Genomic DNA, 47,975 nt, shown 5'->3' with positions numbered 1-47,975 from the left:
GAAAAAATAAAATAGAAATAATTTCGGGATGTGGCGCAGTCTGGTAGCGTACACGGCTGGGGGCCGTGTGGTCGCAGGTTCAAATCCTGTCATCCCGACCAAGCTGAAAAGTGATTCGTTATTACGAATCACTTTTTTTATTTCCGAAAGCGTCTAAAATAAAATTTTAGTAAGCTGGAGGAAATAAAAAATAAGAAGGCTTAAGCCTTCACTTTTCTACCTGCCTACCGGCAGGCAGGTTTGCACAGAGGGTTAATTAGGATTATCTAAATCCTGTTAGTAAGCTGAAGGAAATAAAAAGGGTGGAGCCCTAATTTTTTATAGGTTTTGTTGTGCTTTCGTTATTTATTTTTGCTTATTGATAGTTTTTCAGGAAATACTTTTAGTCTATTGTCACTTTAGCCCAATCCCAGCCTTCAAGTCCAGTCTTGTTAACAGCTTTCACTTGAACAGTACTTCCTGCTTTTAAACCACTAAGCGTGGTAGTTGTCTCTTTAGTTTTAGAAGATTTCCATTGCCCATCAGCAGCTTGATAGCGTATTATATAATGTAAAATCGAAAGTTCAGGTGAGGCCGTCCACTTCACTGTATAGTTGCCCTTTTTCTGAGGTGTTACCATTAGTCCCGTCAATCGAGAGGGACTGGAAGCCAGCAACATCAAGGTAGCAGTGGTTGTCTTGGCCACTTCGGTCACTAACTGATGGTTAACGGTTTCTAAATTATCATTCCACTGGTGATAGTAGGGGTTGCCTAATACCGGATAGGAGCCTATCCCACCAACGATATCACCATAAGCCTCATAGTAAGCATGGGCATCTGTATTTTTGTAGTAAAAGGCATCATAGGTAATCATGTCCGTAAAAATAGTGGATGCAGCATGCTGAATATCACGAATTCCCTCATTGGAATACCTGATGGTGTTATCAAGCCTACTATTATTAGCCCATCCGACCATGTCATTATTTAATGCCCCGACTATTTTTAGTTCCTTAGCAATGGCCTTACGAACAAATTCGCGACTACCGAGCAGTCCTGCTTCTTCTCCTGTAAATGCGAGAAACATAATGGTGCAAGGCATGGGATGCTTAGACATGATTCTAGCGGCCTCCAGTAGGGCAGAGGTACCTGAAGTATTATCATCAGCTCCAGGGCCATCTTCTACTGAATCGTAATGACTACTCACTACATAGATCAACTCAGGATTAGTGGTTCCTTTTAAAGTAGCTATTACATTGGCAGTCTTTCCATTGTATGTTTGCTTTTTTGGTGTGAACCATTGCAATTCTGGTTCATATCCAAATGACTTAAATTTATCGTAGATATACTGACTTGCCAAATCATTTCCAGGCTTAGAAATATACTTTGATCCAAACTTGTACAAATCACGCTCATAGCTAAATATTCTGTGCTCAGAAGCTTTAGCAACTACCTTTGTTACATCGGATTTAATTTTGGCATAAAGTCTTTCTCCTTTTTCTTTGAGGTACTTTTCACTTTTTATGTTGGCTTCAATTCTGTCAAGTAAGGCTTGCTTCGTTATTTTATGGTTCAAATCCAGTAGATAAATTCCTCGTTCTGGTGATATGGTGTTGCCATCCCTTTCTGATACGATTAGAATTTTGCTCCCCGTAGGATCAACCTCCCATTGGTATTCCGGGGCGAAAGTACGTACCGTATTATTGTGAAATAGTTTAGTGACTTCTCCTGTTTCCAAATGATACATAAATGATCTGCGATGTCTTCCTTCTCCTTTGGCGGCTATAAGTCTTTCTTCATCCAAAAATTTCGGAAATCTGTCGTGTTGAATTTCTTGCGATACCCTGGTAATGTTACCGTTTAATTCTGCCGTGTACACCTCGTAATCACTTTGTTCCATCATGCTAAAGGCTACTTTGGTGCCAGAGGGCGAAAGTGCTGCATCAGTGAGTCGATTCTTGGTGCTCATAATCTTATACTTATTGGCTGGATTGTTAATTTCTATTACGCTGAGTGTCTTTTCTTCGGCTGCTTCAGACTGCACTAGGATATATGTATCACTATAATCTTGCAGTGCACCCTCTACCACCGCAACATTTTCGGTCTCAATAGTATAAATGCCCACACTGTCACTTTTTTGGCCATAGCCAAAGAATAGATATTTCCCACTCAGGGCTAAATTGGATTTTTGATTCTTAGTGGAATAAAGCTCCGTGATCTTATCATCCTTCATTGCATAGTGATAAATAGCAGCATATTCTTTGCCTGTTTGTAAGCCAAGTATGTATAAAGATTGCTTATCATCAGAAATAATAAATTGACTGGCACTAACCCCCTCAATATTTATTTTTTTTGGTGTTTTCTTACCCGTTGTGCTGTACAAATAAGTATTGGCATCAATTACCTTGGTATACGGCTCCATAAGCTTGTAATATTCTGCCCAGGAAGTTACGGATTTCATTCCTTCGGCTCTGACTTCCTCTGCTTTCAGCACCGCCTTATTCCTATCCGTTTTTTTAAATATTTTGAGGTCACCGGCTAGCACAAGTGCTTCTCCCTCCACACTAAAGACTTCTCTATTGGTAGCCAATTCAATGACCTTGGAAATAGTAAGGTCCCTATTTTTCAATGTGAAGATAGCATACTTTCCATCTTTTGAGAATTTTAAGTCTTTGCCATCTTTTGCTATCTCCTTTACCTGAAAGAGCTCTCCGGTCTGTAGGGCTATGCGTTCAAAGTAGGCGTCAGCATCCTCTCCATTCAGAATCATTTTAAAGGATGCCAATGCTTGTAAATAGTCACCCTCATCCCAATCATCCACAGCATTTTCGAAGATTTCTTGCGTAGGCATTTGGGCATAAACCCCGTTTGATAGTGACAGTGAAAGGAGTATCAGTAATAATCGCATAAAGAATTAGTTTAGATGAACTATAAATATATATTAGAATGATATTGTTAGTCATAATGTTCGTTAAGACAGATGGTTTACAAAGTTAAAGTCACATGCTTTACACTAGATTTTCACTTAGCCTAAATGATACTTGTTTGTCTCTTATTTTCGTTTATTCCTCCAAGTAGGGCGGCCTTTATTACAATTTGGAATTATTCTGAAAGGTTAAGTTGCCATGAAATGCCATATTTGTCTTCGCACCATCCGAATTTTTCACCAAAGCCGTAATCCCCTGAGCCTCCGTAGTTGTCAAGAGGAACCATAATCTGGCCTCCATTTGAAGAAAGTTCTTCGAATAAAGTTTGTATCTCATTTTCAGAGTTGCATGCAATGAAAAGTGATACCCCTGGCGTAAATGACCAAGCGTGATTAAAATTACTTTCAGAAACCATGTACTCTGTACCATTTAATATAAATACTCCATATTTGATAAGTTCCTGTGTTCCTCCAGCTTCTCCTTCTGAGTATTTTATTATGCTTTTAATTTCCGAATTTGGAAATATTGAAGTGTAGAAATTTATCGCTTCTTCTGCCTTTCCGCATTGATCACCCACAAATGTTAGAAATGTTGTTGTTTTCATTTTTTTTATTTTCTTTCTTCTCGTAGAATTTTCTCCATTTTTCGCCCTTTTGCTAATTCATCAATCAACTTTTCTAAATATCGACATTGTCTATACAATTCAAATTCATCTTCTATTTCTTCAATTCGATAACCACAAACAACTCCTTTAATCATGTGAGCATTGGGATGGATTTTTGCTTTTTCAAAAAACGTTCTAAACGTTACCTTCTCTTCGATAAGTGATTGTATTTTTTTTTCATCAAAACCAGTTAACCATTCTATTACTTGATGGAACTCTTCTTTTGTTCTTCCATGCTTTTTCAATCTATTCCAGTAAAGGGGGTAAATAGAAGCAAAGATCATATTAGCAACTTTTTCATTTTTTTCAGCTGTAACCTTCATTTTTAGTTTATTTTATTGGTGTCCTATCAATTACTGCTAACGTCTAGGCTATGCGCAGTATCCTGAAGGGTATTGCGTATAGGTGTTGTTGTGTGTAGGCTTTTAATTTTTTATCATGTCCATGGATTATACGAACCAAAATTCCATATGTATCCTTCTGGATCTTGACAACTGTATCCACGACCACCATAGTCCTCGTCTTTTATATCTAATACTATTCTTGCTCCAGCTGCAATTGCCGTACTATAATGGTCATCGATTTCTTCAATAATGATATATGGGGTTTGCGTATTAATTCCATTTAGGTCTTTTGGGGTCTTTACGAATTTACCATATTCATTATCATTTTCAGACCCTAACATAATCATAGCATTACCAAAATTTAACTGTGCATGAGCGATAGTTTCATTTTCACCTGGGACAACCAAATGCTTTTCAAATCCGAAAGCGTTACATAGCCACTCAATTGCTGCTGGAGCATCTTTGTATCTCATGGTTGGAATTATAACAGATCCGTTTTGTTTCATTTAATATCTATTTTATTATTATTTTTAGCTTACATACAACAATTGAATATAGTTATTAACTATATCTCACTTATAAAATCTAAGATAATAAATCCTTTATATTCATGAACGATCTATTCACTACATCTGTAAATCTTAGTCGTTTTGGTAGAACTGTGCCCTAAAAGAAGTTGAAAATGCCTTATATTCGTTCCATTCTCCAAAAGATGAGTAGCAAAGCTAAGCCTAAGCATGTTTGGATTATTCAAAAAGAAATCTAAAGAAGAAAAGCTTCAGGAAAAGTTAATGGTGCTCATGAAGGATTTGCATACACTTTCGAGTATTAACAGATCGGAAAGTGACAAAAAATATGGCGAAGTACAAGAAATAAGCGCATTGAAAAAATAGCATTATTGTCCTTAAAAGGAGAGAAGTTCTCAGAAATTAAAAAAACGGCAGCCAATAAGTCCTTTGTTAATATGGGTCTGGTGCTTAAACCAAAGTTCAGCACTTTACCCAAGTCCGTCAAAATGATAATATTTTGCTAAGTGCGTTATCGCAAGGTAAGTGCCTTTTAATCCCGAACTAATCATGGCCGAGATGCTGTAAATAATTATAAACACAAATTATGAAGTACCTAATAGGAACTATAATTCTTATAACTGCAATGAACACACAAATATTATTTGATTTTAACAAAAATTCTGATATAACAGGCTGGAAAATTGTTGATGATATTGTTATGGGCGGAGAGTCATTCGGTAGCTTTAAACTAAGTCCTGATGGTTTTGGATTATTTGAAGGCTATGTTTCTTTGGAAAATAATGGTGGATTCTCATCGGTGCGTTACCAGTTTAAAAGAATAGAAGTAAAGGAGGGGAGTAACATAATTATTAAACTCAAAGGAGATGGAAAGAAATATCAATTAAGGATAAAAGATAATTCAAGCAATTATTATTCCTATATAACTACGTTTGCAACTACTGGAGAATGGCAAGAAATCGAAATTTCACTGAATGAAATGTATCCATCTTTCAGGGGAAGAAAACTCGACTTGCCAAATTTTTCAAATGATCATATCGAAGAAATTATTTTTTTAATTGGGAATAAAAAAGCTGAAAAATTTAAACTATTGATTGACAAAATAGAGGTGAATTGATTTAGAAATTAAATCTTATACATAATGTTAGCGGCAGTTTTTAATTGTCGATTCCAAATTCAAGTTGTCTGTTATACTCCTCCGATGGAAAGCTGCCTTTAGATTCTTTAATTAGTCCGTTCTCCCCAATTTGCCAAAGTTCGAATCCGCTTACCTTTACTTTTTTACCAGTTCCGGCAGGACCCGAGTTTGTAGCAATTAAAGTCCAGTGGAATTTCGTACCATTCGATTTTGGGACAAGGCTATCATAACGTACAATCATGTCAGGAAGATCGATCATGAATCCTTGGGCAACTTCTGATATGGCATTTCTCCCTTTTGCAGGATCTCCATCATTTACTTGTAGTGATCCATCTTCGGCAAAATATGAGGCAACAAATTCTGGTTTTTTGCTACCCCAGGCTTGCGCATAACTTCGGGCAAAAATGTCTAAATCAAATTTCTTTTTTTCTTCTGCTATCCGATTAACAGTAAAGGAAATATTTAAAAACTTCCATTTTCCATTTTCTTTCAAGAGTGTGAAATTGTTAATTTCCCGAGTTTGTGGAATGCCAAATCGATAAAGGATGGCATCAGCCCTTACCAATGCCAACCTACCTTCAGTTACAATAATGTTGTAGTCACTTACTAATTCGCAATAGGGTTTAGGTTCACGGTTTTTGACATTATCAAAGTACTCATCTATAGTTATCTCTGAATTAGACCAAGTTCCATCCTTGAAACTACTTATTCCCAGCATAGCCTTGTCCGAAGTCATATCGTCCAAGTCTTCAATGTTATAGTTGCCGGCAGCAATCAATAACCTTTCTACAATGGCTTTTATCTCTTCTTCCTCTGCATTCACGGTTGATTCCTTTTTGTCTGATACAAGCTTTTCAGTCAAATCAGGTTTGTCTTGATTTGATTGACAACTAATAATGAAGATGGAAAGTAACACAAGGGATAAGATTGAATTTCTTAAAGGTTTATTCATAATTAATTTGTTTTATTGCCGCTAACGGTTATTACGTGACTGGTTTTATGCTTGCGCCTAAGCCTCAGCATAGGTGCTAATGCGGTATATACGTCCCGATTATTCATAATGAGAATACTCAATCTTGTTATCGTGCGAGGTGTAAGCAATGCCCAGTTCCGTCAGCTCATCCAGTACAGGATCATAAACTTCTTTGGTCCATGGGTACAACAAACCATGGCTTTTAATTTCTCCGTTAAGGATTAACTTTGCACCAATTGCCGCAGGCAATCCAACAGTACGGGAGATGGCCGTATGCCTATAATCTAAGCCTCTTGTTACCAAATAAGATAAATGTTCAAATAATTCACCTTCGAGTTTGTATTCTATCCTCTCGTAAAAAACCAGCATATCCGTGTCGCCATGTTTAAATTTAAGCTTATCCATCAGTAAATCCAATAGTATCTCGGCAGGAGTTCCATTTACCAGCCTAATTGGTCTGTCAGACAGAAGTTCTGTCCAAAGCAATTTTTCATGAAGTTCTCCACCTCTTTCTATATGCAAGATGTCTGCCAGTGTATTTTCAAGACTTGCATCATTATCATCCGGTAGATACGATGCAACCCACTGGCGGTATGTCATGTTTTCACTTCCTTCAATATGATAGTTGTTAGCCGTTAACCCTAATTGTATAAAAATATTCCATCCTTCGCAAAAACCAGGATAACGCAGTGTTGCCCTTATAAATGTTGGAATGTCATCAAGGTTGTATTTTTTTCTATAGACTACAGAATCGCGATTTTCGTACGCTTCAAACTCTCTGAAACCGGGGATACCTATAACTTTTGGATTGGTAAATAAACGATTATAAGGGCTGCAACGAAAATTGCCTTTTTTGTAATAACAAGCTCCTGCACTACCTGCCGTGATCACGTTCATTGGGCTCCAGGTAAATTTATAGCCCCAGGGGTTATCATTACTTTCAGGGGCAACCAAACTGCCGCAATATGATGTAAAAGCCAATAGCTCTCCTCCCTTTTTCCTGATTTTATCTATAGAACGCATTCCGTTCATATGATCAATACCTGGATCAGCTCCCAATTCATTTAGAAATGTGAGACCTTTTTTTTTAGCTTCTTCATGCATATCTATCATTTCCTGACTGGCATATGAAGCCGTTACCACATGCGCATTATATTTAAGTGCAATTTTTGCCGCAGCAGCATGCATTCCAGGAGGCAACAAGGAGATTACGATGTCTGCATCCTTTATATAACGCTCCATAATTGTATCATCATAGCAATCAAAGTATACCGCTTTCCCCCTTGGATGACCAGCAATTTTCATTTTTGCGGTTTCTACTAAAATATCACCTACCGTTACATCCCAGTTGTATTCTTCGGCATGCTTAAGCATGTACGAAATCAGATCGGTAGCCGACATTCCTGCACCACAGATTAACACATTTTTCATATAGTTATCAATAACATAATGTTAGATTTAGGCTAATAAGATAAGAACAAAACAAGCCTGTGCCTAACGGTTTGTGCGTGAGCCTTTGTATGTCTTGGTATTAATAATTTTAAGCTCATACCTTCGCAGGAAAATATGCAAGGATTTTCCGAAGAAACACAGAACTAGCTATGGCTTATAAACTATGTTACGCACTGGCTTTTTATCATAAAATCTTAAATTCAAATATAGTATCTAAATTATTATCGAATTCCATATCCTCCATCAACGCAAATGGTTTCACCGGTAACAAAGTCAGCGGCTTTAGAAGCCAAAAATACTGCTGTGCCAGCTAATTCTTCTGTTAGTCCAAAACGACCGGCAGGGGTTCTTGTAATTATTTCGTCATAAAGCGGCATTGTTTTAACGGCTGCGGTCATATCAGTTTCAAACCATCCTGGTGCAATGGCATTTACTTGAACGTTGTGCGGTGCCAATTCAATTGCCATTGATTTAGTTAACTGAATTACAGCTCCTTTAGCAGCACTATATGAAGGCGCAAAACTAGAGCCAAAGAATGAATACATACTACCGATGTTTATTATCTTTCCTCTTTTATTTTCAACCATTGATTTTGCAACCAGTTTAGATAATAAAAATACTGCGTTAAGTTGTGTCTCTATCACACTATCCCAATCTTCCTCTGTCTCATTAAGAATTCCTCCACTTAATACGGCAATTCCAGCGTTATTTACAAGGATGCTGACATTACCTAATTCCTGTTCAACCTTTTTTAGTGCTGGTGCCAAATCAGTCCGTTTTGTGATATCAATTTTTAAAGCCATTGCTTGTACCCCAATTGCTTTTAATTCGGCAAGGGTCTTTTTGTTTTTTTCTTCGTTGCGTCCAAATATTGCAACTGAAGCCCCAGCTTCAGCTAAGCCTATTGCAATGCTGCGACCAATACCACCATTTCCTCCTGTAACTATTGCTACATCTTCTGAAAGGTCGAATAATTTAGATTTTTTCATAATTTTAGATTTAAGTTGATTATACTTTTTGCTGTCACGTCCTAAAATAGGGCTACAGGTTAATATTTAGTTTTAAGCGGCATTTTGGTGTGCGTAATTAGGTTTTGTTATGGGCTGTATAATTTATTCTTTATATCATTTAGAATATCTTTGATCTCCTCTAGTATATCTACAATTTGTTCATTATTTGTTTCTACCTGTCTACTACCCTTTCTATTTACAGTAACCAGCAATTCTCTTTGGTGTAATACATTCTCCTTAAAATCTGAAGAGTTAATAATGCCGATCAATTTCATATCACTCCCTTTAGGATTACTCTGTCCGGCTGTTTCAATTTTGAGGATCCGTAGATCAAGATATTTTAATAAAGGATTTTCAATAAATGTCAGATCCTGAATGTTCTCCAGGGGTATCGTTTTCTCAACCTTAAATAGTACACCCTTTTTAAACAACAGGTGCCGATCTGTTAATTGGCATTTCAGATTTTCATAAAAGCGTTTACTGATATATTGGCCAAGTCCAAGAAACCAAACAACGAGTAACGGAATTCCTACCACTGAGATCGTCAGGAAAAAAGCGACCACCAATAATATATAAGTTCTGATACTGGGATTAAATTCTGCCTTTTGTACTAAAGTCGATCCTAAAGTCATTATTACTTTATTTTTATTCAGTTTTAACCTTCTCAACAAATCCAAAAACCTGAATCAGTCCATAAGTCAAACCTAATCCAATAAGTGAAGCAATAACATCATATGGGTCATAGATATTATTTCCTCCAAAGTTATGAAATTTAAACTCCTGCGAAATCGAATAAATTGAGGCTAAGCCTACAGCAAATAAATAAATATATTCGTCTTTGATGTACCCTATTTTTTTGTTAAAGCGATATTTCAATTGCAGTAAAATTCCGGTCAACAAAAGGGTGCCAATCATTGCCTCAATTAGATTTGGAATTGAAAGAACAATTATTTGAAAAAACTTAGACGTTTCATTTTCCAAAACCCAAGGTCTCAGTAAGAATTTATTCAGAAAAAAACAAGAATTACCACTCCAAATAAGTATCTGACATATTTTTTTATCGAAATTTCTTTCATTTTACCAAATGCTACGACAATTGTATATAGTTCATATTAACTATATATCGATTATATCTCTAAGATAATATAGCTTTAATGTTCATAAATGATCTATTCGCTATATGAGTATAAATTTCAGTTTTTTTGATTGAATTATGTCCCAAAAGAAGTTGTTAATGACTAATATCCGACCCGTTTTCCAATAAATGGATGGCAAAGCTATGTCTGAGGAGATGAGCCTTAGCAATAGTACACCGAGCGTTCATTAGGATTAACTAAATCCTGATTCGTAGTTCCCCTATATACCTGTTAGGATTCACGTGGTATACTTCTTATCTTGTATACTAATAGATAACCCAAAAAAAATTACTTTCTTGGAAAAGTTAAGGGAGACCACAAGTAATACTAACTAATGCGGAACCTTGCCACTGACCTTGCTAAACCGGATATTCCCTAATTACCGGCACAGCTAAGAGTATTTGCAGGAAAAACAGAGATACCTGAAGTTGTGAAAGACCCCGAAGACATTGTCTTTCACTTTCCCCCAAAAACAAAGGCAGAAGCCATGGATAATTAAATTGAGGTAATTCCTCAAACAAAATAAATAAGCTTTGCTACAGTTAATCTCATTAGAAGTTACCAATTTCAGAGCCATTAAACATGCTTTACTCGACTTTGATCAGATTACGCTTCTCATTGGGGAAAACGACCTGGGGAAATCTACGCTCATGGAAGCCCTTTCAGCCGTCCTCAACCCCAAATTGGATGATAAACTCCCCGAATTTAACCACTTTCACTTCTATAAAGATCCCGAAAAGGAGGGCGCCGAAAAAAAGCTTCAAATCAAACTTATAGTACAATTTCAAAACGATGTACGGCTAAAAGAATTTAAAGTACTGGAATTACTCTCGGTGAAGTCTGAAGAAGAGTTGATAAAAGAACCGAAGTTTGAGGTTTCTTTTAATTCATCTTTATCGGGTTCCTATACTACTGCGGAATGGAGCTGTACTAACTTACAAAAGGGAGTAGTTACCAAAGACCCTCGTGTACTTAAGGTACTCAGAAGGATAATACCCGTAATCCATCTGAGATTTGGGATTTTAACTGGGTTTTTAAATATTGTGGTACCTGATGAGGATGATGCCCGTGAAGAAATTGATCTTGAAGACCGACTCAAGCAGCAAATTTTCGCATCGGTAAATGAAATACTTCTTGGTACCACACAGGATACCAATGCTTCTGTGAATAAGGGATTTCATGCTGTGGAAGAATTAATGGAGTACTATGGGCAACCTAATCAGGAGCTAGAGCAAGAGGATGGACTGGTGGTAAGAATTAGGGAAATTTTGCAAATGGTATCCCTCACCGAGAAAGAGAATATTGCAAAAGCTTTGAAGAGATTTCAAAGGCTTACAGAAAAACTGGCAACCCTTATGTTAGTGCATGCGCTTCTTCGCTCCGGTCCTCAAAAGTTTGAAAAATATTCGCGCCCCTTGCTTATTTTTGAACACCCTGAAGCTTTCCTGCATACGACAACCCTTGCAACTATTAGTATTTTACTAGGTAGGATCCGATGGCAAAAGATTATTACCACAAATTCTGGTTTATTACTGAGCAGGGTTCCTTTGAAATCGATCAGAAGGTTGCGCAGGAAGAAGGGATTGATCCAGGTTAATAGTATCGATTCACAGTATTATACCAACGAAGATTTGCGTCGCTTATCATATCACCTCCGTGCGAAGTACAGTATGGCTTCATTTGATCGTTTCTGGATTCTGGTTGAGGGAGAATCTGAATATTGGATACTACCTCACCTGGCAAGGATTATGAACTATGAATTTCTGCAAGAGGGAATATCAGTAATCGATTTTGCGCAATCAGGTTTAACGCCATTGTTAAAATATGCTACAGACCTGGGAATTGGCTGGCATGTCTTAGTGGATGGCGATGAAGCCGGACAACGATATGAAGATCTCGTAAAAAACTTCGCAAATAAACACGAACTTAAGAATCTCGTTACCAGGCTGGAACAAAAGGATATTGAGCATTTGTTTTGGTACAATGGCTTTAAAAAAGAATATATTAAAGCTGCCCAACGTTTAAATGTTCCGGAGAATGAGAATAAACCGGGCCTCACTATTCGCAGAGCCATTAAAAATAAATCTAAACCATTCCTGGCTTTAAGTATTATTGAAACTATTGCCTCTAAAGGCCCGACAGCCATCCCGGATAAACTCTTTCAAATGATAGAAGCTTGTATTAAGCAGGCCCGTAGAAACTAAAACTATGTGTTATTCTATTTTTCAAATTTACCGGCGGTATTGGATCTTAGATGTAAATCCATTTGCGGGAAAGGTATTGTAACTTTATTTTCGGCAAGTTTTTTACTAATAATTCTTCTAATATCACTTTTTGCTTTTCCTATCCTAAAAATATTTTTACTAAAAAACAAAAGTTGAAAATCTAAGGATGAATTTCCGAAATTCATCAATCGTGCTTCAACCAATTCCCTGTTTGAGACTTCAGGATGTTCAAAGGCGCTTTCTTCCAATATTTTGATAACCTTATCAACATCACTTCCATAAGCTACCCCAACATCAATCTTAAAACGTGTTTTTTTTGATTGATGACTCCAATTAATTACCTTACTGGTAGTAATTAATGAATTTGGAATGATAATGGATATGTCATCCCTGTTTAAGGCCTTAGAGGTTCGTAAGCCAATACCTTCAATTTTTACCACGTCGCCATCTATTTCCAAAACATCATTTATTTTTATGGATCTCTCTGAAAGTAAGATGATACCTGATATTACGTCATTAAATGTTTGCTGTAATCCTAAGCCAATACCCACCAATAAGGCCGCAGAGCCGGCTAATAACAAAGTAACTTTAACTCCTATTGTTTCCAGCAACAATCCAATGGCCATGACCCAAATTACATATTTTATGATCTGGTATAAAGCATAGGTAGTGCCCGGATCAGTTTTGCGGAATTTATACTTGCGAAACAATGCTTTTTTAATGACCCATAGTATTAGTTTGGTAATAATTAGGATAATCAGAATAGTCACCAGGTCAGAAACCCTTATTGTATAGTTACTTAAACTTAAGATTTCAAATTCCAGAATTTTATTTAAGGTTTCCATATGCTTATTTATTACCAAATATCGAATTTAATTTAATTTTTAACATAAATCGTCTTGCGATTTATAAACTCCATCATCCCATCTTTTGCCAGTTCACGTCCATAGCCGGAATTTTTGGTACCGCCAAATGGCAGCCTTGGGTCTGATTTGACTAGTTCATTAATGAAATAAGCTCCATCGCTTACTCTATCTGCAAACTTTACCGCCTTATCAATATCTGTAGTACAAACAGTTACCCCAAGCCCATACTTTGATTGTTCCGAGAGGGCAAAGGCCTGATCTATATCTTTTGCTTTTATCATAGCCGCGAGGGGGCCAAATGTTTCTTCTTCAAAAGCAGCCATTCCGGGCGCTACATCACTCAAAATGGTAGGTTCATGGTAACAACCGCTCTGTTTGCCTCCAAGCAATAACTTTGCACCTTGTTCTACTGACACCGAGACCTGACGATTAAGCTGGTCGGCCAGATCTTTACGAGCCATCGGTCCAACTTGGGTAGCATCTTCCAATGGATCCCCCGATTTCAAACCCTTTACGGCTTTTGTAAATTTTGAAACAAACTCCTCATAAATTCCTTCCAATAAAATAAAGCGCTTAGCAGCAATACAGCTCTGTCCGCAATTAAGCATTCGGGCTGTAAGGGCAGTTTTTACGGCCTTGTCAATATCCGCATCTTCCCAGACAATGAAGGCATTGTTACCGCCAAGTTCCAAAACGGTTTTTTTAATATGCCTACCGGAAATTTCTGCCACGGCCGAACCTGCTCTTTCGCTTCCCGTAAGTGTTACTGCTTTTACAGCCTCATGCGCAATAATCTGTTCTGTACGATCGTGGTGTACAATCAGGTTTTGAAAGACAGACCTGGGAAAACCGGCTCTATTAAACACTTCTTCTATTTGTCTGGCACATCCAAATACATTAGGAGCATGTTTCAACAATCCGGTGTTGCCCGCTGTTAAAGTTGGTGCAGCAAATCTAAAAACCTGCCAAAATGGAAAGTTCCACGGCATAATTGCCAGGACACTTCCAATAGGGTCATGCCTTACAAAACTTTGTGTTGCTTCGGTGGCAATTGTTTCATTTTTCAGGAATTCCGGAGCATTCTCCGCATAGTAATCACATACCCATGCACATTTATTCACCTCAGATCTTGATTCTATGATGGGTTTTCCCATTTCCAAGGTGATCATTTGGGCGTATTCTTCAACATTCTCTCTCAATATTTGGCCGGCTTTTTTTATAAGTGCACAGCGTTCAGAAAGCGGAACTTTTCGCCAGGACTCAAAGGCATCCTGACTTTTATTAAGCTTTTTACCTAGCTCTTTTTCTGTAAGCGATGTATACCGGCCAACTTGTTGGCCATTGTACGGATTTATACTTTTAAATTCCATTTTATTTTAGTTGTTCGTCAGAAAATGCTGTTGATTCAAAACCCTGTACTCCCTTAAGTTCATCTACCCAGTTCCAGGAAGTATATATGGTAAAAGTGTTGGAATTATCTTCAGGGGCAAAGCCAGATTCCTCAAATTTCCAGATAATATGTTCAGACTCAGGAAACTTGTCCGACTTAATATTCTCGTCAAATAACCTATAGATGATATTGCCTTCATCCATTCCGTCATTTAACAAACGGGTTAGAAAAGAGGAATTTGGCTTTAGTAAATTTAAAGCTGATTCCTTGTTCAATGCAATTACCTTTAAAGTAATTCGCACAATATCCGGTGTTGGGAACTGATTTGGAAATGTCCAGTATAGCATGCATCCAACATTGAATAATGCTTCGTGCAATTTGATGTCGGAATATTCCTCCCAAAGACGATCGTCCTGCAACTCTGATACCAGATTTTGCCGCTGACCTATATTGAGTTGTTCCTTAAGCCGTAACTCCAGAATGTTGACCGCCGCATCTTCGACCGTTAGGTCGGACAATGCTAAAGCTGCCATTTCCTTTAGTTCTTCGAACGGAACAGTATCAGCATCATCATACTCCAGATGATGCAATACGTCCAAAAAATCTTGATTTGTCCATGCTCCGGGTATTTCATGGATTTCATTCAATTCCAGTACCCGGACATCATATTTAAAGTTGGCCATGCCAAATTTTACTTTGTTAAACTGCCACTTAGTGCAATCTTTGGACGTTTATCCTCAACTACCTGTGAAACGTATTTTTCGCGGATGGCCTTTATCCAATCTTTTGCTCTTTTATTAAGCTTAAAATCATCGGTCATCATTCGTCCTCTGGAAACCAAAATTCCCATATCAGCACCTTCGTACAAATAATCTCCTTCTTTGGATATGTTTAAGAAAAATGCTTCCGCTTCAGATTCTACTGCCCTCCTATGTGTATCCATCCTGTCGAATAGAATATGGCCATTGTCGAACATTTTATAAATCCCGGATTTGGGTGCCTCAGATACATACTCAATAGTATCTTCAGTATGCTTGATGATAAGTTGACTCCATCCATCAATATTTTCCTGTCTGGCCCACCGGTCATTGATCGCCTTGACACTCAACTTGTATTCCACGTCCATCCATTCTAAAATATGGAAAACAAAAAGGGGTGCATCTGCCAATGCAAAAACTGCATGGTTAGTAATAGAACTTGCTCCGGTCACTCTTGGGTTTAATTCCCCCAAATAAATTTCTCCATTATCCTGATCAATAAGAAAGTCTAATTCAAAATATCCTTTATATCCTTCTTTGCGCAATTGATCTCCAAAAAGTTGTGTATATTTTGTTGCCTTTTTTCGCAATTCCGGAGTAAAGGCATTTGGATAAATTTCATTACCGCACCAGCCACCTTTGTAAGGTGTCAATTCTTTAAAGCCAACCAGTTCGGTCATCAGAGGCGCAACGATGGTGCCGTGCCTTGTAACGCATGCCTCTATAGCCGATCCTTTACAGTTGATGCGCTTCATTATTTTTACTTCCTTTTCCTTTACAATCTCTTCCTCGTATTTTTTGAATTCCGCTTCATTGGATATAAAAAAAGTAGTATGCCCGGAATCACCAAATGGCGTTTGTATTACAAGATCGTTTCCAAGTGTCTTGGAAACCTTGTTTAGGTGCGCATAATCCGTAACATTAGAAAGTACATAGGGTACGCAAGGAACTCCGGCCTTTTCTGCAATACGGTTAGTATTCACTTTGTTGTCCATGAATGTCCGCATTTTAGCTGTAGGGAACATAATTTGCAATCCTAATTTCTTTGCTAGTTTCTCCGTCTTCTCATCAAACATAAGGAACATAGCCTTTCCCGTAGTTCTACCTTTCTTTCTTGTCTTTAAAAAATCCTGAACTTCGGGGTGTTGAAGCAAATAATTGTTGATGTCTTCTATACCTGTGAAATCGTCATGTGGAATTTCTTCCTTAGGTGAAAATACATTGGGATGCTGGCCATCAAAGCATTCTATGTGACAGATAAATTTAAAGCCCTTTATCCATTCATCGGCGCCAAGCATATTGAAATTTGTTGCACTGATAAAATACAGCGGAATCTCGTTTTTATAAAAGAACCGTCTTATATCCGGCACTCCATTTAATTGTGCTGTTGTTGTTACTTTCTTTGCAGGGGTTGTTGTTGCTTTCTTTGCAGGTGTTGTTGTTGCTTTCTTTACAGGAGTTGTTGTTACTTTCTTTGCAGCTGTTGTTGTTGCTTTCTTTGCAGGAGTTGTTGTTACTTTCTTTGCAGCTGTTGTTGTTGCTTTCTTTGCAGGGGTTGTTGTTACTTTCTTTACAGGTGTTGTTTTTTTAGCACTCATATTTTTTATTTAAAATTTTAGACTGATTGTTTTTTCTTCATTCCTTTTGCTATAGCACCCATCGAGGTAGTAATTTTTTGCCTGTTCAATACACGCTCTTTAAAAACCCTAAGGCCAAGATCGGACCGATACCCGTGTATTTCACTCACATCGAGCACAGTAAGGAAATTAATAATTTCCTTACTGACCACCTGGCCAGGAACAAGCACAGGAAAACCAGGTGGATAAGGAATTACAAAGGTCGAAGCCACTAGTTTTCTTCCTTTAACCATGATTGGCAAACATTCGCTCAAGGGAACATATTCATAATTTTCTTCATTGTATGCCAGGAAATAGGCTTCTCGCAAATTACCTCCGGGGACACCTGGAACGGCCTGAAATGAATTATGGAAATAGCTGAAATCAGGCAGAGGAGGTACCTCTTTAGTCAAGGAATGAATTCTGTTTTGAAGAATTTCCTTTTCTTTATTATTCAACGATTTAAATTCTTCATCCAATTCATCTGCAATTTTTAAAAGTGCATTGGTGAGGTATGTAATGCTACCCCTGGTAGTCCCGATATTGGTCATGAACAAGACGGTATTCCGGGAAGTCTTATTAATCTGGATATTAAATTTATCCATTAAGTATTTGTTTTTGAAGGTGTCACCGTCAACACCCGTTTTACCGATGTACAAAGTTATTTTGGTAGGATCAAGTACAAATTCGTCTTTCTCCCACGCCTCATCCATTCGGTTCCAACCTTCGTTCCTTGTATAATACTCTTTAAGGCCGGTTTGACGATATTTAGTTGGTATAAAATCATGAACTGTCAGGACATCAAAATACTTGCTTAATTGGGGGTTGTCATTCACCTTAGCCCTAAGTACCATAGCCATCTCAATACTTTTTTCAACCAACTCAAAACCTTCGAGCTGAACTTGTCGCCTGCCTACATCTAAAGAGGCCAGCATCTGGTAATTGGGTGATGTGGAAGTATGGGTCATATAAGCTTCTAAAAAGGTGTTCTCACTTTTTCGACGAAAGTCTTCATCCCAGATATGGATCATTGAGCCTTGTCTAAAACTACTTAGGGTTTTATGTGTGCTCTGTGTGGCATATACCCGTATCCGTACCTTATCCGGATCCGGCATTGTGGAAAGATCACCATTATTCAATCCTTTTATATGCCCATTATATTGCTTCCTATAGGTGCCACTTCTATATTTTTCATACAGCTTTTTAGCTGCAAGCATACCGGTTCGTTGCTTGTAGCTATTAGCAAATCCCGCAAAGGCAAACCAGGCTTCATCCCATAAAAATATCATATCCGGCTTTATGGCCAGGACCTGCTCCATGACACGCTCCACGTTATAAACAAGGCCATCAAAGGTACAATTCGTTAGCAGCAACATTTTCACCCTATCCAGTCTGCCAGCATCTTTCAATTGCCGCAATTTATTTTTGATCTGTTCCAAGGGTACCGCGCCATACATGGAGTATTCTTCGATGGGGTAGGAATCCAGATAAACGGGATATGCTCCCGCCAGAACCAATCCATAATGGTGTGATTTATGGCAATCCCTATCAATTAGAACTACATCTTGCGGTTTAACAAGGGCCTGCATCACAATTTTATTTGCTGTGGATGTTCCGTTGGTTACAAAATAAGTGTACTGGGAGCCATATGCATCCCGTGCCATTTCCTGGGCTTTTTTCAAAGGCCCTGTAGGCTGCAGTAAGGAATCGAGGCCACCAGTTGTGGCAGATGTTTCAGCCAAAAACATATTTCGCCCGTAGAACTCACCAAAATCATTGATCCATCTTGATTTAAAAACTGAATTTCCCCGGGATATCGGCATTGCATGGAAGACCCCGGTGGGTTTTTGGCTGTATTCTACCAGCGCAGAGAAGAAAGGGGTAGTATATCGCTCTGCAATACCGCGCATAATTGTAAGGTGAAGTTCCTGAATATCTTCTGTTTGATAAAATATGCGTCTGAAACCCTTTATAGTACTATCCTTAAGGTGCCCCAGGGAGGTGTCTGTAACATAATAGGTATCCAATTCGGGCCTGAATTGTTTTATTAACTCCCCGATTATTGGCCCGAGATCGGTCTCGGATTTCGATGAAAAGTCGAGCTTTGTTACCGGTTGGATATATGGTTTTATCAGGGGTGCAATCCCCTTGGAGTGGTAAGGTGGTGCATAGCGCACTACCACTGCCTGAATATTGTGATTAAAAAGCAAGGCAATCAGGGCATCCTGAAAAGATCGTTGTACTACAACACCATAGGTAAATTTGTCATGAGGTGTTCGCAAGGCTCTCATTCTGTACTGCAGATTGATCTCTTCCTGTTCGGAAATATCGTCAACGAACATTACCTCGAAATAGTTCTTACTAACGTCATTATATTGCTCATGTTCCTCAACAGATTCTATACTATGTTCATCATGATTAAGAAAGTCCGGATTACTCCTGTAGTTATCGCCAACCAATTGTTTTGTAGTTTCTGCAGCCAAATGCGATAAGGAGGCATGCTCATGAACGGAAAAGGCCTTTTCTAGCTTTTGTATGCGGCCTTTACCGGGAGAAGCAAAAAAGCATTCAACACCTTTCAGATCTTTTATTAACTCTTTTGTGGCTTGTTTATGTCTTTTTTCATTAGCAGACCCTTTGCGACATCGGGCTAATTCGGCTGTTTCAATTTTTAATTTGTTCCAGTAATCGACCCTTAGTTGTCCGATATTATAATAAGGTGCACTTTTGATTTTATTCTTAATCACGATTTAATTTTTTGAATGTAAAGCGAGCTTGTTTCCCTGAGAATCAATAAAAATGGCGAAGTAACCCGCTTCTTCGCTTATCAAGGTTTTGGGCATTACTATTCGCCCACCAGCTTCCTCTACTTTATCGAGGACATTACTCAAATCTTTGCCCCCATTTAAATAAATCAATGGTCCAATATCACTGGGAACAGAACCCGGCCCAGAAATAACCGCTCCACCAATACCCTTTTTCACCGGAAAAAAGGCCATGGCATTTTCCTCTGTGACGTTTTGAATCATTTTAATGTCGAATATGTGGTTGTAAAAATTAACTGCTTGCTGAAAGTCAATGGCTGGTATTTCAAACCAACTCACATAATCTTTAAACTCGGTTTTGTCTTTCTTTTTATTTGAGGATACGCCGCCCATTTTCTTTAGTATTTATATTGTTCCATCTCCTTTATAATGTGTTGGAGTTATCGGATGTTCAAGAGAGTCTTCTTTTATAATCAATTTTGTTAATTTGTCCAGTCTATTAGGTTTTATGAGGGGGCCAAGTGAATCGAGATAGGGGTGAGGGGTTTGTGGCTGATATATGCTGAATTGCCCTAAATGATCTCTAAAACTTTTCAGGGGCTGACCCAGGCGCAATATGCCCAATTCACGGCTTCTTTTGACTCTTGCGATATTTAATTCAAGAGGGATAATTTCTTCAGTTCCTTCGGACTGGTGAATAACAAGGCCGTCTGGCCCGCATACTATGGATCGTCCGGTACCCCCGGTGTCCAAACCATTGACATCAAAGAAGTAACATTGATTCACGGAAGCCATCGCTCTTACAATAGATAATTCAATATCTCGATCTATGGTACCAGACATGGTGGGGTGAAGTATTACTTCTGCGCCCATTGATACTAAGGTCCTAATGGTTTCCGGGAACCACATGTCATAACAAATAGACACTCCAAATCTTCCTACTTCAGGCACATCGAAAACACAAAATTCGGTTCCCGGTGTTACGCCTACTTCATAAGGATAGAACGGAAACATTTTGCGATAACGCGTCACTATTTCCCCTTTAGGATTGATAACGGTGGACGTATTGTATATTTTACCATTACTCTTTTCGAAAATAGATCCAGGAAGTAGCCAGATTCCATATTTTTTCGCCATGGCCTGCATTTCGGCTTCAAACGAACATGGAATTTCCTGGGCAGTATGTATCAGTGGGCCGTATGCACATAATTCACTAAATAGTACCATTTCAATCCACGGATATAGGGTCATGGTAATATCGAGTTTCAGCTTCATCATTTCCACATTGGAAGCGACCGCTGAAACCTTCATCTGTATTCCTGCAATTGCGAATGGTCTCATATTAGTTTCCTATTGCTTTTTTAATTTCATTTTCTAAAATAGATAACCCTTTTTCTAATTCTTCCTGGGTAATTACCAAAGGTGAGAGGATGCGAATAATATTTTTATGGGTGCCTGCACTAAGAATAATTAACCCGTTTTCCGAACAGCCTTTTACAATTTTGCCGCAAACTTCTGAATTAGGTTGCCTTGGATCACTATTTTTAACAAACTCGATCCCAATCATTGCACCAATGCCTCTCACATCACCTATTTCAGAATAATCTTTCATCAACTTTTTCAAACGGCTCATGATGGTATCACCGACCTGTTTTGCCCTTTCATTAAGATTAATCTCCTTCATATATTTAATGGTAGCCGAAGCGGCAACACAACAAACCGGACTTCCAATATAGGTGCCACCTATAGAGCCAGAAGCAGCAGCGTCCATTATTTCCCCCCGCCCGACGACGGCTGCAATGGGAAGTCCCGATCCCATCGATTTAGCGTAGGTACTTATATCTGGCTGTACACCATAGTGTTGCCAGCTAGCCCAATGTCCGGTACGACAGAATCCGCTTTGTACTTCATCCATAATTAGTAAGATGCCATGCTCATCGCAAAATGCTCTTAACCCCTCTAAATATTCTTGGGGTATTGGATTAAAACCACCTTCACCCTGGATGGGCTCTAAAATAATTGCCGCAACACTTTCTATATCAACCAGATTGAGGGCGCTTTCGTGAAGTCGTTTTAATTCGTCCTTGACAAAAGTAGCCTCATCTCTAATACCTCTATAGCGATAAAAGTTTGGAAATGGCAGTCTGTATACTTCCGGAGCAAAAGGGCCGCAATCATACTTATAACTAACCTTACTAGTTAGCGTCATCGCCATCATAGTCCGGCCATGGTAGGCACCGGTATAGCATAAAATTGCAGGTCTTTTGGTGGCCTGTCTTGCAATTTTAATGGCATTCTCCACAGCTTCTGCTCCTGTACTTACCAGCATTGCCTTAGTATTTTTACCATGGGGCAAAATCTCCGCCAATTCCTCACATAATGCTATATAGGGTTCATAAGTCACAACATTAAAACTGGTATGTAAATATTTAGCTGCTTGTTCGCGTATAGCCTGTACCACGGGTTCCGGACAATGGCCTGCATTTACAACACCAATGCCGCCGGCAAAATCAATAAGTTCCCGCCCATCTACATCAATAATAATCGCACCTTTGGCTTCTTTGACAGTGGCGGTATTGAACACCCCCACGCCATTGGCTACTACATTTTTCCTTCTTTCGAAGAGTTCCTGTGATTTTGTTAATTCTTTGATCATACTAATTATTTTCTTTTTTTATAAGGTAAGCTTAAATAAAATAATTTTAATATTTTTTTCTATTTTTTCTTAGACAAATTTTTTAGCTACATGCATTGATTTATGAAATCATTTTACCAATTATTTTTCCTGATGAGTTATATAAGAGTTTCAGAACATTAATACCATTATTCCAGCTTATTTCGTAAAGACTTTGCTTAGGGGTTTCTACATGGTAGATTTGCTGAAGTCCATCATTGCTATAATTTCCTGCAAAATTTTGTTGTACTTGTTTTGGAGTAATTTCTAATGATACGGGAGTAATTGTTTCAAGCCATTTGCCCTCACAATTGAATAATGCGAAATGTTCTTCTTTATTGAAGCGAAAGGTTACTTGCCATCTAAACACATCAATTTGTTTCCATTGTACAAATGTAGCTTTGGGATATTTGGATTTGAATGGCAGGTATACGGTTTTACTGGGCTTTATACCATTGCTTTTGAAAACGTTCAATAATGCTAAATTTAACAGATAATTAAATTTTTTATAAAAAGCCATAACGAAGGTTGTTTATTATCCAACCATTTTTATTCAGTAAAAGTTTTATCAAGTGACAAATGAAGAATTACCTATCCTTTACTCGCAATAATCTTCCCCTTTAATTAAAACTATAAAGTTATTTGATTTTAAAAGCAAATACAGCTACCTAAGTAGCACTTTAGTAAAATTTGCGATATCCGGTAATTGATAATTTTAGAATGACAAATGGAATGGTTCTCCAAAAAAAAAATTAATTAAGGAATGTACTTTTCTTCAGCAATTGATAATAGCAATTCCAGATTCTTAACATTAATTTGTTTGCGACTTACCGAAATTGCACCACAACGTTTTAATTCCTGGATGTGCCTGCTCACAACAGCCCGAGTAGTGCCTATGAGGCCGGCAATCTCATCATTTGGTAAATTATTGATTAATTCTAATTTGCGGGTTTCTCCATTTATATTTTTAAGGAGCAATGCAGAGAGGCGCACCAAAGTACTGTGAAGGGTAACATCAGTGGCAACATCCATAAGTTGTCGCATACGGTCACCCAGATAATATAATATGGCTTTGTGCATTACCGGATATTTATTAATCCAATGACGCATTTGTTCCATAGGAATTTTTAAGACCTCCAATGAATCCAACGCTTCCCAGTATACATCATGCGGCTTAGTGTCCAGTAAAGATAGAACATCAAAAACATCACCCTTAGACAGCACAAAAACCGTATGTTCTCTACCTGAATCCGGATTGGACTTATATACTTTTAACCTGCCCGATACGATGAAGTGGAATGTGGACATTACATCTGTACTGCTTTTAAAACTTTTCGCGTTCCAATGTTCCTCCGACATGGAATGCAATAGTTCCTTAATAGAGCCGGTACTGGAATCCTTGAAAAAAGGAGAAGAGGAAAGTGCCTCTAGATATTTAAGAAAATGATTATTCTCTGGTTTCATTAATTGAATAACATTAAAGTTACTGAAATTTTATAATACTTGTGATCAACCTGAAAATCTGGTACAATTAAATACATGGAAAGTTCAGACTTCGTTTTCCAATTCATTTATTTGTTACAATCCCTCTTTAGGAACGAGCCATATATCTTTTTCCAGATCTACGCCTCCACCCATTTCTTCCTGCACAACCCGGTCAATGATATAAATACCCTTTTTAGCCATTTCATCAAAAGTATCTAATCCGTCATTTGGAAAGTTCACCCTGGTTCTGTGAATATTAAATTTATCAGAAAATTTTCGACCGAAAGCGGCTTCCACCCCTTCTTTACCAAGCATAAAGCCCAATAGACCACCCCAGGTGGCAGTAGGGTTATCTGAGTCCCATCCGGCCAGTGCCCCAATCTTAATTGTCTCTTTGATGTCTCCTTCGCCATAAAAAAGACTTACTATACTGGCACCAAAATTTATTCCTGCCGCAAAGCAACCATTACAAAAAATATTCTTTGAGGTTATGGTATATCCATCTTCCTGGTTTATCTGATAGCGCTCATATAAGTCGTCCCGAGCTTGCTCCCACGGAATATTTTCATCGTATTTGCCTTTTACAAAATCGAACATCTTAGCAGCATATGAATCATGGGGAAGGTGTTCTCGAGCCTGCAGAGCCATCCGTGCTATTTGCTCTTTTTCGACTAGGGTTTTATCAACTTCGGACGCTAAGGAATGCATGATAACATAGAATTCAGAGATCCATTGAGCATTTTCCCGGGCCGTTGTCCGGATGGGTAAATTTGCCATCTTTAAAGCAATATCCGGTCTTCCAGGAGCAAAAAGACCAAAAATCTCTGTAGTTAATTGCGCATCTATCATCTCGTGATAATTGTCATATATAGTGTCTTTTGTAATTTGTGGGTCACTTGTTTCCGGGGGTACCGCACCATTGAGCATCATATCCAGCGCTTTTTGATTCGCAACCCACAAATAGTTTTCTTCCTCGTGTTTTATATGTTTCAGCCAGCCTTCCTTAATTTGCTTTCCGCTTAACATGCTGGTCTTATTGGTATACAACAAATGCTGATACATATATTCAATATCTGTATCATCATCGGCACCCCAAACCTCATCTTCTCCCCGGAAAACAAAGTCTATGTTATCCGATAATTCACTTGGCAGGCCTTCACCCCATATACTGGGCTGGTCTGGCGTTCCCCAATCTTCCCTGGTATAGAAGGGTCCTGTTTTTATCGCTCCAATATTTCCAATTTTGTCCATTTCTGTTACCAATCCTGTCCAATTGGCAATGCATTGACCCAACCAAAAACCGTATAGTTTGTTTGAATACTCTGAACGGGAAATAAGTTTATCCGTAGATTTGGATGAATAGGCATTATAAGTCAAATCAGGATCAGCCAGAATATTTTCAACAGATTTTAGCTGGTCCTTTGGGTTTTCTTTGCAGGATAAAATAAGTAAACCAAATAGGAGCGTAGGCCCGATTGGAAATATTAATTTAAGCGCTTGCTTCATTTTAAATGTTATTTAGCTGTTTAAGAATAGGTTACTTCAATTTATCCCATCCAGACAGCCGGGTTTTTTGATTAGAACTGGAAAATTTTTTTTGGGTATACCGAGGCCTCATAGGTGGTTACTATCTCCAAACAGACCTACTGTTTTCCAAGTTTGGAATAGTGTTTTTCATTGCCTTTAGCTGAAAATAATTCAATGCCGTTGTATCCCGCTTGCTTTGAGGTATTAATAATTTGGAGGCTACGCCATGGCAGTCTCAGCCTTCCGCTTCTTTATCCAGAACCAAAGTATAGTAAACAGCACAATTAAGATGGCGGGAAATATGACCATTGTTCCCAGTGTTTGCTGTCCGGCTACTAATTCCAGCTCATCGCCCGTAAGTCCACTGGCGGCCACTTCGGCCCTGTCAGAATCAATCCATTTGCCTATGATTGGTTGAAAAATGGAAGATGAAAACATGCCAACCGCGCCAATAACAGACATTCCCAGGGCCCCGCTTTTAGGTATCTTAGCAGCAGTAAAGCCAATCATATTCGGCCAGAAATATGCGATTCCGAGGGCAAATATTACGGCTGCCACGTAAGCCATGCCTCCGGTTTGTGTGCTAAAAAGATAAATACCGAGCGTTGCCAGAATTGATGACCCAAGCAATACTCCGGTCTGATCAAATTTTTTCACAACCACACCCCCAAAATACCTTGCAACCGCCATTAGTCCGGTTACCAGTGCTAATATCAGCATAGGTGAAGCACCACTTTTAGATAAAATAATGCCAACCCATTGTTGCGGACCAAACTCCGTTATAGCGGTTAAAGCCATACATACCATCATAAAAATAAATAAAGGGGAGAACATTGCTTTGAAGTTGCTTCCAATTGATGCGGCTTCCTTAATTTTTGCCTTAGGCCAGGCTTGTCCGAAATAGAGGTAGGCATAAATTAATGTCGGGATTAAAATAACCCATATTTGAGTTTCCCAACCTAATCCGGCATCCGTCATAAATTTTGAAATCAGACTTCCAATTACTATTCCCCCGGGAAACCACATATGAAATCTATTCAACATTTTACTCATCCTGCTGCCCTGGTATGCATCGGCAATCATTGGGTTACAGGCCGCTTCTGTACAGCCATTTCCCAATCCAATTAGTAAAGTAGAAATTAATAGTCCTATATAACTACCTGAATAAATGGTCAGAATAATACCAAGCGCATGGGCAAAAAATGCAAATTGCATAATCCTTTTTCCACCCACACTATGATATATCAATCCACCTATGACCATAGATATCGGAAAACCCAGGAACCACATAGAGTTAATAAAACCCAATTGTTCGGCTGATAAACTTAGTTCTTCTCCTAATTGTGGCAGAATACCGGCCCGAATACTAAAAGATAAAGCCGTAGTGATTAAAGCAAAACAACTACCATAAAAAAGACGTTTAGAATTAATTTGGGGGGCGTTTGTTGTGTTTTCCATTTGTTTAGTTTTGGTTGATTGACAAACTCATATTGGTCAAAAAGAGTTAGTTTGAATATATAAGATTAATGTCTTTTTTACTAAAATCATAATTAAATTATAATTGTCCTATCAAATCCTTTCGAAATCTTGTGCATTTTTAGGCAACTGATAAATTTAATTGATTTTTAGCTAATTTAGGATAAAATACGGTCGCCCTTAACTAAGAATGCGGAAATCACATAAAGTATAAATACTAGTTTGAGTATTTTATTAAACTATAAAGGTTGCAACGTATACCAGCAATGCTGCAAATGAACCAACTATGAAAGTACCCAGGGTATATACCCTATATCCGGTTTTCACATCTATACCAGAGAACTGAGTAAGGATCCAAAATCCGCTGTCGTTTGCATGTGAAACTACCATTGCGCCGGCACCTATTGCAGAAACAACCAAAGCTTTATCTATTTCCGTTACAAAACCCATGGAAATCAATAAAGGAGCTATGATTGAAGCCGTTGTTATTAGCGCAACTGTTGATGAGCCTTGAGCTGTTTTAATTGCTGCACATAACATAAAGGGCAGCCAAATACCCAAATTGGCGGTAGAGAGTGTATCTGCCAGGGTAGTAGCAATTCCACTATTCTGTAAGATAGTGCCAAAAATCCCTCCGGCACCTGTAATAAGAATAATGTTTGAGGCATCGGAAAGGGCATTCCCAACCCAACCAGTGGTGGATAGTATAGTTTTATCCCACTTCCTTGGGAGTAAGAAAGCGAAAAGCATACCAATTATAAGAGCAATTACCGGAGAACCAACGAAGGAAATAAATTTCACCCATGTAGTTTCCGCCTGGCCCGGAGTTGCATTAAATTCTACCAGTGATTTTCCTACGATCAGTAGAATGGGGATCAAAATAGGTAAAAACGACTTAAATGCACTTGGGGCCTGCTTAATTTTTTCCTGAATCTCATCTTCCGAAATTTCCGGATTTGGATCTAAATAGTGTTTGGCACCCATTTTTTTACAATAAAAAATGGCTACAACCAGTGAGAGAACACCAATGATGAGACCAATTAACATTACCATGCCTACATCCGCACCTATTATTCCCGCCGCTGCTATAGGACCCGGGGTAGGAGGAACCAGAACATGAGTGATCATTAGCCCGAGCATCAAAGCCGTGGCAGTCCCTACGATGGACAATCCGGCCCTTTTAGAAAGGCTTTTATTTAATGGATTGAGAATTATAAACCCGCTATCGGAAAATACTGGGATCGAGACTACAAAACCTACTAAACCCATGGCCTCATGTACCCGGTTTTTACCTATTATTTTAAGGATTATTTCAGCCAGTTTATAGGCCCCACCTGAATGCTCAAGAAAGGCACCAATTATAACACCCAGGACAATGACAACTCCAATTTTTCCCAATGTAATGCCAAACCCGTCATTTATAGATTGTACAATTATATTCAATTCCATACCCGAAAGGAGGCCAAAAAAGATAGCGGCACAGAGTAGGGCTAAAAATGGATGAACTTTTAATTTAGCAGTGAGGAATACAATGATTGCCACACTCAAAAGGAGTAATAAAATAGTAATCATAAAGCGATTGGTTTAGTGTGCAGCCCTTATTATACAACAGAACTTCGTTAATAATGAAATCAAGGTATCATCTTTAATGTAGTTTACAAAATGGATGGCTCATTTTATTCTCATTAAAGGGTCTTTTTCGGTTACTATTTACCGGAACTGTCGATCTTTTGTTACTTTTATTTAGATTATTTTATGTCGTGGAGTTCACAATTTGTGTTCTATCAAACAATTATTCTATTCTTTCTAATTAGTGAATATTCCCCTTGATAAATAACTTTTGTCAGCTATATGTAACAACAGTTACACAAGCGGGATATATGACTTATGTCATATTTTACAGCACTTCCTATAATTAATTTTACATCATTAAATACGGGTTAAAAAATCCCTGTATTTTAAACTAAATAAGGTAAATAATGATGAAAAATTTAGTCATATTAGGTGCAGGAACTTCCGGAACTATGATGGCCAATCATTTGGTATCCAGTCTGCCTAAAAAAGAGTGGAAGATTTCCATTGTAGATCAATACAAAACCCATTATTACCAGCCTGGGTTCTTATTTCTTCCTTTTGATATTTATACTACAAAACAGGTTAAGAAAAAAGGATCCAAGTTTTTACCTAAAGGTGTTAACTATATCCAGGAAAAAATAGATCTCATTGAACCGGAAAACAATAAGGTACTTCTTACCGATGGCCAGGAGCTGTTGTATGATGTTTTAATTGTAGCCACAGGAACGAAAACTGTACCGGAAGAAATAGAAGGTATGAAAGGGCCAAAATGGTATAAAAACATCTTTGATTTCTATACATATGAAGGAGCCAAAGCATTAAGGGATAAATTTAGATCCTGGGAAGGTGGAAAACTGGTAGTTCATATAACAGAAATGCCCATAAAATGTCCTGTAGCTCCTTTAGAATTTGCATTTTTGGCGGATTCCTATTTCAAAAACAAAGGGATGAGAGATAAGGTAGATATTACCTTTGTAACACCCCTGGATGGGGCTTTTACTAAGCCACGCGCTACGAAAACCCTTCATTATTTGTTGGAAGAAAAGAACATTAAAGAAGTTACAGATTTTAATATAGAGCGGGTTGACTATGAGAATAATAAAATCATAGATTACGCGGATACTGAGGTAGAATACGACCTTTTAGTAACCGTCCCAACGAATATGGGCGATCCATTGCTAGAACGCTCAGGTCTGGGAGATGATCTGAATTACATTCCAACAAACAAAGCGACATTACAGTCCACAGATCATAAGAATATATTTGCCATAGGTGACGCTACTAATTTACCGGCATCAAAGGCAGGTTCCGTAGCCCATTTTGAAGCTGAAATCCTGACGGATAATATATTGAGATATATAAATGGTGAGGAGTTAAAAGAGGACTTTGACGGTCATGCAAATTGTTTTATTGAAACAGGTGGTGGCAAAGCTTTATTGATTGATTTTAACTACACAACAGAACCGGTTGAAGGAACATTTCCCTTTCCCGGTGTAGGTCCTTTAAGGCTTTTGAAAGAGAGCAGAATGAATCATATGGGCAAACTCGCCTTCCGATGGATATACTGGAACATGCTTTTAAAGGGTGTGCCTATACCTTTTGTTGACGCACAAATGTCTGAAAAAGGGAAACAAATAGAAAAAGTCAATTAAGATAAATTTAAATTAAAAAACATGAAAAAAATAATAGCAGAACGGGAAATTGAAGTAAACGAAGAAGGTTATCTAGTCGATTTTAATCAGTGGGATAAGGACATATGTGGTTATTTGGCAGAGGAACAGGGTATTTCCATGACTGAAAAGCATTGGGAAGTTGTAGAATACTTACAGGATAAATATCAAAAAGAAGAACCTCTGTCAATCCGTGGTATTAAGAAGAGCGGTGTCATAAACATTAAAGAGTTCTACAGTTTATTTCCCGGAGGACCTCTTAAAAAGTCTACTTTGATAGCAGGGATACCAAAACCGAAGAGTTGTATTTAAATAGCAAAGAGTTATATAAGATTTTAATAAAATCATAAAAAAAATAGAGATGAGCGAAACTATAGTAAAAGAGATGAGCGAAACTAAAGTAAAAGAGATGAGCGGAACTAAAGTTAAAAAGATGCTTTTTATTCTTTCCAAGGGTACCATAGAAAATGCATATGCAGCATTTGTTATGGCAAATGGAGCCAGGATGGAAGGTATTGAATCGGAAATATTTTTTACATTTTTTGGACTGGAAGCCATTCAAAAGAAAAAATTAGAACACTTACGAGTTGCCACCGTAGGTAATCCGGCATTACATATGCCAACAATGCTTGGTGGACTACCCGGTGTTGAAGCCTTGGCTACAAAGATGATGAAGAAGGAAATGGAAAAATTAGATATGCCTCCAATTGGTGAGTTTCTGGAAATTTTGTCAGACTCCGGTTGTAAACTATGGGGTTGTAAACTGGCCATAGACATGTTCCACCTGGAAAGAGAAGATTTAATTGATGAATTGGATGGGGTATTAACTATAGGGGATTTTTATGGCAGAGCCAATGAAGAAGGCACGCATTTATTATTTATTTAAACACGGTGAATTAATCATATAATTTAGGTTCCATTATTAGATTGTTTTAAACCCTGCTGATTTCATTTGGCAGGGTTTTTTTATGTAAAAAAGTTCAACAGGATACAAAAGTAGAAGGGCCCTATTGAATGAAGAGGATAAAAATATTTTGTTATTTAATAATTTATTTAGATATTTATCTAAATAACTAAATAATATATGAATTCTCTCTTTAAAGCACTTAATGATGAAACACGGAGGGAGATTGTGGCATTGTTAAAAGAAAAGGATATGAATGCAGGGGAAATTGCAAAGAAGTTTAAAATTTCAAAACCGAGCATATCACATCATCTTGATATTTTAAAAAGAGCAGATTTGATAATAAGTGAAAAGAAAGGTCAATTTGTGGAATATTCATTAAACACAACAATTTTGGAAGATTTATTAAATTGGATACTTACGCTAAGAAAATAATATTATGACAACAACTATTAGAAAGGAATTACCACTATTGGTCATCGTTTTACTTCCTTTTATTTACCTGGTTTCTATATGGCACAAATTACCGGAACAGGTACCTTTGCATTGGAACTTAGAAGGGGAAATTGATCGATACGGGAATAAAAGCGAACTCATCCTGATCCCAATTTTACTGCCTTTACTTATTTATATTATTTTTTTGATTATTCCAAAAATTGATCCCAAAAACAAACTCACTAAAATGGGAAACAAATATCAAAGCATTAAAATTATTTTAACCTCTTTTATGTCAGTCTTGGCATTGTTTATTCTGTATTCGGTAAAAAAACAGTCAATTACAAATCCAAATTTCATCATTATAAGCCTCGGTGTTTTATTTATAATTCTGGGTAATTTTTTTAAAACCATAAAGCCAAATTACTTTCTCGGTATTAGAACACCATGGACCCTTGAGTCTGAAACTGTTTGGAAGGAAACCCACATTATGGCTGGAAAATTGTGGTTTATTGGCGGGGTAATTATAATATTTTCAAGTTTCATTTTAAATAGAGAGACCAATTCAATTGTCTTTATCACAATCACCGGAATTATAACTATAGTTCCTATAATTTATTCGTACTTACAATTCAATAAAAAACAAAAAACGGCGCCATAATTGGCGCCGTTTTGAACTAGGCTAATTCTAGTTATTGGATTAATTTTTTAGGAATTTATAACTCGCTCCAACCATAATCATGGAAGTTGTCATATCATAAGAAACTTCACTGCCGGGAATGGCTCCATAAGGAGGTGAACTGGCTATAAACATCGGATTAAGTAATGGCCCTGAAGTTGCTTCTCCACTAAAGCCCATATGGTAAACTCCGTCAATGGCCCATCGATCACTTATCTCATAACTCAAACCAAATTGGAACGCGTTTTTGATGATAGCCGTGGCAGGCACATTAAAAAATGCCACATCACTTTCTATTGGATTTGAACTATAAGTGTATCCAAGTCGTAATGGCAGTCTGTTCACACCTTTAAACTGGACTCCGAAAGAAACTATACTGATATTCTTCCAGCCAAATCCGGCTACAGATGCGGTAGGTGTCCAACCCACAGAAGAAAATCCGGAAGCGTTTTCATATTCGACATATCTGTAATCCAAAGCCAGGTCAAATTGTCCGGGAGAAAAACCAAGGCCTATAGACCAGATTGCAGGGTAATCTATTTTGAATTCATTTTCACCTGTACTTGCATCCAGGTAAGTGTTATCTAATTTAAAATCGCCAAATGATTGTTTGGTTTTATAAGATGCTCCTGCCGAAAATCCGTTACCGGAATCAAAATACACACCTAATTGTCCTCCAAAACCAAAAGCCGAAGAGTTGTCCGTTGATGGATATCCTGCAGCTGTTGGATTAGCAGTTGGGTTGGGGATTAATTTCAGAGTTGCATAATTAAATGTAGGTTGAAGTCCTATTGAGAATTTATCAGATAATTCATAAGCATAAGTAAAACCCAATTGCAGTAAACTATAGTTAGATTCTATTCGACCAAATCCTCCCATACTTTGAGGCATATTAATTGGATTGGTAGTACTTTCAGGAAATGTAACCCCAAATCCGCTAATACCAAAGGCGGAAGCACCAAATGTATGCCTGCTACCTTCTTTTCCCCATACCATTGCCAAAGCTGGTAAAGGTGAAACACCCCTGTCGTCTTTAGTTGTCCCGCTAAAAACGGTTCCGGTTAAATCGGTTACAGTAGAACTCAATTCCGGTGAGGAGAAGAATAAACCAATATCAAACTTTAAGATCTTCTCATCAAAAGTAGAAATAGAAGCAGGGTTCCATTGTATTGCACCTGAAATATCCAAAGGCTGACCTGTTGAGGCGCCACCCATTGACATATTTACGGCACCCACACCCTGCATGATATGGCCTGCCTGTGAATATGCAGCAGTTGCAAATAATAGAAAACAAAGTTTAAAAAAATATGCTTTCATGTTTAAGTAATTTATGCAACTAAAAACAAATCCTAACCGCTTCAATTGATGGTCAATTTTTATTGATAATTGCTGGTTAATATCTCAATTAAGGCGCAAAGTTATATTCAAGGTTTTCCACTGTTTATGACAATTATCATAGATTGAAATCATATAAATGGTCGCCTTTAACAATGTAATTTCAGTTTAAAATATCTTAGACTGAAACTTGCATAAAAGCCTGTATTAGAAGGGGTTAAGGCTCCATACTCTCCTGTTTATCCCAGGAAAAAAGTTGTGTAACTTATGTTACATACACCCAAAGCTTACAGATATAGTTTTGATTTCATCAAAAATAGCCATGTGGAACAAATAGAGGTTCTTGGGCCAATGTAACGCACAATGATAAAAGTCATTTTTTTTTAGTTGGCAAAAACTGAGCTTTGTAACCTAAGTTACTATAGAAGTGCCAATTACTTAATACTTTTATTGAATAGATTCAAAAAAATATAAAATGAAAATAGAACAGATATATACGGGATGTTTAGCTCATGCTGCATATTATTTGGAGAGTAAAGGTGAAGCCGCAATATTTGATCCATTAAGGGAGGTAGAGCCATATATTTCAAGGGCAAAGAAGGATAAAGCAACAATAAAGTATGTTTTTGAAACACATTTTCATGCCGATTTTGTAAGTGGTCATTTAGATCTGAAGAAAAAGACCGGTGCAGAAATTGTATTTGGTCCAACTGCTAAACCCGGATATGATGCTAAGGTTGCAGAGGATAATCAGATTTTTAAAGTTGGGGATTATCAGGTTAAAGTAATTCACACTCCCGGGCATACTATGGAGAGTACTACGTATTTGTTAATTGATGAGAATGGAAGAGAACACGGTCTAATAACCGGTGATACATTATTTATTGGAGATGTTGGCAGACCAGATCTTGCCCAGCATGTAGTTTCAGAACTTACTGAGGAAAAACTGGCAGGACATTTATTTGATTCACTTCGGAATAAAATCATGCCATTAAATGATAATTTGATTGTTTACCCCAATCATGGGGCAGGTTCCGCTTGCGGAAAAATGATGAGTAAGGAAACAACTGACACTCTTGGGCATCAGAAAAAAGTAAATTATGCACTGAGGCCTGATATGACCAAGGATGAATTTATAAAGGAACTTCTTACAGGCTTAACAGCACCTCCTGGCTATTTCCCACAAAATGTTTTGCTGAATATTAAGGGGTATGAGAGCCTTGACATTGTAAGAGAAAGAGGGGAAAAGCCTTTGTCACCAAATGCCTTTGAAGTTGTTGCGAATGAAACAAATGCGCTAATGTTGGACACGCGTAAACCCGAAGACTTTGCAAAAGGACATATTCCCAATAGTATAAGTATAGGTCTTGATGGTAATTTCGCTCAATGGGTTGGAGAAATGATACCAGATGTAAAACAGGAAATTTTGTTAATTACCTATCCTGATAAAGAAGCAGAGGCTATTACCAGGCTTTCAAGAGTTGGTTATGACCACACCATTGGTTTCTTAGATGGTGGATTTGATGCTTGGCAAAAAGAGCAGAAGCAAGTTGAAAGAATTAAGAGAATTACGGCCAATCAGTTTGAAAAGGCATATTTTGGGGAAGGACCACTTGCCTTTGATATAAGGAAAAAAAGTGAATTTGATTCTGAACATGTTATTGGTGCGATTAATGTTCCTTTAAATGAATTAGATCAACACCTTTCTCAATTTCCAATAGATAAACCTTTTGTACTTTATTGTGAAGGAGGTTACAGAAGTATGATCGCTGCATCTATCTTAATGCAAAAAGGTTGGGATGATTTCGTTGATGTCGCGGATGGTTTTGATGAAATCAAAAAAACAAAGGTTGAGAAATCGGATTATATATGTCCGACAAGCATGTTATAAAAATTTGTTTTTAGAGTTTGTTTTGGTTCATTGTTACGGGAATGACCAGATTATTTTTGGTCGTTCCCTTTAACCAGAACTTTAATATTTAATAAAAAAATAGACTAATGTCATTATTTAAAACACTATTCGGGTCAAAAGCCGAACAATCAGACAAATTTGAGGTCTTAGAGGTCTCAAAATATAAAGAGGCTATTAAAGATCCGAAAGTTCAGTTGGTGGATGTTAGAACAGCCAAAGAATATAAACGGTGGCACATTGGAAAGGCTATTAATATTGATTTCTTTGATAAAGTTGATTTTCAAAAATCGTTTGAAAAATTGCAAAAAGATAAACCGGTTTACCTCTATTGCCAGTCTGGAAACAGAAGTCAAAAGGCGGCAAGAAAACTTATCGAGATGGGGTTTGAAAAGATTTATGATCTAAAAGGGGGAATTATAAGGTGGCAATAGCAATGTAGATATTCAAAACAAAACAAAATAACACAAATTATGAAGGCCTCAGTAATAGTTCAAAACCTAAAGTGTGACGGTTGTGCAAAAACCATCACTAGTAAATTATCGGAAATGAACCATCTTTCAGACATTGATGTGGATACAGAAACGGCCTCAGTTCATTTTACCTGTGAAAATGTGGATGATGCCATATTAGTGAAGGATAAACTAAAAGCACTGGGGTATCCTTCTATTGAGTATAAAAATAGCGTATCTGCTAAAGCACGTTCATTTTTCAGTTGTGCAAGCGGGAAAATGTCAAAATAATGAAGCTACTATTATTCCTTTCGGGACTTATATTCTTGCTGTCATGTAGGGAAACGCCCAAAACCAGTCTTCAGGTCATTAATGAGAATTCTCCAAGTGTACTAGTGACTGATAGCACTCATCCAGGAAAAGAATTATTGGAAAAAGAATGCTATACCTGTCATAACCCTAAGACTGCGCAGAACGAAATGATAGCTCCCCCAATGATCGCAGTTAAGAAACACTATCTAAAAGAGACAACATCCAGGGAGAAATTTGTAAAGGACATAATGCACTGGGTAAAAGATCCCAGTAAGAAAAATACCAGAATGCCCGGGGCCTTAAGAAAATTTGGAATAATGCCGTATCAGTCGTTTCCTGATGAGACAATTACACAAATTGCGGAATATCTATATGATAATGATATTGATAAGCCAGATTGGTTCCAATCGCATAAGGGCAAGGGCCAGGGGAAAGGTAAAGGAATGGGGAAAAGAAAGGGAATGGGGGAATGTTCCGGGAATTGCATGGACAAAGGTAAGGGGCAGTGTAAGCATATGGGAAAAGTATCCGTAGACACACTTGAAAAATATAAGAAGTTAGGGAAGAAGTATGCGGCTGGAGCAAAGGGTTTATTAGGCAAGAAATTAGTGCAGGCTATAACTGAAAAAGGCCCGGATGGCGCAGTTAAATTTTGTAATATTAGCGCCCTTCCGCTAACAGACAGTATATCTTTAGCTTATGGGGCTACAATAAGGCGTGTTTCTGATAAGCCCAGAAATCCTTTAAACAAAGCCAATGAAAAGGAGTTAGTTTTTATAGCTGACTTTAAAAAAATGCTGGCGTCAGCTAAGGCTGTAGATCCAATTTTGGACATAACGGATGGGCAGATAGGCTTCTATTATCCCATTACAACAAACGCGATGTGCCTTCAGTGCCATGGAGTGTCAGAAGAGGAGATCGCAACTCCTACTTTAGCTATACTGGATAAACTCTACCCAAAAGATATGGCCCGGGATTATCAGGACAACGAGGTCAGAGGAATCTGGGCCATAAGTTTTAAGGAAAATAATTAACTGATATTTTACTTATTATTCATCCTTAGGTTTCCCAAAGCCATATAATTCCTGATGCACAAAATCATGTGGAAACTTTTCATCTCCCGGGAAACCAAGCTCTATTGTTCCACTGTCTTCCGGAACATAGTTAGTTTTAAAAATATAATCCCAGAGACTTAAACTGATTCCAAAATTAATACCATATCTCCCTTCAGGTAAAGCCTTTACATGATGGTAAAGATGCATGACCGGATTATTGAAAATATACTTCAGCGGGCCATAGGTAATTTTAACATTTGAATGATTCAAATGACCAATAGCAATAGCCAGAAAATGTACCACATATGCCTGTTCTGGTTCAAATCCACCCAGAATCATTACGCCGAAAACTTTTAGAGGTTTGTATAAGATATTCTCCATCCAATGATAGCGCAGATGGGCGGCAAACCCCATTTCCTTCACAGAATGATGCACTTTGTGAAAATTCCATAAGAATTGATACTTGTGAAGCAGGATATGAGTAAACCATTGCACAAAATCTAAAACAATAAAAAACAAAAGTAATTGTAACCACATGGGGTATGAGGAAATATCTACAATAGCAAGACTTTTAGATGTAATTCCAATATCGCTGAATAATGCTTCTAATAAATTATAGAATCCGCTAATGGCAATAGCGAACATGAAAAAATTAAAGAACATATAAAAACCATCCAGCCAAAAGTCTTTTCTAAAAATAGATTGGTCCTTCCGCCATGGAAAAAGAATTTCCAGAATCCAAACTGCTAATGAAATTACTACCAGGCCCCAAAAATAGTTTGTATACCATGGGACATCAAAAATAATAGACTTCCAGGTCCAATTTACACTCCCTGAAAAAGCCGAAACAAAAGCGTCAATATATTTTTCCATAATTATTTTATTTTATAACATTATACTATCTTTTTCATAAGGTAATTCATCGAAATAACTCCATTCCACCCAGGATCCATCATAGTTTCTGACATTTTCAAATCCCATTAACTCTCGCAGTACAAAGGTAGTTAAAGATGATCTGTAACCGGTATGGCAATAAACAACAACTGTATCTTTTAAATTCATTTCCAGGGTGTTGTATATCTCTTGCAATTCTTCAATGGGCCTGAACTTTTTACTATTCCTGAGATCAATCGCTTCTGCCCAATCGATATGAATACTATTTGGTATTCTCCCTGCTTTTGATGCCCCTTTTTTAATGAGGGTCCCACTGTATTCTTCTGAACTACGAGAATCAACAATAATAATATTACTGTCCTCGTTGCCTATTAAGCTACTTAGTTCTTCCTTATCAATCCATATATCCTCATTGCCTTTTTCGCGAAGGTTGAATTGCGTGGGATCGTATGTTACAGGTTTTACAGTAAGTTTTTCACCTGTCCTTTCCCAGCTCTTTAAACCGCCATTTAATATCCTCACAGAATCAAAATTATAATCATCTAATATACACCATAAACGGGCTGCATCAGACGATCCTTTATCATCATATACTATAATTAGATCATTATTTTCTATGCCTAACCTACTAAAGAGCCGTTAATCAACTATTTTTATATTTTCATCTTCAAAAATTCCAGCCAGTTCTTTTGCCTCAATAAGATGTTCTCTTGACACATAATCATTTTGGGCAATACCTGATTTTTCTTTTACTTCGTTGCATGAAACCAGCAAAAAACAAAACAGAGCAAATGTGCTAATCCTTGAGATCATACCACTCTATATCTGATAGAATTTCACGTCTTCCTTTATTTTTTGGGGGATAGTTGGTTACCAGATAGTTTACAATTATTTCTTCATTACCTCCCAGATCCCATAAATTCTGCGTTTCCTGCATCCATCTTATAGTTGCTATCCACCGCTCCTCATTCATTCTGTTTTGGGTGACCAGTTTTGCAGAATGACAATTTGTACAATTATTCACCACCGTCATTAATCCATCGGCTTCTATTAGCCCGGTTCGTACATGGACGCCATTTTCAATTTTGTCGAAATCATCCTCTTCCGGAATAGCAACATATTCCTGCTCCGTTTCCGGTGCTTTTTTCCTGGTCCAATCTGGGTTAGACAACAAAAACAGGATTCCTATGGCAGCTACAATGAATAAGCCAAATAAACCTGCCATAAGTCTATAGATGGCTTTTACTTGCTGTTTAAACTTAGAGTGTTCCTGCATTTATGAAACCTTTACTGCAATTCTATGGCATGCGTTATTCAGGTAACCCTTAGGATTCCAGCCTGGTAATAGCATGGGTTGACTTATGCCACGGGAATCTGTGGCCCGCGCCCAAACTTCATAATAACCTTCTTTTGGAAAGTCTATTGAAGCATTAAAATTTTGCCATGCCAGTCTGTTTGCCGGTTTATCAATAGGACAGGTCTGCCAGGTGGAACCAAAATCTATGGAATATTCCATTTGAACTACTTCAAGTTCTCCGGCCCAGGCATGTCCGCGGATGTCCAATTTTTTGCCTTTACCAATCATAGCTCCGGTTTTGGGATAGGTGATTAAAGATTTTACCGGCATAGATTCTATAATACACATATCCTCATCTTTAACCTTTTCGCCTGGCGCAACAGGATTACAAGGTACTCTGTACGCTGTTCCGGTCATTTTGGTGCCATCATGTACTTTATTTCGAATGCTAATTCTATTAATCCATTTTCCGGAAACTGAAGCCGGCCAGCCCCCGGCTATAAGCCGCAATGGGTAACCATGAGCTAATGGAATGTCCTCGTTATTCATTTTAAAAGCAAGTAAAGTTTCCTCCTGCATTGCTTTTAGCATCGGGGCACCGCGGGAAATGGGCTCTTTGCCCGGATCCCGGCTTAAATGTTCATCCACAGCGTGATAACCAATATACACTGCGTCCTCTTTTATTCCAACATCTTCCAAAACATCTTTTAACCTGATTCCGGTCCAACTGGCACAGGAAACGGCACCAATTGTCCATTGATTTCCCTTTGCGGGTGGGTCGAATTCACTTCGGCCATTACCCCCACATTCCAGGGTTAATTCATAGGTATACTGTGGGAATTTTGATTTTAATTCTGCGAGCGTATATGTTTTCTCTTGCCTAACTGACTCTCCATCAAATGTTAAGGTCCATTTGTTAGCATCTATATTTTCAGGAATTAATCCATTGTTACGGATAAACATGAACTTATTAGGCGTTATTTTATCATCCAAAAGGTGAGCCTTTGCTTCAATATTCCAGGGCTTGTCATTTAACACCACCATTCCTTTATCCTTATCGAACATTTTGAAAGGGTCCGGGTCCTGCAGGGCCAAAGGTTTATATCCTTCGGGCATTACCGAACCAAATACAATATCAGCGCCAATTACGGAGGCCATGGTGCCTATAGTGGCCTTTTTAACGAAGTTTCGTCTTTTCATTATTCAATTTATTTCCAAAGAATCTAAATTAAGAATTTATTTAGTAAAGTCCTTGTAACAAATGTTACTATACTTCAAATAGCAGTAAATTATATTCAGGAAATCATGTGGTTTCTGAGGAAAATCTGTGTGCGGCTAATGCAGATAACGAACTCGTTTTTTTCTTAAATAAGCTGTATGCTATCTGTAAATATACGGATTTTGCAATTCCTTAAATTCCTTAAAAAAATTCTTCTGAATGTAACATAGGTTACACAAAACCCCCGTATTTATTGAGGTTACATGACTAATGTCATTGTCCCTGTTATTTTAGTCTTATAGATTTGTAGCATTATTAATATTAAATCTCAATACCATGAAAAGAATGTTTTTTTTATTTGCGTTTGTAGTTTTCGGATCTACGGCGCTTACGGCCCAGGAAAGAGATCAGGATAGAATTCAGGATCAAGACCGTACCAAATTGGTTATGGTTAACGGCGAAATGTTGGAATTAAGAGATAGGGCGGAAATGCGCCTTAAAGATAAGCAGAAGTTATCAGATGGATCTGTGTTATCTCCTAATGGAACATATCAAACCGCAGATGGTGCCCACTTGAAACTAAAGAATGGCGAATGTTTAGATAGTGATGGAATCAAATATCGGAATGAATATCAATACCGCTACAAAGTAGGCCAAGAGAATATAGGTTTATCCCAGGATCAAATTCGGGAACGAAATCAAAATAGAGTTCAATACACTTTGGTTGACGGTGATATGTATGTCGTAAGGAATCAGACACAACAGCGTTTGAATGAAAGTCTGGACCTTGGAAATGGAGTTGTAGTGAACCCTGATGGAAGTTTTCAAACAAGAGATCAAAAGAGATTACAACTGCACGATGGACAATGCCTGAATACTGATGGTCAAATGTTTAGTAATATGTATCAGTATCGCAAAATGATGATACAAAAAAACATTGCCCCTCATAAAAAGATGATAAAAAAAGGTGTAAATAAGCCTGCTATGAAAAAGAAAAAAATAAGCACAAAATAAACACTTTAGAGGGCTCCGGATAAATTCCGGGGCCCTTATTTAAAGCAATCCAAAATGAAGATTCGACTTATTTTGAATTTTTTTTTATTCTCGATTACCCCTTTAGTTCTTGTAGCTCAAGACCCTGTTAAAACCACCAATGATTTTGTTAATGAAGACTTTTCTTATTTCCTGGCAAATGTTAGTTATATCAATGATAACGTTTTTATGGGAAGGCGCGATTCTATTGCCGCCCCTTATCTGTTCCCTTCAATAGGGTACTACAACAAATCAGGTTTTTTTGCCGATGCGTCCTTGTCATTCCTTACAGGATCAGAAGCTAACCGAGTTGACCTTATTTTACTCAGCGCGGGTTACAACTTCAATTCAAACAACTTTAGCGGCGGTATTTCGGGAACTGCTTACTTTTTTAGTGATGAAAGCTTTAATGTGATGTCTTCTGTTTTGGGCGATCTAACCGGGGTTATTAGCTATGATTTTGAGGTAATGGAGGCTACCTTCTCTTTAAGTAGTTATTTCAATGATGGGAGTTCCACCGATATTATTACCGGGTTGATGCTCGATCGTACTTTTTATGCCATCAATAAAAATCTAATGATTATCCCCAATATTTCTTTATATGCGGGAACACAAAATTTTTATGAACAATACTATAGGAGCAGTCGTTTAGGGAATAGAAAAGGAAATGGTATGGGTAATTCAGGTTCCGGAACAGCGGAATCCAATACGATTAATATTGACGAAGTTCAAAAATTTAAAGTTCTCAATATAGAATTAGCAATTCCATTGCATTACAATTACAGGCATTTTTTCTTTTCATTTTACCCCATGATGGCGTTTCCTCAAAGCAGCGCAACAATAATAAATGAAGATACTATAGTTGAAGAAGATCTTAAGCCGGTTTTCTATTGGTCCGCCGGGATAAGTTACTGGTTTAAATCCTAAAAAATGTATCTTTAGAGTAAATCATAAAATGAATGATCATTCATAATTACACAGCTGAAAACTCCTTGCTAAATCAATTTGTTGCTGAACTCAGGGATATAAATATTCAAAAAGATTCCATGCGTTTTCGCAGGAATATTGAGCGAATTGGTGAAATCTTGTGTTATGAATTAAGTAAAACTCTAAATTATAAGGTACATACCGTGCAAACACCTTTTGGTCATAAAGCCATGGCCTTACCCTTAAATAATCTTGTACTATGTTCTGTTCTAAGGGCAGGATTACCATTACACCGGGGACTATTGAATTATTTTGACAAGGCTGAGAACGCTTTTATTTCAGCCTACAGACATCATCCGGACGGGGGTAACGACTTTGATGTAATCGTTAAATATTTTGCAGCTCCGGCATTGGGAGGTAAAACACTCATATTAACAGATCCTATGCTTGCAACCGGAAAGACCTTGGAGAATGTATTAAACGCTTTAAAAAACCATGGTCAACCCAAGCAGATACATATAATTTCTGTAATTGGTTCTACTGCGGGAATAGAGTATGTAAAAAGTGTTTTCCCTGAAAATACTCATCTGTGGATCGCTGCCATTGATGACGAATTGACCGGAAAAGGATATATAATCCCGGGATTAGGCGATGCCGGGGATCTTTCCTACGGGACCAAACTTTAATTTCTTTTTACCCATCTAACAATAATTGGCTAGCGATCTGCAATCTCAGAAACCAGGTGTATACTGTTTCCTGTTATATACAATTCTGCTTTCATATTCTGTAACATTAGTTACCCGATTTTGGTAACATTGGTTACCATCTGCACTTTCTTCTTAGTCTAATTTTGCTTCAAATTAATTAGTACATGAAGAATACGATACAAATACTGATCATGTTAAGCGTTTTTTTTATAAATGCGCAAAAAGGCGTACTGATTACCAAGGGGGAGGTAATGAACAGGGTAATGGAGTACAATACAACCTTAAAAATCACAGAAAAGGATGTTATGGCTGCTGAAGGTGATTTTAGGCAAACCAATACCGTACTATTGCCTAATATTAGTCTATCACATACTGGCATAGCCACTAACAATCCGTTGATGGCTTTTGGCGTTAAATTAAATCAGCAAATTGTAACACAAGCCGATTTTAATCCGGACCGCCTTAATAATCCAAGTCAAATTGAAGATTATGCGACGCGTTTTGAAATTCAGCAACCCCTGTTGAATTTTGATGGTTTCTACCAGCGCAAAGCAGCAAAAGCCAAACTGACGGCCTCGGAATATCAATCCGGGCGTACAAGGGATTACCTTAAGCTGGAGGTTGAAAAAGCATATATGCAGTTACAGCTGGCATATAAAACAGTAGAAGTTTTGGAACAAACAAAATTGGCTGCATTGGAAAACAAAAGGCTGGCCGACAATAGTTTCAAACAGGGATACCTGCAAAGATCTGATGTACTGGCCGTGGAAGTACGAGTAACAGAAATTGATAATCAACTGCAATATGCAAAAAGTAATATTCAAAATGCCTCCAATTACTTGTCGGTTATGATGAATGACTCCACCTATCAGATAATGACCCCTGCCGATTCACTTAAGGTTTTTGCAAACCAATTTTCTTTGGAAAATGTGTCAGAGAATAGAAAAGATATTTTGGCAATGGAATCAGCTAAAGAGGCCTATTATCAAACATATAGGTCAGATAAAATGAGTTTTTTACCAAAGCTGAATGCATTTGGGACCTACGAATTACATGATGACCAGGTATTTAGGGGAAGCGCCAGTGGCTATCTGTTTGGTGCAGAATTGAGATGGGACATCCTGAATGGGACCAGGCGGTTTGGTAAAGCCCATAAAAGCAAAGCAGAGTTCGAAAAAGCCAAATTGGAACTAGAGCAATACAAATCGGAAAGTCAGCTTGAGCTGAATAAAGCAAATCGTATGCTTCAGGACACCAAAAATAATCTGAAGCTTACCACCCTGGCTTTAAATCAATCCAAAGAAGCGCTCAGAATTCGCAGCAATCGTTTTGCACAGGGTTTGGAAAAAACGACGGATCTGCTTCTAGCCGAAACGCAATATGCTCAGAAACAGCTGGAATATTATTTTACCATTTTTCAGCACAATTCTGCTGTGGCCTACATGGAATTTTTAACAAAAGAATAATTAAATAATGAAGAATAAAAACCAAAACATGCAAAAATTATACGTCATACTTCTGATACTTCTTGTCTGGAGTTGTAGTAATAAAGAGAAGAAGGAGCAACAGGCAAATGAGCTTGTTATTCCGGTTACAGTAAGAATGGTTGGTGAGATTGATGGCCCGAATATGATTTCCACCAGTGGAACCATAGAAGCCGTTAAAAGTGCCAACTTAAGTACCCGAATCATGGGACATGTAGAAAAGATTTATGTAAGGATAGGGGATAAGGTCACTAAAGGACAACTTCTATTGAGTTTAAATAACATGGATCTGTCTGCAAAGCTTGCTCAGGTAAATGCCGGAATTGCTGAAGCTACAGCAGCCTATAACAATTCGGAAAAAGACCTGAAAAGATTTACGGCATTGTTTCAGGAAAATAGCGCTTCCCAAAAGGAACTGGATGATATAACTGCCCATTACAATATGGCCGAAGCGAGACTGGAGGCCGCAAGGCAAATGAAAAATGAAGTTAATGCACAATTTTCTTATGCAGATATTCGTGCTCCTTTCAACGGAGTAGTGACCAATAAGTTCATAAACCCCGGAGATATGGCTAATCCCGGCATGCCTCTTCTTGAATTAGAAGCTCCGGGGAAATACCAGGTGCTGACTTTAGTACCCGAATCTGAAATAACAAAAATTAAACAGGGCATGGAAGTGCAGGTGGATTTAAACACCTTAAATGAAAATGTCTCCGGAGAAGTGATTGAGGTAAGTAGCTCATCTAAAAATACGGGTGGACAGTACCATGTTAAAGTGTCCTTATTGGAAACAAGTGCACCTATCCTATCCGGGATGTATGCCACAGTGAAATTTCCTATAACGGCAGATAATCAATCAAGAGCAGCATTAATACCCATAGAGGCAGTCATTCATAAAGGGCAGTTATCCGGGGTATTTACAGTAAGCGAGAGTAACACAGCACTCCTCAGATGGCTTCGTTTAGGACGGTCCTATGGCGATATGGTCGAGGTTTTGTCGGGCTTAACGGCAGATGAAAGTTTTATTGTTACATCAGATGGAAAACTATTTAACGGGGCTAAAATATCTATAGAATAGATCCGAAGTAGGTTTATTTACGACCACAAAGCAAAGAAGTTCATAAAGCAATAATAAAAATATGAAAGAAGGATTAGCAGGGAAAATTGCAAAGTCATTTATAGGATCAAAGCTAACAGTGCTCCTAATGATAGTTTTTATGATCATTGGGGTATACAGCTCCTTTTTAATTCCAAGGGAGGAAGAGCCTCAGATTGATGTTCCCATTGCGGATATTTTTGTGGGATATCCCGGAGCCAGCCCAACCGAAGTTGAGTCAAGGGTTGTAAAGCCTCTCGAAAAACTTATCTCTAATATCAAAGGGGTTGAATATGTTTATTCTACTTCCATGAAGGAACAAGCCATGGTTATTGTTCAATTTTATGTGGGTGAGGATATTGAAAGGTCTTTTGTTAAACTCTACAATGAGATTAATAAACATATGGATATCATGCCACAGGGTGTGACTTTTCCTTTGGTAAAAACCAGAGCCATTGATGATGTACCAATGCTGGGTTTAACCCTGTGGAGTGAGAATTACGATGATTACCAATTGAAGCAGATTGCGCAGGAACTTACTGACGAAATTGAAAAAATAAATGACGTTTCGGCTATACAAAAAATTGGTGGCAGAAACAGGCAATTAAGGGTAGTACTCGACAAAGATAAGATGGCAGAAAGCGGACTGGATTTCCTTTCCGTTGCCCAGATGATAAAAGCCAATAACAGTCAGCTTAGCAGTGGTACTTTTGATAAGTATGATACAGAGTTCACAGTAACAACCGGAAGATTTTTGGAAACTACAGAGGATGTTGAAAATTTGGTAGTCGGCGTTCAACAAAATCAACCAATATACCTTAAACAAATTGCGGCAATACATGATGGAGCTGAATTGCCCAAAAATTATGTTTCTCTTGGTTTTGGCCAGGCAAGCGAAAAAGCACAGCTGTATAATTCTGAATATCCGGCTGTTACCATTTCCATAGCCAAACGAAAAGGAGCAGATGCAATGAAGATTTCGGATATTATTCTGAAAAAGGTAGATCATCTGAAACAAAATCTGATTCCTACGGATGTGCATGTGGAAGTTACCCGTAATTACGGAGAAACTGCTTCTCAAAAAGTATCAGAACTACTTATGCACCTTATAGGCGCAATCATTGCGGTCACTTTTGTGGTTATGTTGGCCATGGGTTGGCGAGGTGGTTTGGTAGTGTTTTTGTCAGTCCCAATTACATTTGCCCTTACATTGCTCAGCTATTATATGCTGGACTACACCCTGAACAGAATAACTCTTTTCGCCCTGGTGTTTGTAACAGGAATAGTGGTGGATGATTCCATAATTATTGCAGAGAACATGCACCGCCATTTTAAAATGAAGCGTTTGCCATTCAAACAAGCTGCACTTTACGCTATAAATGAAGTTGGGAATCCAACGATTTTGGCAACTTTTACGGTAATTGCATCGGTTTTACCAATGGCATTTGTCTCGGGACTAATGGGCCCATATATGTCGCCAATGCCAATTGGAGCGTCTATTGCAATGATATTGTCCTTGTTTGTGGCACTGACAATTACCCCTTATCTGGGTTTTATTTTTCTGCGTGAAAAAGAAAAAAAGGGAAAGAAAAAAGAAGAGAAACAACTAGAGGAAACCTTTATATATAGGATATATGAGAGATTTGAAAAGCCTTTGTTGGAAAATAAAAAAATACGTTGGGTATTTTTGGGAATAACTTTCTTTTTGTTATTGGCTTCGGTAGCCATGTTCTTTACTAAATCAGTCGCTGTAAAAATGCTGCCTTTCGATAATAAAAATGAATTTCAGGTGGTCATAGATATGCCGGAAGGTACGACGCTTGAACGGACGGCTGTTGTTGCAAAAGAAATTTCCCAGTATTTGACAACTATTCCGGAGGTGATTAATTATCAAAGCTATGTAGGGACTTCAGCTCCTATAACCTTTAATGGGCTGGTAAGGCACTATGATCTCAGAGGAGGGAGCAATGTCGCTGATATTCAGATAAACCTGGTAGATAAACACGAAAGAAGTGCTCAAAGCCATGAGATTGCCAGCCTTCTGCGCCCTGAAATTAGAAAAAT

Annotated in this window: 46 protein-coding genes, 1 tRNA gene and 2 pseudogenes (1 of these 49 cut by a window edge); 19 read left to right on the top strand and 30 right to left on the bottom strand. The window is 37.9% G+C overall.

Translation table 11 applies throughout. The annotated features are described in order from the left end of the window. The first annotated feature begins 24 nt into the window (after positions 1–24). Positions 25–101: transfer RNA gene (locus Q0X66_RS02135), tRNA-Pro, on the top strand. A 281-nt stretch (positions 102–382) separates the two neighbouring features. On the opposite strand, the gene Q0X66_RS02130 is transcribed toward Q0X66_RS02135, so the two are convergent. The 5 genes and pseudogenes from Q0X66_RS02130 to Q0X66_RS02110 all read right to left on the bottom strand — a co-directional run. Continuing rightward, positions 383–2,884, bottom strand: a complete 2,502-nt coding sequence (locus Q0X66_RS02130) for a M20/M25/M40 family metallo-hydrolase (RefSeq protein WP_297702831.1) — start codon at positions 2,882–2,884, stop codon at positions 383–385. 194 nt (positions 2,885–3,078) lie between these two features. Then, complete coding sequence (locus tag Q0X66_RS02125; protein ID WP_297702830.1) at positions 3,079–3,507, bottom strand: VOC family protein; 429 nt, start codon at positions 3,505–3,507, stop codon at positions 3,079–3,081. Between the two features lie 5 nt (positions 3,508–3,512). Further along, positions 3,513–3,890 carry a DUF2200 domain-containing protein gene (locus Q0X66_RS02120; protein WP_297702829.1) on the bottom strand — a complete coding sequence of 126 codons (378 nt, stop codon included), beginning with the start codon at positions 3,888–3,890 and terminating at the stop codon, positions 3,513–3,515. A 113-nt stretch (positions 3,891–4,003) separates the two neighbouring features. Next, positions 4,004–4,417: a VOC family protein gene (locus Q0X66_RS02115; RefSeq protein WP_297702828.1), complete on the bottom strand. Its 414-nt coding sequence runs from the start codon at positions 4,415–4,417 to the stop codon at positions 4,004–4,006. A 79-nt stretch (positions 4,418–4,496) separates the two neighbouring features. Beyond that, positions 4,497–4,656: pseudogene (locus Q0X66_RS02110) on the bottom strand (tyrosine-type recombinase/integrase); the annotation flags it as partial. Between Q0X66_RS02110 and Q0X66_RS02105 the strand changes: the two are divergent. After that, complete coding sequence (locus Q0X66_RS02105) at positions 4,649–4,804, top strand: Lacal_2735 family protein (protein WP_297702827.1); 156 nt, start codon at positions 4,649–4,651, stop codon at positions 4,802–4,804. The pseudogene Q0X66_RS02110 and the gene Q0X66_RS02105 overlap by 8 nt on opposite strands. Before the next feature lie 220 nt (positions 4,805–5,024). After that, positions 5,025–5,555, top strand: coding sequence for a CIA30 family protein (locus tag Q0X66_RS02100; RefSeq protein ID WP_297702826.1), 531 nt, complete (start codon positions 5,025–5,027; stop codon positions 5,553–5,555). A 40-nt stretch (positions 5,556–5,595) separates the two neighbouring features. Here Q0X66_RS02100 and Q0X66_RS02095 read toward each other — a convergent pair whose 3' ends face one another. The 6 genes and pseudogenes from Q0X66_RS02095 to Q0X66_RS02070 form a co-directional block, all read right to left on the bottom strand. Continuing rightward, positions 5,596–6,528 (bottom strand): nuclear transport factor 2 family protein, encoded by a 933-nt coding sequence (locus Q0X66_RS02095; protein ID WP_297702825.1) that lies wholly within the window; start codon positions 6,526–6,528, stop codon positions 5,596–5,598. A gap of 99 nt (positions 6,529–6,627) precedes the next feature. Next, complete coding sequence (locus Q0X66_RS02090) at positions 6,628–7,980, bottom strand: saccharopine dehydrogenase C-terminal domain-containing protein (protein WP_297702824.1); 1,353 nt, start codon at positions 7,978–7,980, stop codon at positions 6,628–6,630. Between the two features lie 242 nt (positions 7,981–8,222). Then, positions 8,223–8,990 (bottom strand): glucose 1-dehydrogenase, encoded by a 768-nt coding sequence (locus Q0X66_RS02085; RefSeq protein WP_297702823.1) that lies wholly within the window; start codon positions 8,988–8,990, stop codon positions 8,223–8,225. A gap of 107 nt (positions 8,991–9,097) precedes the next feature. Beyond that, a complete protein-coding gene (locus Q0X66_RS02080) occupies positions 9,098–9,643 on the bottom strand; it encodes a PH domain-containing protein (protein WP_297702822.1) in 546 nt (181 codons plus the stop codon). Between the two features lie 13 nt (positions 9,644–9,656). Beyond that, entirely contained in the window at positions 9,657–9,992 is a 336-nt protein-coding gene (locus tag Q0X66_RS02075) for a hypothetical protein (RefSeq protein WP_297702821.1), read from the bottom strand. 154 nt (positions 9,993–10,146) lie between these two features. Continuing rightward, positions 10,147–10,305: pseudogene (locus Q0X66_RS02070) on the bottom strand (tyrosine-type recombinase/integrase); the annotation flags it as partial. Between the two features lie 375 nt (positions 10,306–10,680). On the opposite strand from Q0X66_RS02070, the gene Q0X66_RS02065 reads away from it, so the two are divergent. Then, positions 10,681–12,351: a DUF2813 domain-containing protein gene (locus Q0X66_RS02065; RefSeq protein WP_297702820.1), complete on the top strand. Its 1,671-nt coding sequence runs from the start codon at positions 10,681–10,683 to the stop codon at positions 12,349–12,351. Between the two features lie 14 nt (positions 12,352–12,365). On the opposite strand, the gene Q0X66_RS02060 is transcribed toward Q0X66_RS02065, so the two are convergent. The 13 genes from Q0X66_RS02060 to Q0X66_RS02000 form a co-directional block, all read right to left on the bottom strand. Further along, positions 12,366–13,217: a mechanosensitive ion channel domain-containing protein gene (locus Q0X66_RS02060; protein ID WP_297702819.1), complete on the bottom strand. Its 852-nt coding sequence runs from the start codon at positions 13,215–13,217 to the stop codon at positions 12,366–12,368. 32 nt (positions 13,218–13,249) lie between these two features. Next, positions 13,250–14,608 (bottom strand): NAD-dependent succinate-semialdehyde dehydrogenase, encoded by a 1,359-nt coding sequence (locus tag Q0X66_RS02055; protein WP_297702818.1) that lies wholly within the window; start codon positions 14,606–14,608, stop codon positions 13,250–13,252. A gap of 1 nt (position 14,609) precedes the next feature. Next, positions 14,610–15,311, bottom strand: coding sequence for a hypothetical protein (locus tag Q0X66_RS02050; RefSeq protein ID WP_297702817.1), 702 nt, complete (start codon positions 15,309–15,311; stop codon positions 14,610–14,612). 8 nt (positions 15,312–15,319) lie between these two features. Continuing rightward, complete coding sequence (locus tag Q0X66_RS02045) at positions 15,320–16,984, bottom strand: biotin carboxylase (RefSeq protein WP_297702816.1); 1,665 nt, start codon at positions 16,982–16,984, stop codon at positions 15,320–15,322. A gap of 17 nt (positions 16,985–17,001) precedes the next feature. Beyond that, on the bottom strand, positions 17,002–19,749 hold the full coding sequence (locus Q0X66_RS02040) for an aminotransferase class I/II-fold pyridoxal phosphate-dependent enzyme (protein ID WP_297702815.1): 2,748 nt from the start codon (positions 19,747–19,749) through the stop codon (positions 17,002–17,004). Between the two features lie 3 nt (positions 19,750–19,752). Then, complete coding sequence (locus tag Q0X66_RS02035; RefSeq protein ID WP_297702814.1) at positions 19,753–20,160, bottom strand: VOC family protein; 408 nt, start codon at positions 20,158–20,160, stop codon at positions 19,753–19,755. A gap of 12 nt (positions 20,161–20,172) precedes the next feature. After that, on the bottom strand, positions 20,173–21,108 hold the full coding sequence (locus Q0X66_RS02030) for a carbon-nitrogen hydrolase family protein (RefSeq protein ID WP_297702813.1): 936 nt from the start codon (positions 21,106–21,108) through the stop codon (positions 20,173–20,175). 1 nt (position 21,109) lies between these two features. Continuing rightward, a complete protein-coding gene (locus Q0X66_RS02025) occupies positions 21,110–22,423 on the bottom strand; it encodes an aspartate aminotransferase family protein (protein WP_297702812.1) in 1,314 nt (437 codons plus the stop codon). Between the two features lie 100 nt (positions 22,424–22,523). Beyond that, on the bottom strand, positions 22,524–22,961 hold the full coding sequence (locus Q0X66_RS02020) for a PepSY-like domain-containing protein (protein WP_297702811.1): 438 nt from the start codon (positions 22,959–22,961) through the stop codon (positions 22,524–22,526). 236 nt (positions 22,962–23,197) lie between these two features. Then, positions 23,198–23,905 (bottom strand): Crp/Fnr family transcriptional regulator, encoded by a 708-nt coding sequence (locus tag Q0X66_RS02015; RefSeq protein ID WP_297702810.1) that lies wholly within the window; start codon positions 23,903–23,905, stop codon positions 23,198–23,200. A 114-nt stretch (positions 23,906–24,019) separates the two neighbouring features. After that, positions 24,020–25,432: an ADP-ribosylglycohydrolase family protein gene (locus Q0X66_RS02010; RefSeq protein WP_297702809.1), complete on the bottom strand. Its 1,413-nt coding sequence runs from the start codon at positions 25,430–25,432 to the stop codon at positions 24,020–24,022. Between the two features lie 240 nt (positions 25,433–25,672). Then, positions 25,673–26,911 carry an MFS transporter gene (locus Q0X66_RS02005; RefSeq protein WP_297702808.1) on the bottom strand — a complete coding sequence of 413 codons (1,239 nt, stop codon included), beginning with the start codon at positions 26,909–26,911 and terminating at the stop codon, positions 25,673–25,675. A gap of 252 nt (positions 26,912–27,163) precedes the next feature. After that, entirely contained in the window at positions 27,164–28,501 is a 1,338-nt protein-coding gene (locus tag Q0X66_RS02000; protein WP_297702807.1) for a GntP family permease, read from the bottom strand. A 407-nt stretch (positions 28,502–28,908) separates the two neighbouring features. Here Q0X66_RS02000 and Q0X66_RS01995 point away from each other — a divergent pair, with 407 nt between their 5' ends. From Q0X66_RS01995 to Q0X66_RS01975, 5 genes are all read left to right on the top strand, one after another. Then, entirely contained in the window at positions 28,909–30,156 is a 1,248-nt protein-coding gene (locus Q0X66_RS01995; protein WP_297702806.1) for an FAD/NAD(P)-binding oxidoreductase, read from the top strand. A gap of 21 nt (positions 30,157–30,177) precedes the next feature. Then, positions 30,178–30,486, top strand: a complete 309-nt coding sequence (locus tag Q0X66_RS01990; protein WP_297702805.1) for a TusE/DsrC/DsvC family sulfur relay protein — start codon at positions 30,178–30,180, stop codon at positions 30,484–30,486. Between the two features lie 49 nt (positions 30,487–30,535). Next, the gene (locus Q0X66_RS01985) at positions 30,536–31,060 is read left to right on the top strand and encodes a DsrE/DsrF/DrsH-like family protein (protein WP_297702804.1); all 525 of its coding nucleotides are present in this window, start codon (positions 30,536–30,538) and stop codon (positions 31,058–31,060) included. A 198-nt stretch (positions 31,061–31,258) separates the two neighbouring features. Continuing rightward, positions 31,259–31,513: an autorepressor SdpR family transcription factor gene (locus tag Q0X66_RS01980; protein WP_297702803.1), complete on the top strand. Its 255-nt coding sequence runs from the start codon at positions 31,259–31,261 to the stop codon at positions 31,511–31,513. A gap of 4 nt (positions 31,514–31,517) precedes the next feature. Beyond that, positions 31,518–32,174: an SdpI family protein gene (locus tag Q0X66_RS01975; RefSeq protein ID WP_297702802.1), complete on the top strand. Its 657-nt coding sequence runs from the start codon at positions 31,518–31,520 to the stop codon at positions 32,172–32,174. A 39-nt stretch (positions 32,175–32,213) separates the two neighbouring features. Here the strand turns inward: Q0X66_RS01975 and Q0X66_RS01970 are convergent, their stop codons facing one another. Then, a complete protein-coding gene (locus Q0X66_RS01970; RefSeq protein ID WP_297702801.1) occupies positions 32,214–33,509 on the bottom strand; it encodes an outer membrane protein transport protein in 1,296 nt (431 codons plus the stop codon). Between the two features lie 493 nt (positions 33,510–34,002). Here Q0X66_RS01970 and Q0X66_RS01965 point away from each other — a divergent pair, with 493 nt between their 5' ends. The 4 genes from Q0X66_RS01965 (at position 34,003) to Q0X66_RS01950 (ending at position 37,234) form a co-directional block, all read left to right on the top strand. Next, positions 34,003–35,418, top strand: coding sequence for an MBL fold metallo-hydrolase (locus Q0X66_RS01965; protein ID WP_297702800.1), 1,416 nt, complete (start codon positions 34,003–34,005; stop codon positions 35,416–35,418). A gap of 107 nt (positions 35,419–35,525) precedes the next feature. Continuing rightward, positions 35,526–35,870, top strand: coding sequence for a rhodanese-like domain-containing protein (locus tag Q0X66_RS01960; RefSeq protein ID WP_297702799.1), 345 nt, complete (start codon positions 35,526–35,528; stop codon positions 35,868–35,870). Positions 35,871–35,909: 39 nt separating this feature from the next. Further along, complete coding sequence (locus Q0X66_RS01955) at positions 35,910–36,179, top strand: heavy metal-associated domain-containing protein (RefSeq protein ID WP_297702798.1); 270 nt, start codon at positions 35,910–35,912, stop codon at positions 36,177–36,179. Beyond that, positions 36,179–37,234: a DUF3365 domain-containing protein gene (locus Q0X66_RS01950; protein WP_297702797.1), complete on the top strand. Its 1,056-nt coding sequence runs from the start codon at positions 36,179–36,181 to the stop codon at positions 37,232–37,234. Before Q0X66_RS01955 ends, Q0X66_RS01950 begins: the two co-directional genes overlap by 1 nt. A gap of 15 nt (positions 37,235–37,249) precedes the next feature. Here the strand turns inward: Q0X66_RS01950 and Q0X66_RS01945 are convergent, their stop codons facing one another. From Q0X66_RS01945 to Q0X66_RS01925, 5 genes are read right to left on the bottom strand one after another with little or no spacing between them, the layout of a single operon-like run. Continuing rightward, positions 37,250–38,128 (bottom strand): sterol desaturase family protein, encoded by an 879-nt coding sequence (locus Q0X66_RS01945; RefSeq protein WP_297702796.1) that lies wholly within the window; start codon positions 38,126–38,128, stop codon positions 37,250–37,252. A 12-nt stretch (positions 38,129–38,140) separates the two neighbouring features. Then, positions 38,141–38,767 (bottom strand): sulfurtransferase, encoded by a 627-nt coding sequence (locus Q0X66_RS01940; protein ID WP_297702837.1) that lies wholly within the window; start codon positions 38,765–38,767, stop codon positions 38,141–38,143. Positions 38,768–38,788: 21 nt separating this feature from the next. Continuing rightward, positions 38,789–38,962, bottom strand: coding sequence for a hypothetical protein (locus Q0X66_RS01935; protein ID WP_297702795.1), 174 nt, complete (start codon positions 38,960–38,962; stop codon positions 38,789–38,791). Then, positions 38,946–39,425, bottom strand: a complete 480-nt coding sequence (locus Q0X66_RS01930; RefSeq protein ID WP_297702794.1) for a monoheme cytochrome C — start codon at positions 39,423–39,425, stop codon at positions 38,946–38,948. The genes Q0X66_RS01935 and Q0X66_RS01930 overlap by 17 nt, the downstream gene beginning before the upstream one ends. Continuing rightward, positions 39,426–40,646, bottom strand: coding sequence for a sulfite oxidase (locus Q0X66_RS01925; protein WP_297702793.1), 1,221 nt, complete (start codon positions 40,644–40,646; stop codon positions 39,426–39,428). A 355-nt stretch (positions 40,647–41,001) separates the two neighbouring features. Here Q0X66_RS01925 and Q0X66_RS01920 point away from each other — a divergent pair, with 355 nt between their 5' ends. From Q0X66_RS01920 to Q0X66_RS01895, 6 genes are all read left to right on the top strand, one after another. After that, positions 41,002–41,679 carry a DUF6799 domain-containing protein gene (locus Q0X66_RS01920; protein ID WP_297702792.1) on the top strand — a complete coding sequence of 226 codons (678 nt, stop codon included), beginning with the start codon at positions 41,002–41,004 and terminating at the stop codon, positions 41,677–41,679. Positions 41,680–41,733: 54 nt separating this feature from the next. After that, positions 41,734–42,624, top strand: a complete 891-nt coding sequence (locus Q0X66_RS01915) for a hypothetical protein (RefSeq protein WP_297702791.1) — start codon at positions 41,734–41,736, stop codon at positions 42,622–42,624. A gap of 32 nt (positions 42,625–42,656) precedes the next feature. Next, on the top strand, positions 42,657–43,310 hold the full coding sequence (gene upp / locus Q0X66_RS01910; protein ID WP_297702790.1) for a uracil phosphoribosyltransferase: 654 nt from the start codon (positions 42,657–42,659) through the stop codon (positions 43,308–43,310). A 185-nt stretch (positions 43,311–43,495) separates the two neighbouring features. Further along, positions 43,496–44,797, top strand: coding sequence for a TolC family protein (locus Q0X66_RS01905; RefSeq protein WP_297702789.1), 1,302 nt, complete (start codon positions 43,496–43,498; stop codon positions 44,795–44,797). 28 nt (positions 44,798–44,825) lie between these two features. Next, positions 44,826–45,893, top strand: coding sequence for an efflux RND transporter periplasmic adaptor subunit (locus Q0X66_RS01900; RefSeq protein WP_297702788.1), 1,068 nt, complete (start codon positions 44,826–44,828; stop codon positions 45,891–45,893). Between the two features lie 61 nt (positions 45,894–45,954). Continuing rightward, on the top strand, positions 45,955–47,975 hold the 5' portion of the coding sequence (locus tag Q0X66_RS01895; RefSeq protein ID WP_297702787.1) for an efflux RND transporter permease subunit. 1,174 nt of this gene lie beyond the right edge of the window; the window shows 2,021 of its 3,195 coding nt (coding positions 1–2,021); the start codon lies at positions 45,955–45,957; the stop codon falls past the right edge of the window.

The organism is uncultured Eudoraea sp. (assembly GCF_947260015.1).
GTDB lineage: Bacteria > Bacteroidota > Bacteroidia > Flavobacteriales > Flavobacteriaceae > Eudoraea.
The sequence above is the reverse complement of the archived record's forward strand: the minus strand, read 5'-3'. Positions and strand labels throughout refer to the sequence as shown.

Bases quoted from the DNA above. Each gene is read 5' to 3' on its own strand.
- Q0X66_RS02130 (WP_297702831.1), bottom strand. From the start codon at position 2,884: ATGCGATTATTACTGATACTCCTTTCACTGTCACTATCAAACGGGGTT.
- Q0X66_RS02125 (WP_297702830.1), bottom strand. From the start codon at position 3,507: ATGAAAACAACAACATTTCTAACATTTGTGGGTGATCAATGCGGAAAG.
- Q0X66_RS02120 (WP_297702829.1), bottom strand. From the start codon at position 3,890: ATGAAGGTTACAGCTGAAAAAAATGAAAAAGTTGCTAATATGATCTTT.
- Q0X66_RS02115 (WP_297702828.1), bottom strand. From the start codon at position 4,417: ATGAAACAAAACGGATCTGTTATAATTCCAACCATGAGATACAAAGAT.
- Q0X66_RS02105 (WP_297702827.1), top strand. From the start codon at position 4,649: ATGTTTGGATTATTCAAAAAGAAATCTAAAGAAGAAAAGCTTCAGGAA.
- Q0X66_RS02100 (WP_297702826.1), top strand. From the start codon at position 5,025: ATGAAGTACCTAATAGGAACTATAATTCTTATAACTGCAATGAACACA.
- Q0X66_RS02095 (WP_297702825.1), bottom strand. From the start codon at position 6,528: ATGAATAAACCTTTAAGAAATTCAATCTTATCCCTTGTGTTACTTTCC.
- Q0X66_RS02090 (WP_297702824.1), bottom strand. From the start codon at position 7,980: ATGAAAAATGTGTTAATCTGTGGTGCAGGAATGTCGGCTACCGATCTG.
- Q0X66_RS02085 (WP_297702823.1), bottom strand. From the start codon at position 8,990: ATGAAAAAATCTAAATTATTCGACCTTTCAGAAGATGTAGCAATAGTT.
- Q0X66_RS02080 (WP_297702822.1), bottom strand. From the start codon at position 9,643: ATGACTTTAGGATCGACTTTAGTACAAAAGGCAGAATTTAATCCCAGT.
- Q0X66_RS02060 (WP_297702819.1), bottom strand. From the start codon at position 13,217: ATGGAAACCTTAAATAAAATTCTGGAATTTGAAATCTTAAGTTTAAGT.
- Q0X66_RS02055 (WP_297702818.1), bottom strand. From the start codon at position 14,608: ATGGAATTTAAAAGTATAAATCCGTACAATGGCCAACAAGTTGGCCGG.
- Q0X66_RS02050 (WP_297702817.1), bottom strand. From the start codon at position 15,311: ATGGCCAACTTTAAATATGATGTCCGGGTACTGGAATTGAATGAAATC.
- Q0X66_RS02045 (WP_297702816.1), bottom strand. From the start codon at position 16,984: ATGAGTGCTAAAAAAACAACACCTGTAAAGAAAGTAACAACAACCCCT.
- Q0X66_RS02035 (WP_297702814.1), bottom strand. From the start codon at position 20,160: ATGGGCGGCGTATCCTCAAATAAAAAGAAAGACAAAACCGAGTTTAAA.
- Q0X66_RS02030 (WP_297702813.1), bottom strand. From the start codon at position 21,108: ATGAGACCATTCGCAATTGCAGGAATACAGATGAAGGTTTCAGCGGTC.
- Q0X66_RS02025 (WP_297702812.1), bottom strand. From the start codon at position 22,423: ATGATCAAAGAATTAACAAAATCACAGGAACTCTTCGAAAGAAGGAAA.
- Q0X66_RS02020 (WP_297702811.1), bottom strand. From the start codon at position 22,961: ATGGCTTTTTATAAAAAATTTAATTATCTGTTAAATTTAGCATTATTG.
- Q0X66_RS02015 (WP_297702810.1), bottom strand. From the start codon at position 23,905: ATGAAACCAGAGAATAATCATTTTCTTAAATATCTAGAGGCACTTTCC.
- Q0X66_RS02010 (WP_297702809.1), bottom strand. From the start codon at position 25,432: ATGAAGCAAGCGCTTAAATTAATATTTCCAATCGGGCCTACGCTCCTA.
- Q0X66_RS02005 (WP_297702808.1), bottom strand. From the start codon at position 26,911: ATGGAAAACACAACAAACGCCCCCCAAATTAATTCTAAACGTCTTTTT.
- Q0X66_RS02000 (WP_297702807.1), bottom strand. From the start codon at position 28,501: ATGATTACTATTTTATTACTCCTTTTGAGTGTGGCAATCATTGTATTC.
- Q0X66_RS01995 (WP_297702806.1), top strand. From the start codon at position 28,909: ATGATGAAAAATTTAGTCATATTAGGTGCAGGAACTTCCGGAACTATG.
- Q0X66_RS01990 (WP_297702805.1), top strand. From the start codon at position 30,178: ATGAAAAAAATAATAGCAGAACGGGAAATTGAAGTAAACGAAGAAGGT.
- Q0X66_RS01985 (WP_297702804.1), top strand. From the start codon at position 30,536: ATGAGCGAAACTATAGTAAAAGAGATGAGCGAAACTAAAGTAAAAGAG.
- Q0X66_RS01980 (WP_297702803.1), top strand. From the start codon at position 31,259: ATGAATTCTCTCTTTAAAGCACTTAATGATGAAACACGGAGGGAGATT.
- Q0X66_RS01975 (WP_297702802.1), top strand. From the start codon at position 31,518: ATGACAACAACTATTAGAAAGGAATTACCACTATTGGTCATCGTTTTA.
- Q0X66_RS01970 (WP_297702801.1), bottom strand. From the start codon at position 33,509: ATGAAAGCATATTTTTTTAAACTTTGTTTTCTATTATTTGCAACTGCT.
- Q0X66_RS01965 (WP_297702800.1), top strand. From the start codon at position 34,003: ATGAAAATAGAACAGATATATACGGGATGTTTAGCTCATGCTGCATAT.
- Q0X66_RS01960 (WP_297702799.1), top strand. From the start codon at position 35,526: ATGTCATTATTTAAAACACTATTCGGGTCAAAAGCCGAACAATCAGAC.
- Q0X66_RS01955 (WP_297702798.1), top strand. From the start codon at position 35,910: ATGAAGGCCTCAGTAATAGTTCAAAACCTAAAGTGTGACGGTTGTGCA.
- Q0X66_RS01950 (WP_297702797.1), top strand. From the start codon at position 36,179: ATGAAGCTACTATTATTCCTTTCGGGACTTATATTCTTGCTGTCATGT.
- Q0X66_RS01945 (WP_297702796.1), bottom strand. From the start codon at position 38,128: ATGGAAAAATATATTGACGCTTTTGTTTCGGCTTTTTCAGGGAGTGTA.
- Q0X66_RS01935 (WP_297702795.1), bottom strand. From the start codon at position 38,962: ATGATCTCAAGGATTAGCACATTTGCTCTGTTTTGTTTTTTGCTGGTT.
- Q0X66_RS01930 (WP_297702794.1), bottom strand. From the start codon at position 39,425: ATGCAGGAACACTCTAAGTTTAAACAGCAAGTAAAAGCCATCTATAGA.
- Q0X66_RS01925 (WP_297702793.1), bottom strand. From the start codon at position 40,646: ATGAAAAGACGAAACTTCGTTAAAAAGGCCACTATAGGCACCATGGCC.
- Q0X66_RS01920 (WP_297702792.1), top strand. From the start codon at position 41,002: ATGAAAAGAATGTTTTTTTTATTTGCGTTTGTAGTTTTCGGATCTACG.
- Q0X66_RS01915 (WP_297702791.1), top strand. From the start codon at position 41,734: ATGAAGATTCGACTTATTTTGAATTTTTTTTTATTCTCGATTACCCCT.
- upp (WP_297702790.1), top strand. From the start codon at position 42,657: ATGATCATTCATAATTACACAGCTGAAAACTCCTTGCTAAATCAATTT.
- Q0X66_RS01905 (WP_297702789.1), top strand. From the start codon at position 43,496: ATGAAGAATACGATACAAATACTGATCATGTTAAGCGTTTTTTTTATA.
- Q0X66_RS01900 (WP_297702788.1), top strand. From the start codon at position 44,826: ATGCAAAAATTATACGTCATACTTCTGATACTTCTTGTCTGGAGTTGT.